Origin of the sequence: Methylobacterium sp. 2A (assembly GCF_009806555.1) — a bacterium.
Lineage (GTDB): Bacteria > Pseudomonadota > Alphaproteobacteria > Rhizobiales > Beijerinckiaceae > Methylobacterium.
This window is the reverse complement of sequence record NZ_VUOK01000026.1, coordinates 56,213-110,151: the sequence shown is the minus strand read 5'-3', so window position 1 is coordinate 110,151 and position 53,939 is coordinate 56,213. Positions and strand designations below refer to the sequence as shown.

General features: G+C 69.3%; 56 protein-coding genes and 1 other RNA gene (2 of these 57 running past the window's edge). 24 read left to right on the top strand and 33 right to left on the bottom strand.

Annotation, left to right across the window (positions count from 1 at the left end):
• Both FVE89_RS14275 and FVE89_RS14270 read left to right on the top strand, forming a co-directional pair.
• A protein-coding gene (locus tag FVE89_RS14275) for a transglycosylase domain-containing protein (protein ID WP_160534591.1) crosses the window boundary here: on the top strand, positions 1-400 show its end. 1,775 nt of this gene lie to the left of the window's left edge; only the last 400 of its 2,175 coding nucleotides appear in the window; the start codon falls outside the window, past its left edge; its stop codon occupies positions 398-400.
• A gap of 254 nt (positions 401-654) precedes the next feature.
• Positions 655-2,205 (top strand): sensor domain-containing diguanylate cyclase, encoded by a 1,551-nt coding sequence (locus FVE89_RS14270; RefSeq protein WP_160534590.1) that lies wholly within the window; start codon positions 655-657, stop codon positions 2,203-2,205.
• A gap of 12 nt (positions 2,206-2,217) precedes the next feature.
• On the opposite strand, the gene FVE89_RS14265 is transcribed toward FVE89_RS14270, so the two are convergent.
• Complete coding sequence (locus FVE89_RS14265; RefSeq protein WP_160534589.1) at positions 2,218-3,057, bottom strand: aldo/keto reductase; 840 nt, start codon at positions 3,055-3,057, stop codon at positions 2,218-2,220.
• A 261-nt stretch (positions 3,058-3,318) separates the two neighbouring features.
• Here FVE89_RS14265 and FVE89_RS14260 point away from each other — a divergent pair, with 261 nt between their 5' ends.
• Genes FVE89_RS14260 through FVE89_RS14250 form a run of 3 tightly spaced genes read left to right on the top strand, consistent with a single transcriptional unit; the run spans position 3,319 to position 5,074 of the window.
• Positions 3,319-4,392, top strand: coding sequence for an adenylate/guanylate cyclase domain-containing protein (locus FVE89_RS14260; protein ID WP_160534588.1), 1,074 nt, complete (start codon positions 3,319-3,321; stop codon positions 4,390-4,392).
• A complete protein-coding gene (locus tag FVE89_RS14255; RefSeq protein ID WP_160534587.1) occupies positions 4,392-4,595 on the top strand; it encodes a hypothetical protein in 204 nt (67 codons plus the stop codon). Before FVE89_RS14260 ends, FVE89_RS14255 begins: the two co-directional genes overlap by 1 nt.
• Entirely contained in the window at positions 4,592-5,074 is a 483-nt protein-coding gene (locus tag FVE89_RS14250) for a YaiI/YqxD family protein (RefSeq protein ID WP_160534586.1), read from the top strand. The genes FVE89_RS14255 and FVE89_RS14250 overlap by 4 nt, the downstream gene beginning before the upstream one ends.
• Positions 5,075-5,095: 21 nt before the next feature.
• Here FVE89_RS14250 and FVE89_RS14245 read toward each other — a convergent pair whose 3' ends face one another.
• The 7 genes from FVE89_RS14245 to FVE89_RS14215 all read right to left on the bottom strand — a co-directional run bounded on the left by FVE89_RS14245 (position 5,096) and on the right by FVE89_RS14215 (position 9,388).
• Positions 5,096-5,359 carry a BrnA antitoxin family protein gene (locus tag FVE89_RS14245; protein ID WP_160534585.1) on the bottom strand — a complete coding sequence of 88 codons (264 nt, stop codon included), beginning with the start codon at positions 5,357-5,359 and terminating at the stop codon, positions 5,096-5,098.
• A gap of 6 nt (positions 5,360-5,365) precedes the next feature.
• Positions 5,366-5,695: a hypothetical protein gene (locus FVE89_RS14240; protein WP_160534584.1), complete on the bottom strand. Its 330-nt coding sequence runs from the start codon at positions 5,693-5,695 to the stop codon at positions 5,366-5,368.
• Positions 5,696-5,988: 293 nt separating this feature from the next.
• A complete protein-coding gene (locus tag FVE89_RS14235) occupies positions 5,989-6,987 on the bottom strand; it encodes a cell envelope integrity protein TolA (protein WP_160534583.1) in 999 nt (332 codons plus the stop codon).
• A 4-nt stretch (positions 6,988-6,991) separates the two neighbouring features.
• The gene (locus FVE89_RS14230) at positions 6,992-7,465 is read right to left on the bottom strand and encodes an ExbD/TolR family protein (RefSeq protein ID WP_160534582.1); all 474 of its coding nucleotides are present in this window, start codon (positions 7,463-7,465) and stop codon (positions 6,992-6,994) included.
• Positions 7,466-7,518: 53 nt separating this feature from the next.
• Positions 7,519-8,211 (bottom strand): MotA/TolQ/ExbB proton channel family protein, encoded by a 693-nt coding sequence (locus tag FVE89_RS14225; protein WP_160534581.1) that lies wholly within the window; start codon positions 8,209-8,211, stop codon positions 7,519-7,521.
• A gap of 132 nt (positions 8,212-8,343) precedes the next feature.
• Complete coding sequence (locus FVE89_RS14220) at positions 8,344-8,820, bottom strand: Tat pathway signal protein (protein ID WP_160534580.1); 477 nt, start codon at positions 8,818-8,820, stop codon at positions 8,344-8,346.
• 76 nt (positions 8,821-8,896) lie between these two features.
• Positions 8,897-9,388, bottom strand: a complete 492-nt coding sequence (locus tag FVE89_RS14215; RefSeq protein ID WP_160534579.1) for a hypothetical protein — start codon at positions 9,386-9,388, stop codon at positions 8,897-8,899.
• A gap of 418 nt (positions 9,389-9,806) precedes the next feature.
• Between FVE89_RS14215 and FVE89_RS14210 the strand changes: the two genes are divergently transcribed.
• On the top strand, positions 9,807-10,235 hold the full coding sequence (locus FVE89_RS14210) for an Hsp20 family protein (RefSeq protein ID WP_160534578.1): 429 nt from the start codon (positions 9,807-9,809) through the stop codon (positions 10,233-10,235).
• 103 nt (positions 10,236-10,338) lie between these two features.
• The gene (locus tag FVE89_RS14205) at positions 10,339-10,623 is read left to right on the top strand and encodes a DUF1150 domain-containing protein (protein WP_160534577.1); all 285 of its coding nucleotides are present in this window, start codon (positions 10,339-10,341) and stop codon (positions 10,621-10,623) included.
• Between the two features lie 18 nt (positions 10,624-10,641).
• On the opposite strand, the gene FVE89_RS14200 is transcribed toward FVE89_RS14205, so the two are convergent.
• Positions 10,642-11,409 carry an alpha/beta hydrolase gene (locus FVE89_RS14200; RefSeq protein WP_160534576.1) on the bottom strand — a complete coding sequence of 256 codons (768 nt, stop codon included), beginning with the start codon at positions 11,407-11,409 and terminating at the stop codon, positions 10,642-10,644.
• Between the two features lie 107 nt (positions 11,410-11,516).
• Here FVE89_RS14200 and FVE89_RS14195 point away from each other — a divergent pair, with 107 nt between their 5' ends.
• The 3 genes from FVE89_RS14195 to moeB all read left to right on the top strand — a co-directional run bounded on the left by FVE89_RS14195 (position 11,517) and on the right by moeB (position 14,458).
• A complete protein-coding gene (locus tag FVE89_RS14195) occupies positions 11,517-12,803 on the top strand; it encodes a glycosyltransferase family 4 protein (RefSeq protein WP_160534575.1) in 1,287 nt (428 codons plus the stop codon).
• A gap of 222 nt (positions 12,804-13,025) precedes the next feature.
• On the top strand, positions 13,026-13,547 hold the full coding sequence (infC, locus tag FVE89_RS14190; protein WP_244007340.1) for a translation initiation factor IF-3: 522 nt from the start codon (positions 13,026-13,028) through the stop codon (positions 13,545-13,547).
• Positions 13,548-13,672: 125 nt separating this feature from the next.
• Positions 13,673-14,458, top strand: coding sequence for a molybdopterin-synthase adenylyltransferase MoeB (gene moeB, locus FVE89_RS14185; protein ID WP_160534574.1), 786 nt, complete (start codon positions 13,673-13,675; stop codon positions 14,456-14,458).
• On the opposite strand, the gene FVE89_RS14180 is transcribed toward moeB, so the two are convergent.
• From FVE89_RS14180 to rpmI, 7 genes are all read right to left on the bottom strand, one after another.
• Complete coding sequence (locus FVE89_RS14180) at positions 14,447-15,328, bottom strand: DUF1186 domain-containing protein (RefSeq protein ID WP_160534573.1); 882 nt, start codon at positions 15,326-15,328, stop codon at positions 14,447-14,449. The genes moeB and FVE89_RS14180 overlap by 12 nt on opposite strands.
• A 10-nt stretch (positions 15,329-15,338) precedes the next feature.
• Positions 15,339-17,759, bottom strand: coding sequence for a phenylalanine--tRNA ligase subunit beta (gene pheT, locus FVE89_RS14175; RefSeq protein ID WP_160534572.1), 2,421 nt, complete (start codon positions 17,757-17,759; stop codon positions 15,339-15,341).
• Between the two features lie 23 nt (positions 17,760-17,782).
• The gene (locus FVE89_RS14170) at positions 17,783-18,262 is read right to left on the bottom strand and encodes a hypothetical protein (RefSeq protein WP_160534571.1); all 480 of its coding nucleotides are present in this window, start codon (positions 18,260-18,262) and stop codon (positions 17,783-17,785) included.
• Positions 18,262-18,561: a hypothetical protein gene (locus FVE89_RS14165; protein WP_160534570.1), complete on the bottom strand. Its 300-nt coding sequence runs from the start codon at positions 18,559-18,561 to the stop codon at positions 18,262-18,264. The genes FVE89_RS14170 and FVE89_RS14165 overlap by 1 nt, the downstream gene beginning before the upstream one ends.
• A gap of 34 nt (positions 18,562-18,595) precedes the next feature.
• Complete coding sequence (gene pheS / locus FVE89_RS14160; RefSeq protein ID WP_160534569.1) at positions 18,596-19,678, bottom strand: phenylalanine--tRNA ligase subunit alpha; 1,083 nt, start codon at positions 19,676-19,678, stop codon at positions 18,596-18,598.
• Positions 19,679-19,827: 149 nt separating this feature from the next.
• Complete coding sequence (gene rplT / locus FVE89_RS14155) at positions 19,828-20,205, bottom strand: 50S ribosomal protein L20 (RefSeq protein WP_160534568.1); 378 nt, start codon at positions 20,203-20,205, stop codon at positions 19,828-19,830.
• A 51-nt stretch (positions 20,206-20,256) separates the two neighbouring features.
• Positions 20,257-20,460, bottom strand: coding sequence for a 50S ribosomal protein L35 (gene rpmI / locus FVE89_RS14150; protein ID WP_007561407.1), 204 nt, complete (start codon positions 20,458-20,460; stop codon positions 20,257-20,259).
• 420 nt (positions 20,461-20,880) lie between these two features.
• Between rpmI and FVE89_RS14145 the strand changes: the two genes are divergently transcribed.
• The 3 genes from FVE89_RS14145 to dapE all read left to right on the top strand — a co-directional run bounded on the left by FVE89_RS14145 (position 20,881) and on the right by dapE (position 25,768).
• Positions 20,881-22,011 carry a glycosyltransferase family 4 protein gene (locus FVE89_RS14145; protein WP_160534567.1) on the top strand — a complete coding sequence of 377 codons (1,131 nt, stop codon included), beginning with the start codon at positions 20,881-20,883 and terminating at the stop codon, positions 22,009-22,011.
• A 203-nt stretch (positions 22,012-22,214) separates the two neighbouring features.
• On the top strand, positions 22,215-24,509 hold the full coding sequence (locus tag FVE89_RS14140) for an amylo-alpha-1,6-glucosidase (RefSeq protein ID WP_160534614.1): 2,295 nt from the start codon (positions 22,215-22,217) through the stop codon (positions 24,507-24,509).
• A gap of 83 nt (positions 24,510-24,592) precedes the next feature.
• On the top strand, positions 24,593-25,768 hold the full coding sequence (dapE, locus tag FVE89_RS14135; protein ID WP_160534566.1) for a succinyl-diaminopimelate desuccinylase: 1,176 nt from the start codon (positions 24,593-24,595) through the stop codon (positions 25,766-25,768).
• On the opposite strand, the gene truA is transcribed toward dapE, so the two are convergent.
• The 4 genes from truA to recR form a co-directional block, all read right to left on the bottom strand.
• Positions 25,750-26,511 carry a tRNA pseudouridine(38-40) synthase TruA gene (truA, locus tag FVE89_RS14130; protein ID WP_160534565.1) on the bottom strand — a complete coding sequence of 254 codons (762 nt, stop codon included), beginning with the start codon at positions 26,509-26,511 and terminating at the stop codon, positions 25,750-25,752. The two genes, dapE and truA, sit on opposite strands and share 19 nt — an antisense overlap.
• A complete protein-coding gene (gene fmt, locus FVE89_RS14125) occupies positions 26,511-27,440 on the bottom strand; it encodes a methionyl-tRNA formyltransferase (protein WP_160534564.1) in 930 nt (309 codons plus the stop codon). Before fmt ends, truA begins: the two co-directional genes overlap by 1 nt.
• A 7-nt stretch (positions 27,441-27,447) precedes the next feature.
• Positions 27,448-27,963, bottom strand: coding sequence for a peptide deformylase (def, locus tag FVE89_RS14120; protein WP_160534563.1), 516 nt, complete (start codon positions 27,961-27,963; stop codon positions 27,448-27,450).
• Between the two features lie 93 nt (positions 27,964-28,056).
• Positions 28,057-28,662: a recombination mediator RecR gene (recR, locus tag FVE89_RS14115; RefSeq protein ID WP_160534562.1), complete on the bottom strand. Its 606-nt coding sequence runs from the start codon at positions 28,660-28,662 to the stop codon at positions 28,057-28,059.
• A gap of 415 nt (positions 28,663-29,077) precedes the next feature.
• Between recR and FVE89_RS14110 the strand changes: the two genes are divergently transcribed.
• Both FVE89_RS14110 and FVE89_RS14105 read left to right on the top strand, forming a co-directional pair.
• The gene (locus FVE89_RS14110) at positions 29,078-30,697 is read left to right on the top strand and encodes a phosphoenolpyruvate carboxykinase (protein ID WP_160534561.1); all 1,620 of its coding nucleotides are present in this window, start codon (positions 29,078-29,080) and stop codon (positions 30,695-30,697) included.
• Between the two features lie 499 nt (positions 30,698-31,196).
• Positions 31,197-32,615 (top strand): prolyl oligopeptidase family serine peptidase, encoded by a 1,419-nt coding sequence (locus FVE89_RS14105; protein WP_160534560.1) that lies wholly within the window; start codon positions 31,197-31,199, stop codon positions 32,613-32,615.
• Positions 32,616-32,666: 51 nt separating this feature from the next.
• On the opposite strand, the gene FVE89_RS14100 is transcribed toward FVE89_RS14105, so the two are convergent.
• The 3 genes from FVE89_RS14100 to FVE89_RS14090 form a co-directional block, all read right to left on the bottom strand.
• Positions 32,667-34,412 (bottom strand): bifunctional serine/threonine-protein phosphatase/kinase, encoded by a 1,746-nt coding sequence (locus tag FVE89_RS14100; protein WP_160534613.1) that lies wholly within the window; start codon positions 34,410-34,412, stop codon positions 32,667-32,669.
• Between the two features lie 2 nt (positions 34,413-34,414).
• The gene (locus FVE89_RS14095; RefSeq protein WP_160534559.1) at positions 34,415-35,953 is read right to left on the bottom strand and encodes a YifB family Mg chelatase-like AAA ATPase; all 1,539 of its coding nucleotides are present in this window, start codon (positions 35,951-35,953) and stop codon (positions 34,415-34,417) included.
• A gap of 154 nt (positions 35,954-36,107) precedes the next feature.
• Positions 36,108-36,536, bottom strand: coding sequence for a hypothetical protein (locus tag FVE89_RS14090; protein WP_160534558.1), 429 nt, complete (start codon positions 36,534-36,536; stop codon positions 36,108-36,110).
• A gap of 283 nt (positions 36,537-36,819) precedes the next feature.
• Between FVE89_RS14090 and FVE89_RS14085 the strand changes: the two genes are divergently transcribed.
• The 4 genes from FVE89_RS14085 to FVE89_RS14070 all read left to right on the top strand — a co-directional run bounded on the left by FVE89_RS14085 (position 36,820) and on the right by FVE89_RS14070 (position 39,538).
• Positions 36,820-37,080: a PepSY domain-containing protein gene (locus FVE89_RS14085; RefSeq protein ID WP_160534557.1), complete on the top strand. Its 261-nt coding sequence runs from the start codon at positions 36,820-36,822 to the stop codon at positions 37,078-37,080.
• Between the two features lie 54 nt (positions 37,081-37,134).
• An RNA gene (gene ffs / locus FVE89_RS14080) (signal recognition particle sRNA small type) lies at positions 37,135-37,233 on the top strand.
• Positions 37,234-37,269: 36 nt separating this feature from the next.
• On the top strand, positions 37,270-39,132 hold the full coding sequence (locus tag FVE89_RS14075; protein ID WP_160534556.1) for a DNA polymerase III subunit gamma/tau: 1,863 nt from the start codon (positions 37,270-37,272) through the stop codon (positions 39,130-39,132).
• A gap of 82 nt (positions 39,133-39,214) precedes the next feature.
• Entirely contained in the window at positions 39,215-39,538 is a 324-nt protein-coding gene (locus FVE89_RS14070; RefSeq protein WP_160534555.1) for a YbaB/EbfC family nucleoid-associated protein, read from the top strand.
• Between the two features lie 212 nt (positions 39,539-39,750).
• Here FVE89_RS14070 and FVE89_RS14065 read toward each other — a convergent pair whose 3' ends face one another.
• The 5 genes from FVE89_RS14065 to FVE89_RS14045 all read right to left on the bottom strand — a co-directional run bounded on the left by FVE89_RS14065 (position 39,751) and on the right by FVE89_RS14045 (position 44,534).
• Positions 39,751-40,470 (bottom strand): glutathione S-transferase, encoded by a 720-nt coding sequence (locus FVE89_RS14065; protein WP_160534554.1) that lies wholly within the window; start codon positions 40,468-40,470, stop codon positions 39,751-39,753.
• 31 nt (positions 40,471-40,501) lie between these two features.
• Positions 40,502-40,948: a hypothetical protein gene (locus tag FVE89_RS14060; RefSeq protein ID WP_160534553.1), complete on the bottom strand. Its 447-nt coding sequence runs from the start codon at positions 40,946-40,948 to the stop codon at positions 40,502-40,504.
• A 149-nt stretch (positions 40,949-41,097) separates the two neighbouring features.
• Complete coding sequence (locus FVE89_RS14055) at positions 41,098-41,472, bottom strand: hypothetical protein (RefSeq protein WP_160534552.1); 375 nt, start codon at positions 41,470-41,472, stop codon at positions 41,098-41,100.
• 34 nt (positions 41,473-41,506) lie between these two features.
• Complete coding sequence (locus tag FVE89_RS14050; RefSeq protein WP_160534551.1) at positions 41,507-43,396, bottom strand: methylmalonyl-CoA mutase subunit beta; 1,890 nt, start codon at positions 43,394-43,396, stop codon at positions 41,507-41,509.
• A 334-nt stretch (positions 43,397-43,730) separates the two neighbouring features.
• Positions 43,731-44,534 (bottom strand): undecaprenyl-diphosphate phosphatase, encoded by an 804-nt coding sequence (locus FVE89_RS14045; RefSeq protein ID WP_160534550.1) that lies wholly within the window; start codon positions 44,532-44,534, stop codon positions 43,731-43,733.
• Between the two features lie 252 nt (positions 44,535-44,786).
• On the opposite strand from FVE89_RS14045, the gene FVE89_RS14040 reads away from it, so the two are divergent.
• The 3 genes from FVE89_RS14040 to FVE89_RS14030 are packed head-to-tail and all read left to right on the top strand — an operon-like array spanning position 44,787 to position 47,514.
• Positions 44,787-45,479: a glutathione S-transferase family protein gene (locus tag FVE89_RS14040; protein WP_160534549.1), complete on the top strand. Its 693-nt coding sequence runs from the start codon at positions 44,787-44,789 to the stop codon at positions 45,477-45,479.
• 29 nt (positions 45,480-45,508) lie between these two features.
• Entirely contained in the window at positions 45,509-46,654 is a 1,146-nt protein-coding gene (gene queG, locus FVE89_RS14035) for a tRNA epoxyqueuosine(34) reductase QueG (protein WP_160534612.1), read from the top strand.
• On the top strand, positions 46,651-47,514 hold the full coding sequence (locus tag FVE89_RS14030; protein ID WP_160534548.1) for an SDR family oxidoreductase: 864 nt from the start codon (positions 46,651-46,653) through the stop codon (positions 47,512-47,514). Before queG ends, FVE89_RS14030 begins: the two co-directional genes overlap by 4 nt.
• Here FVE89_RS14030 and FVE89_RS14025 read toward each other — a convergent pair whose 3' ends face one another.
• Entirely contained in the window at positions 47,515-48,339 is an 825-nt protein-coding gene (locus FVE89_RS14025; protein WP_160534611.1) for a metal ABC transporter permease, read from the bottom strand. It abuts the gene before it with no gap.
• A 47-nt stretch (positions 48,340-48,386) separates the two neighbouring features.
• On the bottom strand, positions 48,387-49,217 hold the full coding sequence (locus FVE89_RS14020; protein ID WP_160534547.1) for an ABC transporter ATP-binding protein: 831 nt from the start codon (positions 49,215-49,217) through the stop codon (positions 48,387-48,389).
• 265 nt (positions 49,218-49,482) lie between these two features.
• On the opposite strand from FVE89_RS14020, the gene FVE89_RS14015 reads away from it, so the two are divergent.
• Positions 49,483-49,968: a transcriptional repressor gene (locus FVE89_RS14015; protein WP_160534546.1), complete on the top strand. Its 486-nt coding sequence runs from the start codon at positions 49,483-49,485 to the stop codon at positions 49,966-49,968.
• A gap of 15 nt (positions 49,969-49,983) precedes the next feature.
• On the opposite strand, the gene FVE89_RS14010 is transcribed toward FVE89_RS14015, so the two are convergent.
• Positions 49,984-51,489 (bottom strand): exopolysaccharide biosynthesis polyprenyl glycosylphosphotransferase, encoded by a 1,506-nt coding sequence (locus FVE89_RS14010; protein WP_160534545.1) that lies wholly within the window; start codon positions 51,487-51,489, stop codon positions 49,984-49,986.
• 471 nt (positions 51,490-51,960) lie between these two features.
• Positions 51,961-52,308, bottom strand: a complete 348-nt coding sequence (locus tag FVE89_RS14005) for an antibiotic biosynthesis monooxygenase (RefSeq protein ID WP_160534544.1) — start codon at positions 52,306-52,308, stop codon at positions 51,961-51,963.
• Positions 52,309-52,690: 382 nt separating this feature from the next.
• On the opposite strand from FVE89_RS14005, the gene FVE89_RS14000 reads away from it, so the two are divergent.
• On the top strand, positions 52,691-53,098 hold the full coding sequence (locus FVE89_RS14000; RefSeq protein ID WP_160534610.1) for a helix-turn-helix transcriptional regulator: 408 nt from the start codon (positions 52,691-52,693) through the stop codon (positions 53,096-53,098).
• A gap of 47 nt (positions 53,099-53,145) precedes the next feature.
• Here the strand turns inward: FVE89_RS14000 and FVE89_RS13995 are convergent, their stop codons facing one another.
• A protein-coding gene (locus FVE89_RS13995) for a cobyrinate a,c-diamide synthase (protein WP_160534543.1) crosses the window boundary here: on the bottom strand, positions 53,146-53,939 show its 3' portion. It continues 526 nt past the right edge of the window; the window shows 794 of its 1,320 coding nt (coding positions 527-1,320); its start codon lies beyond the right edge, outside the window; it ends in the stop codon at positions 53,146-53,148.

Below are 53,939 nucleotides of genomic sequence, written 5' to 3'. Positions count from 1 at the left end.
GGACCTCGCGGGCAAGAGCGGCACCACCCAGGATTACCGGGACGCGTGGTTCATCGGCTATTCGGGCAGCCTCGTGACCGGGGTCTGGCTCGGCAATGACGACGGCGAGCTGACCAAGAAGGTCACGGGCGGCACCCTTCCGGCCGAGGTCTGGAGGAGTTACATGATCCAGGCGCTCAAGGGTCAGAACCCGGTTCCGCTGCCGAACATGAACCGCTGGCGGAGGGCGCCGGAGACGACCGCCTCCGTGGCGAGCGCCGGTCAGGAGGCGCCGGGCGGGGTTCTCGGCCAGATCTTCGGCGCGCCGGAGGCTCCGGCGCCGCGCCCAACCGCCACGGCCCGGCGGGCGCCGAAGGATGACCGCAACTTCATCGAGAAGCTGTTCGGGATCGGGGACTGAGAACAGGGACCCGGCCAATCCCCGAATCGCGGCCGGGCGCCGACCCGCGTCGCCTCCCGACCCCGACTATCGCCGAGGGCAGACGCCGCTGCGGCCGCGGAGCAGCCGCGCGGTACACGGTATCCGCCAACCGATAAACCAGTTTTGCGCAACCCAAGTAACGGTGCTTAAAATCTTTAGGTGCCACGCTGGGCATCGATCATTGATCCGGCGACGCGCGTGCGATCGACCGCGGCCTAATCGACGCGATGTCCATGGTTCTGCGATCGTCCGTTACGGTCTGGCGTGTGCATCGCGCCGTCCCGGCCTCGCGCCTGACCGAAGCCGTTGGCGCGATCCTGCTGCTGTGCCTGACCCTGCTCGGTGTCTGCCTCTGTATCGACCTGCGCGACATCGCTTGGCAGAATGCGCGGCGGAACGCCCTGGCTCTCCTCTCGGTGATCGAGGAGGGCGTCGGACACAACATCAAAGCTTACGACCTGTCCCTGCGCGCCGCCGCGCGCGCGGCGGCCGGGCCGGACGGGGCCGTCCTGGCTACCGAACTCCGACGCTTGGCGGCGTTCAATGCCGCCGCCGCCGGGGCGGGACTCGGCCCCATCGCGGTGTCGGACCGGGATGGGCGCGTCATCGCGGCGAGCGATCCCGGCGCCCTGCCGACGCCGGATCTCGGCGCCCTTCCCGAATTCCAGGCTCTTCGCGCCAGACCGGATGCAGGCCTGATCCTGATGGGGCCGAGCCGCTCACCGCTGACCGGGCGGCAGATCATCCGCATGGCCCGGGCGGTCCGGAGGCCGGACGGATCCTTCGCCGGGATCGTCACCGGCTCGCTCGACGTCGGTCAGTTCCAGGCGCGCTTCGACCGCCTGCGCTTCGATGACGGGCTGATCGTCAACGTCTTCCATCAGGACGGGACGCTGCTGATCCGCGTGCCGGCCAAGCTCGATACGCTGGGCCGCAACATCAGCGCGAGTCCCGGATATCGCGCCTACCGGGCCAGCGCGCGCGGCGAATTCGTCGGCCGTTCCCATCTCGATGGCGAAAGGCGCCTGTACAGCTTCGCCAACCTCCCGGATCTCCCGCTGATCGTCACGGTGGCGACCAGCGTCGAGAGCATCCGCGCCTACTGGATCTTCAAGGCGGCCATCATAGGCGCGCTCATGCTGGGCCTCAATCTCCTGAGCTTCGGCTTCGTGATCCTTGCCAAAAGGGAGGTCGGCCGGCACGCGGCCGCCGAGGCCGCCACGCGCGAGGCCAACGCGGCGCTCACTGTCCTGGCCCGGACGGATGGCCTCACCGGACTGCCGAACCGCCGGAGCTACGATGAGCATTTTGCGCAAGCCTGGACTCAGGCCGCCGGTTTGAAGATGCCGCTCTCTCTGCTGATCATCGATGCCGATTATTTCAAGCAGTTCAACGACCGTTTCGGACATCGCCGCGGCGACGATGTCCTCAGGGCGATCGCCGATTGCCTGCGTCGGACACTCCCGGCCGGCGGCCTGGGCTTTCGGATCGGCGGAGAGGAATTCGTCGCGCTCCTGCCCGGCCTCGACGCCGCGGAGGCGGGCGCGATCGCCGAGACGATCCGCCGGGCCGTGGTCGATCTTCAGATCGGGCACGCGCCGGAATTCGGCGGCATCGCCTCCGTCAGCATCGGGGTTGCCAGCGCCGACCCGGGATCCGGCGACGCCCTCGAAATGCTGTTCGTGTCGGCGGACGCGGCGCTCTACGCCGCCAAGACTGCCGGCCGCAACCGGGTTCGGATGGCGCCCCGGACGAGGCGGGTTGTTCCGGCCGCCGTGGCGTAGCGCGCGGGATCCTCAGAGCATCGGCAGCATCCGCGGGCGCGGACCCCGCGGGAAATGCGCGTCGATCATCGCGATCTCGGCGGAGCCGAGATGCAGGTCGGACGCGCCGGCATTCTCCACCGCGCGGCCCGGGCGCCCGGTCTTCGGGATCGTGAAGGTCCCGGCCATGCGGGTCAGGAAGGCGAGGGCGACCGCGTGCGGAGTCGTGCCGTGCGCGGCGGCGATCCCCGCCAGAACCCGCCCACCCGCGCTGGCGGGATCCGGGAAGTCGCCGCTGCCGAAGGGCGAATAGCCGACCATCGCGACGCCGTGCTTCTCGCACCAGGGCAGCACGGCGTGCTCGATCGCCCGCTCGTTGAGATGGTAGAGCACCTGATTGCAGGCGATCCGGTCCGGCCCGGCGATGGCGAGGGCCTGGTCGAGATCCTCGACGTCGAAGTTGCTGACGCCCCAGGACAGGATTTTCCCGGCCCGGCGCAGATCCTCGAACCCGGCGATCGTTTCCTCCAGCGGGTGCTGGCCGGGCCAGTGCAGCAGGTAGCTGTCGAGCCGATCGGTGCGCAGTCTCCGGAGCGAATCCTCGCAGGCGCGCGCGACGCCGCGGCGGGTCGCGTTGCCGGGCACCACCTTCGACACGAGGAAGACTTCCTCGCGGCAATCGGCGATCGCCTCGGCGACGATCGCTTCCGCATCGCCGTACATCTCGGCCGTGTCGATATGGGTCATGCCGGCATCGATGCCGGCGCGCAGCGCGGCGACCGCGTCGCCGCGGTCGGACCGGTCGATGTGCCAGGTCCCCTGTCCGATCACCGAGACCGGAACGCGGGCTGCACCGAAGCTCCTCGCCTGCATCGCGTCGTTCCCTTCGTCGTCCCGGCGCTTTCAAGACGCCGGCCGTGGCGACAGGCGTGGCATCACGCCCCTGCCGTTTCGCGCCTTACTCGCGCCATCATGGATTGATGAGCAAGGCATGGCGCGTGAAGGCGGCGCTGCACTGTAGGCCATGGCCTGCTGTCATGCGGGGCGGGCCCGCCGGGTCCGCGCTACAGGGTCGAACCCGTGAAACCCGGTCCGGTGCGCGGCCGCTCGGTTGGCCATGCTGGAGTTGCGCCGATGCTGCCCGCTCACCGCATGTTCTGGGTCCTGATCCTGCTGGCGGCCGCGGGCGCCGGGCTGCTCTACAACATCATCTTCGCAGCGGGCGCCTCTCCGCTCGCCGGCTTCACCTACGGCCTCTGCATGGGCGCGACGGTGCTGGCCTTCGACCGCGGCCTGATCCTGGCCGGCCTCCAGGCGCGGATCCGCCGGTTCCCGGCCTGGCTCTACGTGATGGCGGCCGAACTCGCCTACGTGCTGATGATCATGGCCGGCAACGCGCTCGGCGGCCTGCTGGTCTGGACCTTCGCGCTGACGCCCGACGACCTCACCTCGGCCACGCGGATGACAGCCCGGGTGCTGGCCTATGCCCTGGCCGTGTCCGGCCTCCTCGTCTTCGTCATCCGGATGCGCGACCTGATCGGCGGCGAGGTGTTCGTGAACTTTATGATCGGCCGCTATCACAAGCCGGTGGCGGAGGAGCGGGTCTTCCTGTTCCTCGACGTGGTCGGCTCGACGGCCTTCGCCGAGGCGCATGGCGACCTGCGGGCCCAGGAATATCTCGGGGCCGTCTTCGCGACTTTGGCCGAGCCGGTGCGCCGCAACGGCGGCTCCGTCGACGATTATGTCGGGGATCTCGCCATCATCACGTGGCCGATGGCCCGCGGGCTCAAGGATGCGCGCTGCGTGACCTGCCTGTTCGAGGTGCTCGACCGGATCGAGGCGGATGCGGCGGCCTGGACGGCCCGGTTCGGGACGGTTCCGCGCTTGCGCGCCGCTCTGCACGGCGGCTCGGTGGTCACGGCCGAAGTCGGCGTCGACCGGCACAAGATCGCGTATTTCGGCGATGCCGTGAACGTCACCTCGCGGATCGAGGCCCTGTGCCGGCCGCTGGGCGTCGGCATCCTGATCTCGCAGGATCTCCTCGACCGCCTGCCGAGGCTGCCGGCCGGCATCCGCGCGCGCTCCCTCGGCGCCCACGCGCTGCGGGGCCGCGGCGCGCCGCTGGCGGTCGCCACGCTCGAGCGCGGTCAAGCCGATACAGCGCCGGTTACGGAGCTGGAGCCGCGCCGCGTGGCGGTCGCCCGCTGATGGCCCACACCGAGCCGCCCCGAGCCGCCGTGCTGACGGCCGCGAAAATGGTGCTGCGCTTCGGCTTTCCGCTGCTCGGATTGCTGGTCTTCGGACATGCCGTCCTGATCTCGGTCGGCGGCGATATCGAGCACTGGCAGTTCGCGCTCGGCGTGTTGCTGATCCTGGCGGGCTTCACCTCGAAGCTCGTGCCGCGGCCATGAGCGCTGAGGCGGCGGGACCGCCGATCTACCTCGATGCCGATGCCTGCCCGGTCAAGGACGAGACCTACCGGGTGGCGGCCCGCTACGGGCTCACCGTCCACGTGGTCGCCAACAGCATCCTGAACCTGCCGCGCGAACCCTGGATCGTGCGTGTGGTCGCCGGTTCCGCCCTCGACGCGGCCGACGATTGGATCGCCGAGCGCGCGGCGCCCGGGAGCATCGTGCTTACCGCCGACGTGCCGCTCGCCGCACGGTGCGTGAAGGCCGGCGCGACGGTGCTGGCCTTCACCGGCAAGCCGTTCAGCGAGTCGTCGATCGGCATGGCGCTCGCGACCCGCGACCTGATGCAATCCCTGCGGGAGGCCGGGACGATCACCGGGGGGCCGAAGCCGTTCTCGCGGGCCGACCGGTCGGCCTTCCTGTCGGCGCTGGACCGCGCCGTGAACCGGATTCTGCGCGAGCGCCCGCGCGACGCGTGAGTGCGGCGGCGCGATCGTCCGTCAGGCCTGATCGGCGGGGATGAGCGCCTTCAGCGCCGCGTTGATCCGGTCCTGCCAGCCCGGCCCATCCTTCTGGAAGTGGGCGAGCACCGCGCTGTCGAGGCGCAGGCTGACCACCTCGCGGGCGCCGGGGGGCGCCGCAGCCGGTCTCGGGACCGCCTGCTGGGGTGGCGCCGCCGGTTTGGGAGACGTCGCGGCCCGGAAGGCGGCTTCGGCGGCCGCGCGCGGATCGCTGAAGCGGCGGCGATTGCGATCGTCGGCCATCGGCCTCTAATCCTTTGCGGCAGTCTTCTTCGGCGCGGCCTTCTTGGCGGCACCCTTGGCCGAGCCCTTCGCGGCCGCCTTGGCTTCCTTCTCGGCCGCCTTGGTCTGGGCGTCCGCGGCCTCCTTGGCGAGCCGAAGCGCCCGCAGCTTCACGGTCCGCTCATCGACGGCCTTGATCGCCGCGTGATGCTCCGCCATCGCCTGCGCGCCCTCGCGAGCCATCCGCTCGGCGCGTTCGGCCCGCTCGGCGCGGTTCTCGGCCCGCGTCTTCGCCTCCGCTTCCGCGTCGCGCGTGGCATTCTCCTCATCGAGGTCGAACTCAGTCTCGTCGCTCATTCTATCCCTTTCGCCCCGGCTCAGCCGATCCGGCCCCTCGCAACCCGCGCGGGACGGCAACTGTGCGGGTCCGGCCTGTGCGCGGAGACGGGCAAGGCTGGAAGACGTGCACTTGTGTCCCGCCGATGAGGCACACAGGCGCGTGTTCAGGAAGGCTTTAGCATGCTCGTCGGGTCGATGGCGAATCTGCGGCGCTCGTCCGGTACGCCAGCGCACAATATTCGCGCACCTTATAGGACGTGCAGACTGGTCGAAGCCCAGGCGTTCTTAGCCGAGCGTTGTGAGGCTTAATCTTATCTCACTCTAAAGTTGAGCGGTATGGAGACGGACAGGCTCGGCTGCGTCACCCCTGCCGGGGCGGCCGGGAGGCTGCCGCGGACGGCCGAGAGCGCGGCGCTGTCGATCTGGCCGACACCGCTGGAGCGCGCCACACCCGCGGCCGTCACCTGGCCCGAGCGCAGGACGGTGAAGCGGACCACGGCGGTCCCGCCGGCCGTTCCGTTGGCGGCGCTCGCATTCATCCGGCCATGGATGGCCGCGCTGATCGCCCCGGTCCATTGCCGCAGAGCGCTCGGATCGCTCCCCGCCGCGGCGCGGCCGGCCGCGTTCTGGCGCGAGGCCGAGGCGGAGTTGCGCGCCTCGGCACCCTCCTGCGCCTTGGCCTGATGGGCCTTGGCCTCGCGCGCGGCCTTCGCCTTCGCCTCGCGGATTGCCTCCAGGCGTTCCTGGCGGGCCTCCTCGCGCTTCTGCTCGCGGAGCTTCTCCTCACGGATCTTGCGCAGCTTCGCCTCCCGCTCGGCCTTGATCTTGGCGGGATCGGGCACGGGCTTCGGCGGCTCCTCGGTCTTGGCCACCTCCGCCGGGGGCGGAGCCAGCGGCTCGGCGGCCTCCGAGGAGGAGGTGATCACCTGGCTCGGCGTCTCGACCGCCTCGGCCTGTGGCGGAGGCTCGACCACCGGCGTCTCATCCGGCTTGACCTCGGCCGTCTCGGCCGGCGGCGGAGGCTGGACCGCCTCGTCCGGCGGCAGGTCGACGGGCTTCGTCTCCGGCGGTGCCGCTTGGCTCATCTGCTGCTCGGAGGGCGCCTCGGTCGGCGCTTCGGTCATGACCGGCGCCAGATCCACCGTGATCTGCTGCTCGCCGGGGGGCGTCGGCGGCGCGAGCCGGAGGAACATCACGGCCACCAGCACGAGGGCGTGCAGCCCGAGCGCGACCAGGAAGGCAGCGACGAGCCCGGTCGGGCGCCGTCGCCCGAAACCGTCGGGCCCCTCTGTCGAAACGAACGTGTTCATCGGCTCAGCGGGCGGTCCCAGCTGGGGCGGGCGCGGATGCCGGTGCGGCACCGCCGGGGGCCTGCGCGATCAGCGAGACCTTGGTGAAGCCGGCCTGACCGACCAGGCCCATCACCTCCATGACCTTGCCGTAGGGCACGTCCCGGTCGCCGCGCACGAGGATGACCTGATCCTTGTCGGCCGCCGCCATCTCGCGCAGGCGCGGCACGAGGCTCTCCATCGTGAAGACCTCCTTGGCGATCGACGGGTTGCCGTCCTTGTCGACCGTCACCTCCTGGGGCTTCTTCGATTGCGCCACCTTGGGGGCGGCGGTCTTCGGCAGCTGCACCGGCACGCCCGTGGTCATCAGCGGCGCGGCGACCATGAAGATGATCAGCAGCACGAGCATCACGTCGACCATCGGGGTCACGTTGATCTCGGACATCGGCATGTCGTCGAGATCGTCGTCGTCGCTCGCGCGAATGGATCCCATCGCCATCGGGCGTCTCCGGTTCCGGTGCGTTCGGCCCGCCGGGCGGGCGCTGGAATGGATTACTCGGCGGCGGCGCGGTGTGCGGTGCCGGCGCGGTCGCGGGCGAGGCGGTTGCCCAGCAGCGAGATGTAGGACGAGAAGGTGCTCTGGATCGCGCTCACGTCGCCCGACAGCTTGTTGAAGGCCATGACGGCGGGGATCGCGACGACGAGGCCGATCGCGGTGGCGAACAAGGCCTCCGCGATGCCCGGCGCGACCACGGCGAGCGACGTATCCTGGCTGCGCGCGATCGACGAGAACGAGTTCATGATGCCCCAGACCGTGCCGAACAGGCCGACGAACGGCGCGGTCGAGCCGGAGGTCGCCAGCAGGGACAGGCCGGTGCGCAGGCGCTTCACCTCCATGGTGAGCGCGCCCTTCATCGCCCGCTCGATTCGCTCGCGGCGTTCCGCCCGGGTCTCGGAGGCGTCCTGATCGCGCCACGCATCGATGCCCGCCCGCGCGACATGGCCGGCGATGCCGCTGAGCTCGCCGTCGAGCTTGCCGCCGGACTGGACCAGCGTGGCGAATTCCTTGGCCTGACGCCGGGCGGCGGCGAGGCGGATGATCTTCTCGAACACCACCGTCCAGCACGCGATGGAGGCCACGACCAGCAGGATCATCACGCCCTTCACGATCGGATCGGCCTGAAGGAACAGGCCGAGGAACGAGAAGTCGTGGGTGGCCTCGATCGGCGCTTGTGTCGGGTCCATCGCGGGCTCCTGGCGTCCTTGTCTCACGCGGCCTTGCGCCGCCGTCATATCGGGGTGCGGGCAAGGCCGCTGACCGCCCGACAGCGTATGTTGCCGGACGGTTTCACCGCTTCGCCCGTCGGGTGGCCGCGATCAGCGGTCGAACGGGATACCGGCCTTCGACTCCGTCTCGGTCCGTTCGAGGCAGGCTTCGCGGGCGGCGTCGCCTCCGTCGCAGGCCAGGACGTCGTTCAACAGGACCCGTCCCACCTTGTTGCAGGCGATCCCGGGGAAATCGAAGATCTTCACGATGGTCTTCCGGGGCGGGAGCGGCCCGAGTTCCACCGCGACGCGCTTCTGCGCGACGCCGTCGGTGTCGAAGGCGAAGAGATCGACCTTGTAGGATTTGAGGCTCGTCCCCTTGGTGTTGTCGATCACCATGGTGATGCGGCAGGCCTCGCCGGCGGTCTCGACCTTGTTGAGCTGCAGCTTCAGCGGCCCGGCCTTCTCGGATGCGTCCTGCGCCAGGGCCGTGACGACGAGGAGCGCCGAGAGCAGCATGCAGGCCACCGTGTCGAGGGCGATGCGCCCGATCCGCCGGCGGTACAGGGGAACGCTCAAGGCTAGCACCGAACCGTTATCCTCTTCCTCGTCTGCGGGGGCCTGAGCCCACCGCCCTGTCCGATCGACGTGATCCCGGCGAGGATCAATGAAGCATGACGCCGCCGCGGCAGCATGCCGGCGCCAGACGCTCCGCCGCCGCGTCGAGCGGTTCGACCGCGGCACGAACCGCCGCCACGAGTCGCGGCGCCGCGTCGCGTCCGGTGATCTCCGCCGCGGCCGCTTCGAGATCCGCCCAGAGCCGGCGCCGGCCCCGGTTGATCAGGGTGACCAGGGCGCATTCGTGGCCGGTCACCCGGCAGCAGCTCGCCGGCATGAACGACCAGTCCTCATCCCGCTCCACCCGCAATGCCCGGATGATCGCGACGACGCAGGCCACGAACCGGCAGCCTTCCGCCGGCCCCAGCAGCTGCTCGGCGCCGTCGAAAGCCGCGTTCCAGCAGGCCACGTCGCTGGTCATGTAGCCGGCTGCGACGAATCGGGCCACCGACAAAGCCAGGATCTCGGCCTCATCGCCGCACACGTCGACCACGCGCCGCATCGCCGCACGGTCCGGGAGGGTCTGGGGCGCGTCCATGGGCTGCCTTGCCTAGCGTCACAGGAGAGATCGGTGCAATCGTCCAATCGGATCGTCCGATCGCCTGACGCGGCAGTAAGCCACCAGCGGCGCCCTGATCAAGGGCAGGCGGAAAAATCAGAGCAGTTCCAAACTGTTAGGACGAAGCGCGGCGGTTTGGAAACTTGCCGATATTGCCCGAGATCTGTTGCCGAATATTCCTGAATATGCCTGCGTCGGCGGTGAAGATTGGTCGCGTACGAAACGGCTTGCGTCCCTTGATGGTCGGCGCCGCCGCGGCCATATCGTCGTGTTGCCGGCGTCGTCTCGTCCGGCGGAGCGCTGCCCAGGCGGGCTCCCTGTCGACGAGGTGCTCAGGCATCGCGGGGCGGCGGCAAGCCCCGGGGGCGGAGGCCTCGCTTTCTGGATGACGGCCGCAATGACGCGTACTTCGCCCTTCGGGCATCCGTTCCTGCTCGGGTTCGACGAGATCGAACAGGCCCTCGACCGGGTCTCCAAGGCCGCCAACGACGGCTACCCGCCCTACAACATCGAGCGCCTGCCCCGGACGGAGAGCGAGCCTGAACGGTTACGCATCACGCTGGCGGTTGCGGGTTTCACCCGCGAGCAGCTCGACGTGATGCTGGAGGAGAGTCAGCTCGTGGTGCGCGGTCGGCAGGTCGACGAGCGCGAGCGGCATTTCCTCCACCGCGGCATCGCGGCGCGGCAGTTCCAGCGCACCTTCCTCCTGGCCGACGGCATGGAGGTGCTGGGCGCGGATCTCGCCAACGGCCTGCTGTCGATCGACCTCGTCCGGCCGGAGCCGGATCGGATCGTGCGCAAGATCGATATCGGCGCGCGCGGCTGAGAGCGAAGAGATTGATCGGACGGCAGCAATCCCCACATGCGTATCGTGCCGCCGGTGCCTTCGGGACCGGCCGCGGACGCTCTGCCACCCCAGGAGGGCTTTGATGACCGATCTGAACCCGTCGCCCCTGACCCCCGCCGATCTCGATCCCGCCGATTTCCAGCCGGCCGATCTCGCGGCGCTCGGTGAGGGGCACATCGCCTACGTCCGGCCGATCCGGTCCGACGAGGTGCGCCGCTTCTTCCCGCAGGCCCCGGAACTGACGCCGGGCCTCAATCTCTTCGCGCTGCTTTCGGCGAGCGGTGCCCCGATCATGCTCGCCGATTCCCGCGACGTCGTGCTCGCCAATGCCTTCGCGCACGATCTGCAGCCCGTCAGCCTGCACTGAACCGGGCGTTGTCGCCCCTCAGACCATCTCGGCCACCGCCGCCACGAGCCGCTTGATATCCTGCGGCCGCGACAGGCGGTGGTCGCCGTCTGCGATCAGCGTCATGACAGTCCCCTTCGCCGGCAGGCGTCCGAGGATCTTGAGGGCGTGGGCATAGGGCACGTCGGTATCGCGCATCCCCTGCAGGATGTGGATCGGGCAGGCCGGATCGAACGGAGCCCCGAGCAGGCAGTTCCGGCGGCCATCCTCGATCAGCGTCAGGGTGATCGGGTCCGGTTCCGGCGCGTAATCGCTGGGCCTGCGCAGGACGCCGTCGCGCCTCAGCATGGCGCGCGCCGCCTCGCTGAGGCGGGCCCAGATCAAGTCCTCCGTGAAGTCCAGGGCCGGGGCGATCAGCACGAGGCCCGCGGTCTTGTCGCCGCGCGCCGCCCGGTCGCGGGCCGCGAGGCAGGCGATCCATCCGCCCATCGACGAGCCGACCAGAATCGGGGGCTCGTCGATATAGGCGCTCAGCACGGCCTGCGCGTCCTCCAGCCAGGAGGTGATCGTGCAATCCGTGAAGGTGCCGCTCGATTCGCCGTGGGCCGCGTAGTCGAACCGGATGAAGCGGCGTCCGGCCTCAGCCGCCCATTGATCGAGGGCGCTGGCCTTCGTGGCCTTCATGTCCGACCGGAAGCCGCCGAGCCACACGACCGGCGGACCCGAGCCTAAGCGCTCGCGCACCGCGATGCGCCGCTCCATGCCGCCGGCACCGACCGTGAGATAACGCGGCTCCGTATCGGGCATACTGATCTCCGATATCCCCATCCACGCGCGAAGAAACGCTGTCCTTGAGACGGTTCGCTTCAACATCCGTTTACCGGACCGTAAAGCGCGACGGGGATGCTGAAGCAATGGCAGCGAGCATGTGGCAGATACCGGCGGGCGGCATGCGCGTCCTCGCCGAGGGACCGCGGACGGGCCAGGAGCCCCGTGGTCTGTCGGGTTTTCCCGCCGAGATCGGGGTCCTGGCGGGCGCGCGGATCCTGCAGATCATCCCTGAACTCGATGCCGGGGGCGCCGAGCGTACGACGGTCGACGTCGCGGGCGCCCTGGCGTCGGTCGGGGCCCGTGCCCTGGTGGCGACCGAAGGCGGACGGTTGGTCGGGGAGCTGCAGGCGAAGGGCGGCCATTGGCTGCGCTTCCCGGCGGCTTCGAAGAACCCCGCCGCGATGGCGGTCAACGTCCTGCGGCTGATGATGCTGTGCCGCCGCGAGGGCGTGCAGATCATCCATGCCCGTTCGCGCGCGCCCGCCTGGGTCGCGCTCGGCGCCGCGCGCCGGCTCGGCCTGCCCTTCGTGACGACCTATCACGGCAGCTATTCCGGACGGACGAGCGTCAAGGTGCTGTACAATTCCGTGATGGCCCGCGGCGACGTGGTGATCGCCAACTCGCACTACACCGCCGATCTCATCAAGCGGATGCATGCCGAGCAGGCGGGTGACCGGGTGAAGGTGATCCACCGGGGCACCGATCTCGCCGTCTTCAACCCGGTCGCCGTGGGAGCGGGCCGGGTCGAGGCGCTGCGCCGGGCCTGGAACGTCGCGCCCCACGAGCGGGTGGTTCTATTGGCCGCTCGCCTCACCGCCTGGAAGGGGCAGCGCGTGCTGATCGAGGCGGCCGCCCGCATGCGCGACCAGGGCGTCCGCGACTTCGCCGTCGTGCTGGCCGGCGATGCCCAGGGCCGGACCGCCTACGAGCGCGAGCTCGACGGGCTGGTCGCAGCCCGGAATCTCGGCGCCGTCGTGCACCGGGTCGGGCATTGCGCCGACATGCCGGCCGCGTTCCGGGCCGCCTCGGTGGTGGCCGTGCCGTCCATCGAGCCGGAGGCCTTCGGGCGATCGGCAGTCGAGGCGCAGGCGCTCGGGGCACCGGTGGTGGTGTCGGATCTCGGAGCCGTTCCCGAGACGGTCCTGGCGCCGCCGGATGTGCCGCCCGGCCAGCGCACCGGCTGGCGCGTTCCGCCCGGGGATGCGCCCGCCCTCGCGGCGGCGCTCACCGAAGCCCTGTCGCTCGGGGCGAGCGCCCGGGACGCCATGGCGCGTCGGGCGCGCAGCCATGTCGAGGCGCATTTCTCGCTCGATCGCATGGTCGGGGATACGCTGGCGGTCTATGCCGGATTGCTGGGCGGCGCTCGTTGACGGGCTCCGGTCCGGAGGCCCTGCGGGCATCCGGCGACGGCCCACGATTATTTTCAGTCCCCGCCTCGGTCAGCCGTTGACTCTGGCCGCGCTTCCCCCAACGTAGTATGTCCGGATGAGACCGGAGCGGCCGGCGGCCGGGTGATCCTCGCGAGGGTCGTCCGATCCGCCATTTCGTCGTTGCAGCAGGAGACCTAAGCCATTCGTAGACCGATGAGAGCCATGCCGGCCCCGCAGAAGGACGGGCCGCGCGCCAACCGCGACATCCGCGGGGTGCGGGAAGTGCAGCTGATCGACGATACCGGCCAGAACCGCGGCGTCGTCCCCTTCTTCGACGCCCTGAACCTCGCCGAGGAAGCCGGCCTCGATCTCGTGGAGATCGCGCCGAACTCCGTGCCGCCCGTCTGCAAGCTGCTCGACTATGGGCGCTTCCGCTTCAACGAGCAGAAGAAGCAGAACGAGGCGCGCAAGCGGCAGAAGACGGTCGAGGTCAAGGAGATCAAGCTCCGCCCCGGCATCGACAAGCACGACTACGACACCAAGATGAAGTCGGTGCACCGCTTCTTCGAGGAGGGCGACAAGGTCAAGGTGACCCTGCGCTTCCGTGGCCGTGAGATGGCTCACCAGGATATCGGTCTGCGCCTCCTGGAGCGCGTGAAGAACGAGACGGCCGAGATCGCCAAGGTCGAGAGCGAGCCGATGCTCGAAGGCCGGCAGATGATCATGATCCTGGCGCCGCGCTGAGCGTCGCCGCGTCTCCTTTTCCGCTGCTGATCCACGGCTCTGGGGCCTCTCCGCCCCAGCGCCGATCCTGACGACCCGCCTCGCGCCGCTTCCGTACGCCGTCGCGAAGGCCTATGGGCTGCGGCATGGCCCTCTCTTCCGACGAGATCGAACGCTACGCCCGCCACCTCGTCCTGGCCGAGATCGGCGGCCCGGGTCAGGCGCGCCTCAAGGCCGCCCGGGTGCTCGTCATCGGCGCTGGCGGGCTCGGCGCACCGCTGATCCAGTACCTCGCTGCGGCCGGGATCGGCACGATCGGCCTCATCGATGACGACACGGTCTCCCTGTCGAACCTGCAGCGGCAGGTGATCCACGGCACGCCGGATCTGGGGCGGCCGAAGGTCGAGAGCGCCGCGGACGCCGTCGCGCGCCTCAACCCGCACGTCGCGGTGATCCGCCACCCGTTCCGGATTGATCCGGCCAACGCGGTCGATCTGATCGCCGGCTACGACCTCGTGGCGGACGGGTCCGACAATTTCGCCACGCGCTACGCCGTCTCGGATGCCTGCTTCCACGCCCGCCGCCCGCTGGTGACGGCGGCGCTCGGGCGCTTCGACGGCACGCTCACCACGATCCGCGCGCATGAGACCGGCCGGGACGGCAGCCCGAACCCGACCTATCGCTGCCTGTTCCCGAACCCGCCGCCACCCGGCAGCGTCCCCCCGTGTGCGGAGGCGGGCGTCCTGGGTGCGCTCGCTGGCGTGATGGGCTCACTGATGGCCCTGGAGGTCATCCGCGCGGTGACGGATTTCGGGGAGCCGCTGGTCGGCCGCCTCCTGATGGTGGATGCGCGCTCGATGCGGTTCGAGACGCTGCATTACGGCTGGGATCCGGAGAATCCGCTGAGCGGCAGGGGGAATTCAGCCGAATAGCGGTCCCGGCGGCATCCAGGGTGCTTCGGCCTGCTCCTTGCCGAGGCAGCATTTCTTGAACTTCTTGCCCGAGCCGCAGGGGCAGGGATCGTTGCGGCCGACATCCTTGAACGGGTTGCGCTGCGGCTCGCCCGCCCCCTCGACGGTCCAGTCGAGGGCTTCGACCGCATCGTCCAGATAGCCGTACTGATAGGGGCCGAGCCGGTCCCGGTCGTGCGGTTTCGTCTCGGCCTTGCGCAGGGTCTCCTTGAACCAGTCGGCGTCGCTGACCTCGTCGGTGATGCGCCCGTCGGCGCGGGCCGCCATGACCCGGGGCGCGAGGTCCCGGAAGCCGAGATGCGCGATCGTCTCCTCCCAGCCGGTCCAGGCCGGCGCCTCCTCGACGGCAGCCTTGGCGTCGTCGAAGCGGACGAGAAGGTCGTGCATCGCGGCCCGATCGATCCGGCCTTCCAGGGTCAGGAAGGTGCAGGCGCAGAGCAGCGCCATGCGGGCGAAATCATCGACGGTGCTGTCGAGGATCAGGCGGAACAGCGGCTGCGGATCGCCGTCGAACAGGCTTGCCAGCACCTTGGCCAGGGTCGCCGTGAGGGCATCGCCCAGCACGGCGTCGAGGCTCTCCTCGTCCTGCCGCAGGAGGCGCAGCAGCGGCGCGAGGGCTCGCGTATCCCGGGCCTGCGCCATGACGTGCAGGCCCCAGAAGAGCAGGTTTCCCTCCTCCGGTGTCAGCTCGCGTTCATCGGCTGCCGCCTCGAGCAGCGGCAGGGTCGCCGCAGCGATCGCGGCCAGATGCTTTACGGCCTCGCGCAGCGCCGCGGTCGGCCGGTGCTCGGCCGCCGCCAGATCCGCGATGAGCAGGGCGGTCCGATCCATCCGGTTCCCCTCAAGCCCTGAGCGTCGCGCCGGTCCGGCGCGAGACCTCGGCGACGATCTTTGCGCTCACGGCCTCGATTTCGGCATCGGTCAGGGTCCGGTCAACCGGCTGCAGCCGCACCGCGATCGCCACCGACTTCGCCCCCTCCGGCACGCCCGGCCCCTCGTAGAGATCGAACACGTCGACGCCCGTGACCAGCTTGCGCTCGGCGTTCTGGGCGGCCTTCACGATATCGCCGGCCGGCACGTCGCGGCCGACCACGAAGGCGAAGTCGCGCGCCAGGGGCTGGAACTCGGAGAGCGCGAGCGCCGCCTTGGCCTTCGTCGGCTTGTGCTTGGGCAGCGGCAGGGCGTCGAGCACGATCTCGAAGGCGACGAGGCTGCCCTTCAGATCGAGGGCCTGCAGCGTCCGCGGATGCACCTCGCCGAACCAGCCGATCTCGGTCTTGGGCCCGAAGCGCAGCGTCCCCGAGCGGCCGGGATGCAGCCAGGACGGGCCGCCGGCGGTCACCTGCAGGCCGCCGGTCGGCACGCCGAGGCTGCCGAGCAGGGCCAGCGCATCGGCCTTGGCGTCGAACACATCGACCGTTTCGGTCGCGCCGTCCCAGTGGCGGCCGGCCCCCGCGAGGGTGGCGCTGCCCCGGCGCACAGCGGCGGCGCGGATCGTCTGCCCCTCCGGCTGGTCGGAGGCGAAGCATTGGCCGACCTCGAACAGGGCCGCATCCGGGTAGCCGCGGTCGGCGTTGCGCTGCGCGGCGCGCAGGAGGCCCGGCACGAGGCTCGGGCGCATGTCCGACAGGTCGGCGGCGATCGGATTGGCCAAGGCGAGATCGGCGCCGCCGCCGCCGAACAGCACGGCGTCGTCATGCGGCACGAAGGACCATGTCACGGCCTCCATCAGGCCCCGACTCGCCAGGGCGCGCTTGGCGGTCCGTGTCCGCTTCTGCATCACGGTGAGCAGGGCGCCGCCCACATCGGCCAGACGCGGAAGGGGCCTGGCGTCGATCCGGTCGAGGCCGGCGATCCGCACGACTTCCTCCACGAGATCGGCCTTGCCCTCCACGTCGGGCCGCCAGGACGGCGTGAGCACCTTCACCCGGTCGCCGGTGCCCGAGACGTGGAAGCCCAGCGTCTCCAGGATGACCTTCATCTCGACCCGCGGCACATCGAGGCCGGCAAGGCGCCGGACTTCGGTCCAGGGGAAGTCGATGATCCGCCCGGCTTCAGGCAGCTCGCCGGCGATCCGCGCCTCGGTGGGCGTGCCACCGCAGAAATCGACCACGAGGCGCGTCGCCAGATCGAGGCCGGGCAGGGTGAAGGCCGGATCGACGCCGCGCTCGAACCGGTAGCGGGCATCGGTGATGATGCCGAGGCGCCGGCCCGATTGCGCGATGTTGGCCGGATCCCAGAGGGCGGATTCGATCAGCACGTCCGTGGTGGTCTCGTCGCAACCCGACGCCTGACCGCCCATGATGCCGGCAATGGATTCGACCCCGTTCCGGTCGGCGATCACCACCGTGTCGTCGGTCAGCGCGTGGGTGCGCCCGTCGAGGGCGAGAAGGCTCTCGCCGTCCCGGGCGCGGCGCACCGCGAGGCCGCCCGACACCTTGGCGGCGTCGAACACGTGCAGCGGCCGGCCGCGGTCGAAGGTGACGTAATTGGTGATGTCGACCAGCGCGTTGATCGGGCGCAGGCCGATGGCGCGCAGGCGGGCCTGCATCCAGGCCGGGGAGGGGCCGTTCTGCACGCCGCGGACCAGCCGCAGGGCGAAGAGCGGGCAGAGGTGCCGGTCGGCCGGCTCGAAGGCCAGCTCGACCCCGACGGGGCAGGGGCCCTCGCCGCGCACGCCCGGCAGGGTCTCCCGCTTCAGGGAGCCGATCCCGGCCGCCGCGAGATCGCGGGCGATGCCGTGGACCGAGGTGCAGTCCGGGCGGTTCGGCGTCAGGTTGATCTCGATGACCGGATCGTCCAGCCCGGCATAGAGCGCGTAGGGCTGGCCGACGGGCGCGTCCGCGGGCAGTTCGAGGATGCCGTCATGGTCCTCGCCGAGGCCGAGCTCGGCGCCTGAGCACAGCATGCCGTGGCTCTCGACGCCCCGGATGGTGCCGACCGACAGGGTGATGTTCTTGCCCGGGACATAGGTGCCGGGCGGCGCGAAGACCGAGACGAGGCCGGCGCGGGCATTCGGCGCGCCGCAGACCACCTGCACCGGCGCGCCGGCGCCTGTCTCGACCGTGCAGACGCGCAGGCGGTCGGCATTCGGATGCTGCTCGGCCGTCAGGATCTTCGCGACGACGTAGGGCTTGAGCGCGGCCGCCTTGTCCTCGACGCCCTCCACCTCCAGGCCGATCCGCGTCAACGTCTCGGCGATGGTGTCGAGGGAGGCCTCGGTGTCGAGGTGGTCCTTGAGCCAGGAGAGGGTGAATTTCATCGGAGCCGTTCTTGTCGCATGCGTCAGCGCGTCTTCGTAACCAGAAGGATCGCGAGTTTCAGTCGGTCGTCCGGCGTGAGCGCTTCGATGAGCTCGACAATCCGCCGGGCCTCCGCAATCTGGCTGAGCGCCCAGTCCCGGCTCACCGTCATGGCGGAAGATTTGTAGTCGGCGCTATGGCGCGCTTCCTGGAGATCCCTGAAGAGCGTGCCGATCTGCAGAATGTCAGAGGAGATCGCGGCCGCTTCCTTGCCGATGAGGCGGCTGCGCGCGATCCCGTGGTCCAGCAGGCGATAAACCGGCTCGCGCAGATCGTTCGCCTTCGTCCACACGCCCAGTTGGTCCGCGCAGATATAACAAAGCTCGTGGAACACCGCATAGTAGGCGCTGCTCACCGCCCGGCGCATCGCCGCCTTACGGAGGCTCGGACGCCCCTTCTGGGCCGCCAGCTGATCGGCGATGTCGAGCAGATCGGTGACCAGCGTGTTCTTCGAACGCGCCATCAGGGCGTCTCCGCCCCATCATCGCCTAAGATCTCGTCGTCCGCGAAATGTTTGCGGAGGTAGGGGAAGCGCTCCTCATCGAGGTCGAGAAGGCGCTGCCTGAGATCCGCATGGGCATTGGATATGTCGGCCACGTCGCGCGGATCCACGCCCGGTCGGAAGTACAGCGCCACGAAGAGCGACGGATCACCGTAATGATCGGGACCGACCTCGACATCGAGGTGATCGAAGCGGTCTGGCCCGAGGGCGCGCGAGAAGATCTCGTTGGCGACGGACCGGACGTCGGTATCCTTCAGCATCGTTCGTCTCCTGGACCGGAGCGCGTCTCCCGCCTTACCCCGTCAGCCCGCCCACCAGACTCGGCACGTCGAGCGGCCGGAACCCATAATGGTCGAGCCAGCGGACATCCGCCTCGAAGAACGGCCGCAGGTCCGGCATGCCGTATTTGAGCATGGCGATCCGGTCGATGCCGACGCCGAAGGCGAAGCCCTGCACGGCGTCCGGATCGAGCCCGCAATTGCGCAGCACGTTCGGGTGGACCATCCCGCAGCCCAGGATCTCCAGCCAGTCCTCGCCCTCGCCGAAGCGGATCTCGCCCCCCTTGCGCGAGCACTGGATGTCGACCTCCGCCGACGGCTCGGTGAACGGGAAGAAGGACGGGCGGAAGCGCATCTTCACGCCCTCCACCTCGAAGAACGCCTTGCAGAACTCCTCCAGCACCCATTTCAGGTTGGCGATGTTGGCGCTCGTGTCGATCACCAAGCCCTCGACCTGATGGAACATCGGCGTGTGGGTCTGATCGGAATCGTGCCGGTAGGTCCTCCCTGGGATGATCACCCGGATCGGCGGCGTCTGCGCCCGCATCGTGCGCACCTGCACGGGGGAGGTGTGGGTGCGCAGCACCTTGCGCTTCCCGTCCCGGTCGGGGGCCAGGAAGAAGGTGTCGTGCATCTCGCGGGCCGGGTGGCCCGGCGGGAAGTTCAGGGCGGTGAAGTTCAGCTCGTCCGTCTCGATATCCGGCCCCTCGGCCACCGCGAAGCCCATATCGGCGAAGATCGCGGTGATCTCGTCGATGACCTGGGAGATCGGGTGGATCCGGCCGCGCACCTCCGGCGCCTCGCGGACCGGCAGGGTGACGTCGACCCGCTCGGAGGCGAGGCGGGCCTCCAGGGCCGCTTCGGCCAGTTCGGTCTTGCGCGCGGTGACGGCGCCTTGAACCCGGTCGCGCAGGCCGTTGATCAGGGGCCCGCGCTCCTTGCGCTCCTCCGGAGTCATGCTGCCCAGGGTCTTCAGCAGATCCGAGACGCTGCCCTTCTTGCCGAGCGCGGCGACGCGCACGGCGTCGAGGGCCGCCTCGTCGGAGGCCGCCGACACCTGGGCCAGGAGGTCGCGTTCGAGGGTGTCGAGATCGGTCATCGCGGTCATCAAACAGGGTTGGCGGAGAAGGCCATTGCGGCGTGCTCTCGCGCGTTGTGCGCTCCGGCGCAAGCTAGGGGCGTCTCAAACGACGAAGGCGCGGCTCCCGGGGGAACCGCGCCTTCGTTAGGTCTCGCCTCGGGCCTGGATCAGGCGGCCTTGGCGGTGGTCTGGGGCAGCGCGGCCTTGGCCTTCTCGACGACGGCGGCAAAGCTCGCCGGCTCGTGGATCGCCAGTTCCGACAGGGCCTTGCGGTCGACGATGATGCCCGACTTGGCCAGGCCGTCGATGAAGCGCGAATAGGTCAGGCCGTGCTCGCGGACCGCCGCGTTGAGGCGCTGGATCCAGAGGGCGCGGAAGGTGCGCTTCTTGTTCTTGCGGTCGCGGTAGGCATACTGCATGCCCTTCTCGACCGCCTGCTTGGCGATGCGGATCGTATTCTTGCGCCGGCCGTAATAGCCCTTGGCGGCCTTCAGAACCTTCTTGTGCTTCGCGTGACTGGTCACGCCGCGCTTGACGCGGGCCATCGGTTATCTCCTGGATTCGACGAAAGACAGTGGCAACGGGTGTCGAAGGACTTACCGCGCGTTCGGCAGGAAGTACTTCTTCACGTTGGCGGCATCGCCCTCGAACAGGGTCGTGGTGCCGCGCAGGTTGCGGATCTGCTTGGTCGTCCGCTTGATCATCCCGTGGCGCTTGCCGGCCTGGGCATACATCACCTTGCCGGTGCCGGTGATCTTGAAGCGCTTCTTGGCGCCCGATTTCGTCTTCAGCTTGGGCATTTGGCTCTCCGTTGGCGAAACTCCGTCCGGCCGACCCGCGAGAGTCGGAGGGGGAGTGCGCGCTGATGCTTCTGGTGGAGCAGCACGAGCCGCCACGGCAGCCCTATCGGCCGGGCGGTTCGACGCGGGGCGGCTTATGACAGAAAGCTGACGCGCCGGCAACGTCCGCGCTGCGGGGCGGGGGAGATCGCTCGCCTGTGCGCGCTCGAGACGGAGCGGAGCGAAGCCGTGGCTGTTCCGGTCCGTCCTGACCGCGGCGGTGATTCGGAGGAATTCGGGGACAGCTTGCGCACCGCACAAAACGGCGCGCGACAGCGGCGGCGCCAGGAACCATAACCTTGGCCGCCAGTTTCATTCATGTCCCGCTCAGGCCGGCAGGGTTAGACCCCCCGTCAAATTCGGCCAACCAGGAGACACTTCGTGCGCATTGCCCAGATCGCTCCGTTGTCGGAGGCCGTTCCTCCGAAGTTCTACGGCGGCACCGAGCGCGTCGTCAGCTGGATTACAGAAGAACTGGTCCGCCAGGGCCACGACGTCACGCTCTTCGCCAGCGGCGACTCGCAGACCTCTGCCAAGCTGGCCTCCTGCACGCCGGAAGGCCTGCGCCTGCTCGGCTACCGGGACCACACCGCCAGCCATCTCGCGATGCTGCATCAGGTCCACCGGCGCGCCCACGAGTTCGACATCCTGCACTTCCACATCGACCTGCTGCAGTATCCGATGTTCGAGGACTTGAACCACAAGTGCCTCACGACGATGCACGGCCGCCTCGACGTGCCGGACTTCATGCCGGTCTACCGCACCTTCACGGGCATGCCGCTGGTCTCGATCTCCGACAACCAGCGCCTGCCGATGCCGCCGACCTCGAACTGGCTGGCGACGATCCATCACGGCCTGCCGGCCCAGAACTGCCCGTATTACGCCGAGGCCAAGGGCGGCTACCTCGCGTTCCTCGGCCGGATCTCCCCCGAGAAGCGGCCCGATCGCGCGATCGAGATGGCGATCCGCTCCGGCACGCCGCTCAAGATCGCCGCGAAGGTCGACAAGGCCGATCAGGATTACTGGGACGAGGTCATCGAGCCGATGATCCATCACCCGTTGGTCGAGTTCATCGGCGAGATCAACGAGGAGCAGAAGAAGGATTTCCTCGGCAACGCCCTGGCGCTCGCCTTCCCGATCGACTGGCCGGAGCCCTTCGGCCTGGTGATGATCGAGGCGATGTCGGCCGGCACCCCGGTGATCGCGTTCCGGAACGGCTCCGTGCCGGAGGTGATCAAGGACGGCGTGAGCGGCGTGCTCTGCGAGAACATGGACGATGCCGTGGCGGCCGTCGCCAAGGTGAAGACCATGAGCCGCGCCGGCGTGCGCCGCCACTTCGAGGGCGCCTTCACGGCCGAGTGCATGGTCAAGAAGTACGTGGCCGCCTACGAGGAGCTGCTCAGCCGCGGCGCGGACGTGATCAAGCTGCCGAGCTCCGGCTTCAAGCCGCATTTCGGTGAGGTGAATGGCTCGGCGCGGCCGTCGATCCCGGTCGCCGCCATGCCGGCCTGAGCCGCGGCATCGGGCTTGCGAGGCCGGTCGCGACCGGCCTAGCGTCTTAAAGGCGACTCATCCGTCAGGTGAACAAGGGCCGCTGCATCAGCATTGATGCGGCGGCCCTCTCGATTCGTACCCTCAAGCACCCGGAGATGCCCTGCATGGCGGACAACACGGCAGCGGCCCAAGCGGCAACGAATCACGCGGTGACGGCCCGGATGGCGGTCGGGGGTTTGGCGCACGGCTTTCAGGACGCGGATGACGTGCTGCCGCCCTACCACATCGAGGCGCAGACCTCCCTGGTTGAGCGGCCCCTCCGCTCCCTGAAGTTCGGAGAGGCGTTCGGGGTCCTCGATTCCTACGGCGATATCGGCGTCCAGCCGGGGCCCGAAGGCCTGTATTTCCAGGACACGCGCTACCTGTCGCGCCTGGAGGTGACCGTCGAGGGCCAGCGCCCGCTGATGCTCTCCTCTGTGATGCAGGACGATAACGGCGCGCTGAGCGTCGACATGACGACGCCCGACATCCGCCTGGACGCGCACGACGAGACCTCGATCCCCCGCGAGACGATCGCGATCGAGCGCACCAAGTTCCTGTTCCGCGGCGCCTGCTACGACCGGATCGGCCTGCGCTCCTTCGACTCGAAGCATCGCCGCCTGCGCATCGCCGTGACCTTCGATGCGGACTTCCGCGACCTGTTCGAGGTGCGCGGCACCGACCGCAAGGAGCGCGGCAAGCGCGGCGTCCTGGTGGCGAGCGACCGGGAGGTCCAGTTCCGCTACGTGGGCCTAGACGAGATCGTGCGGACCACCGCCCTGCATTTCGGCCCGAAGCCGGATCTCATCGAGCCGGGCCGCGCGGTCTTCGACGTGTCGCTGCCCCCGGAGGGCAAGACCTCTCTGTTCATCCGCGTGACCTTCGAGGCGCACCGCGCCTTCACCAAGCCGCCGACCGACACGATGGTCGGCGAGGATGCGGCCGCCAGGCTGACGCTCGCGGCCAATGCCGGCGGCGCCCGGCGGGAGCCCAAGGATCTCGGCGAGGGCATGATCTTCGCCCGGGCCTACCGCGATTCCCGCCGCGACCTGCGGGCGCTGACGGCGGGCATCACCACGATCATCTCGTCGAACGACCAGTTCAACGAGGGCCTCTGCCGGGCCACCGCCGACCTCTACATGCTGGCGAGCCGCACGCCCGAGGGAATCTACCCCTTCGCCGGCATCCCCTGGTACTCCACGGTCTTCGGCCGCGACGGCATCATCACGGCGATGATGGCGCTCTGGATCGACCCGAAATTCGCCCGCGGCGTCCTGCGCTACCTCGCCTCGACCCAGGCCAAGGCCGTCGACCCGGCCGCCGACGCCCAGCCCGGCAAGGTCCTGCACGAGACCCGCCGCGGCGAGATGGCGATGCTCGGCGAGGTGCCGTTCCGGCACTATTACGGCACGATCGACGGCACGCCGCTCTTCGTGATGCTGGCCTGGGAGTACTATGCCGTGACGGGCGATCTGGAGACGATCCGGGCGATCTGGCCGGCGCTGGAACTCGCGCTCGAATGGATGGACCGCTACGGCGACCGGGACGGCGACGGCTTCGTCGAATATGCCCGCGACACCGACAAGGGCCTGGAGAACCAGGGCTGGAAGGACAGCCATGATTCGATCTTCCACGCCGACGGCCAGCTGGCGAAGGGGCCGATCGCTTTGTGCGAGGTGCAGGGCTACGTCTACGCCGCCAAGCACGGCATGGCGAAGCTCGCCGCCCTCCTCGGGCACGACCCGATGGCCGAGCGCCTGATGCAGGAGGCCGCCGCCCTGCGTGAGCGGTTCGACGAAGCCTTCTGGAACGAGGAGATCGGCACCTACGCGCTCGCCCTCGACGGCGCGAAGAAGCAGTGTGCCGTGCGCTCGTCCAATGCCGGCCACGCCCTGTTCACCGGCATCGCCAAGCCGGAGCGGGCCGCGCGGGTCGCCGACACCCTGCTGTCGAAGGACGGGTTCAACGGCTGGGGCGTGCGCACGATCGCCAAGGGTGAGGCGCGCTACAACCCGATGTCGTACCACAACGGCTCGATCTGGCCGCACGACAACGCGCTCGTCGCCATGGGTCTCGCCCGCTACGACCGCAAGCACGAGGCCGCGCGCATCTTCCAGGGGATGTTCGACACCTCGCTCTATCAGGACCAGAAGCGGCTGCCGGAGCTGTTCTGCGGCTTCATGCGGCGCAAGCAGCGCGGGCCGGTCTCCTACCCGGTGGCCTGCAGCCCGCAGGCCTGGGCGGCGGCGGCACCCTTCGCGTTCCTGGCGGCGTGCCTGGGCCTCGAACTCGACCACGCCCGCAACAGCGTCCGGCTGAAGAACCCGATCCTGCCGGGCTTCCTCGACGGCGTGACGCTCTACAACGTCCGGCTCGGCGGCTCGCACCTCGACATCCGCTTCCAGCGCTACGACGACGACGTCACCGTCTCGGTCCAGCGCCGGCACGGAGACGTGCAGGTGATCGTCACCAAGTAGGGGATCGAGGTTGGGACTCCCCTCGGCGGCCCGCTTCGGGGTAAGCGGGCCGCGCGGCGCCTTCCGCCGCCGAGGACGGGTTGATGCCGGCTGATCACGACGCCCCGCAAGCTTTGCGCCTCGCGCAGGCTCTGATCCGCTGCGCCTCCGTCACCCCGGAGGATCGCGGCGCCCTCGACGTCGTGGCCGACGCACTCCGACCTGCGGGCTTCACGATCGAGCGGCCGGTCTTCGCCGAGCCCGGCTATCCCGACACGCCGAACCTGTTCGCGCGCCTCGGCGACCGCGGCCGCTGCCTCGTCTTCGCCGGCCACACCGACGTCGTGCCGGAGGGGGAGGGCCCCTGGCGCCACGGTCCGTTCGAGGGCGCGGTGGCCGAGGGGATGCTGTACGGCCGGGGTGCGGCCGACATGAAGGGCGGCGTCGCCTGCATGCTCGCGGCGACGCTGGCCTTCCTGGAACGCCGCGGCCCGGACCTTCCGGGCTCCATCGCGTTCCTGATCACCGGCGACGAGGAGGGTCCCGCGGTCAACGGCACCGTGAAACTGCTCGATTGGGCACGCGCCCGCGGCGAGCGCTTCGATCATTGCATCCTCGGCGAACCGACCAATCCGGGCCGATTGGGGGAGATGATCAAGATCGGGCGGCGCGGCTCACTCACCGGCAAGCTGACCGTCATCGGCCGGCAGGGCCACGTCGCCTACCCGCACAAGGCCGAGAATCCGATTCCCGGCCTGCTGCGCCTCGCCTCGGCGCTGATCGCGGAGCCGCTCGACCAAGGGACGGCCCATTTCGACGCCTCGAACCTCGAATTCACCACGATCGATGTCGGCAACCCCGCCACCAACGTGATCCCAGCGACCGCCCGGGCGACGTTCAACGTGCGCTTCAACGACGACTGGACCGCCGAGAGTCTCGGCGCCGAGATCCGCCGGCGGTTGGAGCAGGCGGCCGGGAACGCGGTGCGCTTCACCCTCGATCTCCAGCCCTCGAACGCGCCGGCCTTCCTGACCCGGCCGGATGCCTTCGTGGATCTCGTCTCGGAGGCGATCCGGGCGGAGACCGGGCTGACGCCGATCCTGTCGACCACGGGGGGCACCTCGGATGCCCGCTTCATCAAGGATTCCTGCCCGGTGATCGAGTTCGGCCTCGTGGGCGAGACCATGCACCAGACCGACGAATGCGTGGCGGTCGCCGATCTGGAGCGGCTGACCGCGATCTACGAACGGGTGCTCGAAGCCTATTTCCCGGCATCGTAATCGACGCCCACGAAGGTCAGCCCGGCGGCCGGCGCCAGGGGGCCGCACCGGCTTTTCTCGCCCGAGGCGAGGATGTCGGCCACATCGTCGGCCGAGAGCCGGCCGCAGCCGGCGAGCATCAGCGTCCCGACCATCGCCCGCACCTGATGGTGGAGGAAGGAGCGCGCCGCTGTCGCCACCACGATCTCCTCGTGCAGCGCCATTGTCCTGCGGGTGACATCGAGCTGTTCCAGCGTGCGGATCGGGCTGTTGGCTTGGCATTCCGCCGCGCGGAAGGCCGAGAAGTCGTGACGGCCGACGAGGTGCTGGGCCGCCGCATGCATCAGGTCCGCGTCGAGGGGCCAGGGCACGTGCCAGACATGGGCGCGGGTCAACGCCGCGGGACTGCGCCGGTTCAGGATCCGGTAGCGGTAGTGGCGGCGGATCGCCGAATGGCGGGCGTCAAAACTCTCCGGCGCGATCTCGGCCGAGAGGATGGCGACGGGCTGCGGCCGCAGATGGGCGTTCAGGGCATCGCGGACGGTGTCGGTCCGCCAGGGTTTGGCGAGATCGAGATGCGCGACTTGGTGGATGGCGTGCACGCCGGCATCGGTCCGCCCGGCGCAGGTGAGCCGGACATCCTCCCCGGAGAACCGCAGGATCGCGGCCTCGATCGCGCCCTGGACGGTGGGATCCTCGGCCTGCCGCTGCCAGCCGCAGAACGGTCCGCCGTCGTACTCGATGACGAGCTTGTAGCGGGGCATCAGCCGAGGCGGGCGCCGGACGTCAGGCGCGCCCCGCGCACGAAGTCGGCCCCACTCGCGCTGCCCCCCTTGCCGGCGCGGCGCAATTCCAGCAGCCGCACCGCACCCTCGCCGCAGCCGACGGTTCCATCGGGATCGAGGAGCGTCCCCGCGGCGCCCGAGGCGTGGACGGGGGCGGCTCGGAGCACCTTCACCCGCTCGGGCCCCTTGCCGAGATCGGTCTCGAAGAACGCCCCCGGAAAGGGCGACAGCCCGTTGATGTGGTTGGCCACCTCAGCGGCCGGGCGCGACCAGTCGATCCGCGCCTCGTCGTTGGTGATCTTGCGGGCGTAGACGACGCCGTCCTCCAGCTGCGGCGTGAAGGCAAGCGTTCCCTGCTCCAGGCGGGCGAGGGCCTGCGCCATCAATGCGGCGCCGACCGGCATCAGCGCGTCGTGCAGCTCGCCGGCGGTCATGCCGGGGGTGATCGGCACCCGCGCCTCCAGGGCGACGGGACCGGTGTCGAGCCCGGCTTCCATCCGCATCACGCCGACGCCGCTCTCGGCATCGCCCGCCATCACGGCCCGCTGGATCGGCGCCGCCCCGCGCCAGCGCGGCAGCAGGGAGCCGTGGAGGTTCAGGCAGCCGTGCTTCGGCGCGTCGAGGATCGCCTGCGGCAGCAGCATCCCGTAGGCCACCACCACGGCGACGTCGGCTCGGTGCGCGGCGAAGGTCTCCGCGGCCTCCGGCGTGCGCAGCGTCGTCGGGGTGAGCACCGGTACGCCGAGCTTTTCGGCGAGCGCGTGGACCGGCGATGGCCGCAAGCTCATGCCGCGGCCGGCCTTGGCGGGCGCGCGGGTGTAGACGGCCGCGATCGCGTGGCCGTCCTGCGCCAGCCGTTCCAGCGTCGGCACCGCGAAATCCGGGGTGCCCATGAACACGACGCGCATGGCCGGTTCAGGCCGCGTCGCGCTTGGCCGCCTTGGCGAACTTCTTGATCACGCGGTCCCGCTTCAGCTTCGACAGGTGGTCGATGAACAGCACGCCGTTCAGATGGTCGATCTCGTGCTGGATGCAGGTGGCGAGCAGGCCGTCGGCCTCGATCTCCTGCTCCCTGCCGTCGAGGTCGCGGAACTTGACGCGGACCCGGTCCGGCCGCTCGACCTCGCCGTAATAGTCGGGGATCGACAGGCAGCCCTCGTCGTAGACGCGCTTCTCCTCGGAGGACCAGACGATCTCCGGGTCGATGAAGACCTGCGGCTTGCGCACGCCCTCTTCCTTCGAGGTGTCGATGGTCACGACACGCTTCGGCACGCCGACCTGGATCGCCGCGAGGCCGACGCCCGGCGCGTCGTACATGGTCTCGAACATGTCGGCCACGAGGGTCTTGATCTCGCCGGTGATCGGGCCGACCGGGTCGGAGATGCGGCGCAGGACGGGGTCGGGGAGGATGACGAGCGAACGGATGGTCATGGCGGCAACCGGCAGGGACAGCGCCGGGTCGAGTCCGGGCTTTTCCGTCGAATAGGATGCAGGTCGAGACCGGTCAAATACCGCGCCGCGGCCTCAGAACGCGGTGCGGCTCCGGATCGCCGCCGTCAACGTCCCCTCGTCGAGGTAGTCAAGCTCCCCGCCGACCGGCACGCCGTGGGCGAGGCGCGTGACCTTCACGTCGCAATGGCGGATCGAGTCCGTGACGTAATGGGCCGTGGTCTGGCCGTCGACCGTGGCGTTGAGCGCCAGGATGACCTCGGTCACCACCGGATCGGCCGCGCGTTCCACGAGGCTCGCGAGGTTCAGGTGCTCCGGCCGCACGCCGTCGAGCGCCGAGAGCACGCCGCCCAGCACGTGATAGCGCGCCTTGACGGCCCCGGAGCGCTCCAGCGCCCAGAGATCGGACACGTCCTCCACAACCACCAGTGTGGTGGGGTCGCGCTCGGCGTCGCGGCAGATCGTGCAGGGCTCGGAGGTGTCGACGTTGCCGCAGCTCGAGCAGACCACGATCCGCTCGGCCGCGACCCGCATCGCGTCGGCGAGCGGTCCGAGCAGCGTGTCACGCCGCTTGATCAGCTGCAGCGCCGCGCGCCGGGCCGAGCGCGGCCCGAGCCCGGGCATGCGGGCGAGGAGCTGGATCAGACGTTCGATCTCGGGGCCGGCGACGGCTTGGGGCATCGTGCCTCTGTGGAGACGCTGGGCGTGGGACGGGCGTGCCGTCCGGCATCGGCATAGCCGTCGCCGATCAGCATGCAAGGTCGGATGGATGGATGACTGGTATATGGGTATTCCAGAGCCGTTCCGCTTGTCTCGGGCGGCCCGACGATGCGGGTGACTGCTGACAGACGGGGGTTCCTGCTTCCGGGACTGTGGTCTAACCTGTTTGTCCACATTGCGGGCTTTGAACGAAGTCCATAAGGACAGTGAAGCTTCGCCGCCTACCCAGCGGTGGGTCGAAAAGCGGCCGGGGAGCGGAGATCCTGCGTGCGGCGGACCTGTACGACCGCACGGACGTCCCCCGGACCATTCCGGACGCGGACCGCGTCCGGCTCAGTCGCGTCGACGGTCGAACAGGGGCCCGGGAGATACGCTCTTGACCAACATCGGTGATCACAACGCGGCCCACGGCGCCGAGGCGGCCGGCTTCCGCGACCTCAAGGCGGTGCACTGGAACTTCGAGGCGCCGCGCCTCTACGAGGAGGCTTTGTCCCGCAAGGAGGCGCAGCTCGCCCGCGGCGGCGCGATCGTCGCCACCACCGGCAGCCATACCGGCCGCTCGCCCAAGGACAAGTTCGTGGTGCGCGACGCCGCCACCGAGAACGAGGTCTGGTGGGACAATAACGGCGCGATCACGCCCGAGCAGTTCGAGACCCTGCGCCAGGATTTCCTGAAACACGCCGAGGGCAAGGAGCTGTTCGCCCAGGACCTCTACGGCGGCGCCGACCCGGCCCATCGGGTGAAGGCCCGGGTGTTCACCGAGTTCGCGTGGCACTCGCTGTTCATCCGCAACCTGCTGATCCGGCCGGACCGCTCGGAGATCGCCACCTACGTGCCCGACATGACGATCATCGACCTGCCGAGCTTCCAGGCGGACCCCGCCCGGCACGGCTGCCGGTCCAAGACCGTGATCGCCATCGACTTCTCGAAGAAGCTCGTGCTGATCGGCGGCTCGGCCTACGCGGGCGAGATGAAGAAGTCGGTCTTCACCTACCTGAACTACATCCTGCCCGGCCAGGGCGTGATGCCGATGCACTGCTCGGCCAACGCGGCGCTCGATGCCGAGGGCGGCTCGGCCATCTTCTTCGGCCTCTCGGGCACCGGCAAGACCACGCTGTCGAACGATAGCTCCCGCCAGCTGCTGGGCGACGACGAGCACGGCTGGTCGAACGAGGGCATCTTCAACTTCGAGGGCGGCTGCTACGCCAAGACCATTCGGCTCTCGCGCAACGCCGAGCCCGAGATCTACGCCACCACCGAGCGCTTCGGCACGGTGATGGAGAACGTGGTGATCGATCCGGTTACCCGGGTGCCCGACTTCGACGATGCCTCGCTCACCGAGAACACCCGCTGCGCCTACCCGCTGGATTTCATCGCGAATGCCAGCGCCACCGGCCGGGCCGGGCATCCGAAGAACATCGTGATGCTGACCTGCGACGCCTTCGGGGTGATGCCGCCGATCGCCAAGCTCACCGGCGCCGAGGCGATGTACCACTTCCTCTCGGGCTACACCGCCAAGGTGGCGGGTACCGAGCGGGGCCTGACCGGGCCGGAGGCGACCTTCTCGACCTGCTTCGGCGCCCCGTTCATGCCGCGGCACCCGAGCACCTACGGCAACCTGCTGCGCGACCTGATCGCCAAGCACGACGTCGATTGCTGGCTGGTCAATACCGGCTGGACCGGCGGCGGCGTCGGCACCGGCCGGCGGATGCCGATCCGCGTCACCCGGCGCCTGCTCTCCGCGGCGCTCGACGGTTCGCTGTCGCAGGCCGAGTTCCGGCGCGATCCGTATTTCGGCTTCGCGGTGCCGGTCTCGGTCCCGGGCGTCGAGCCGCACATCCTGACCCCGGTGAAGACCTGGGCCAACAAGGGCGCCTTCGTGGAGACGGCGGCGCGGCTCGTTAAGATGTTCGACGACAACTTCAAGCGGTTCGAGGCTCATGTCGACGCCGACGTGCGCGCCGCCGGGCCGACCGCGCAGGCGATCGCGGCCTGAGCGGGGATCACGGCGGCGGCTCGTGAGGCCGCCGCCGTGACGGGATCGGTCCATGCTTCGCGCACGACTTGGGCTCGGCTTTGACCCTGTCCGAGCTCATGATGGCTCGCCGCGCTTATGCCCTGCGGACGTCACGCGGCTGTCTCAAGGAGCCGCATTCTCACCACCCGTCGGCGTCTGTTCGAGGCATGCTGAACGGTGTGCCCTAACCATTGTGCGGTCGAGCTTTGGAGTAAGCCCCGAATCGAATATTGCACGGGCGCATTCTATTGTGCGGTCCGGTCACTGAAGCGACGAAGTCGTTGGGTGATCACATATTTCATCTCGATATTTATGGTGCTCGCGAAGACAAGGCACCCCGTTTTTCGATTCGTCTATGGCTGAAAGAAAATTTCAGTGGCCGGATGAACTGTAGGGCTTTTCTGCGCCGCCGCGGAACTGGACGCACAATAAAAAATCGATATCCTTCGGTCAGACGAGTGCCGAGGGACGGGGCACGATGCCAACGATTGTTGTTCTACTGGCCTCGGTCATCGTTATGACTTTGGTGCTGCTTGACGAGGGGCGTGCCAATCAAACTCGGACGCCGCTTCCTCCACCTGCCGAGCGCTTGGTTCTCGATCTGCCGGGTGATCCCCGGCGTCCCGTGAAGCTCCGGGTGCCGGTGGTCTTCCCGCCCGGCTCCGGCCCGTTCCCCCTCGCGATCTGGAACCATGGCAGCAATGGCAGCGGTGGCACCATGGATGAAAACACCGTCAGCCAGAACATGGGTGTCTACTACCTGCTGTCGCGGGGATACGCCGTTGCCATGCCGTTGATGCGCGGCTTCGGTAATTCTGGAGACGGGATCCATAATACGGGCTGCCGCCTCGATGATCTGGGACGCGACGCGGCGGCCGATGTCCTGGCCGTCATCGATCCGCTCGCGAAGCAGCATAAGATCGATGCGAGTCGGATCGTCGTAGCCGGTTCGAGCTTCGGAGGCTGGAATGCCCTGGCGATCGGGACGTTCCGCGATGCGCGAATCGCGGCCATCATCAACTTCTACGGCGGCGTACATTCGAGCGCATGCCGGGATCATCAGAAGCCGCTGATCGAGAGCAGCCGCCGGTTCGGTCAATCGAGCCGCGTACCGTCGCTCTGGCTCTATGGCAGCAATGACCAGATCTTTCCCAAACCTCTCTGGCAGGCCATGTACCGGGCCTATACAGAGCAGGGGGGACGGGCGGACATCGTCGATTTTGGACAGTTCAGGACCGATTCCCATAAGTTGCTCGGCGATCCCTCGGCGACCGAGTTGTTCGCCGGTCCGGTGGATCGTTTCCTGGCCGGACTCGGCCTGCCCGGCAAGAAGATCAACTCCGAATACCTGCCGAGCGAGCCGCCGCCGGCGACGCACTATGCTGCAATCGACGACATCGGCGCCGTGCCGTTCCTGAACGCGCGCGGTCAGGAGATCTACAAGAAGTTCCTCAGTGCTCCGTCCCCCAAGGCATTGGTCATCGCACCGAAGTCGTTGATGGTCGCCGAATACGGCGGATTCGATCCGTTGGCGCGTGCCATGGCGGCCTGTCAGAAGAACGGCGCGACGTGTTGGCCCTACGCCGTCAACGACATCGTGGTTTGGGCGCATCCGACGCCATCGCCGCCGCCAACGCATTTCGCGCGCCTCGAGGATACGGCCGCGGTTCCGTACGTGGATGCGGCCGGGAAGACCGCTTATGGACGGTTCCTGACTGCGCCCCGTCCCCGCGCCTTCGTGATCGGCCCCGATGGCAGCTGGTCGATGGCCGTGGGTGAACGCGATCCGGTTGCCGCGGCCCTTGCGACCTGTGGGGATCCGAAGCGCGTGACGTGTCAGCCGTATGCGGTCGATGGGACGATCGTGTGGCCGGCATCGGAAGCGGCCGCCCATTGAGGATGGCTCTCGCGCGTCATCGCTTCTGGATCCGCACCGAGCTACGGGGCGTTACCGCGGCGGGTGTGCGATCAGGATGCCCGCCAGCGTCAGCGCGACGACGCCTAAGACCAGCGACAGCAGCCGCCAGAACAGGAGCGGGTCGCGCTCCAGCAGGGCCGGCCGGCGGTCCTCGGTGAAGGTCGGGTTCGGATAGCGCAGGTCGTGCACGAATTCCGACAGCGTCTGGTAGCGCTTGAGCGGATCCACATGCACGGCCTTCCGGAGCGCCCCGTCGACCCAGACCGGGAGCAGCGGCCGCACGGTCAACGCCGACGCGTAGCGCAGCCGACGCTGGGCTGAGGCCGTACGCGCCCGCGGCACCGCATCGCCGTAGGGGAGCCGCCCGGTCAGCATCTGATAGGCGATGACACCGACCGAGAAGACATCCGAGGCGGCGGTGGACGCGACACCCAAAAAACATTCCGGTGCCGTGTACTGCACCGTTCCGAGGATCTCGGCGGGATCGATCCGCGGATCGCCCTCGACGACGCCGGCCACCTTGGTGGCGCCGAAATCGATCACCTGCACGATTCCGCTCGTGTCGATCAGGACGTTGTCGGGCCGCAGATCCTGATGGACCATCTCCTGACGGTGGAAAGCCTGCACGCCCCGGGCGAGCTGCTCCACGAGGCCGCGCACCGCCTCCAACTCGGGCGCGGTGTGGTCGCGCATCCACTGGGTCAGGGTCTGGCCCTCGACGTAGCGCATGACCGTGTAGAGATGGCTGCGGCGCCGCGCCGGCGGCTGGGCTTTCAGCACGTGCGGATTGTCGATCCGCCGGGCGATCCACTCCTCCAGGGCGAAGCGTTTGCGCTGGGCGGGATCGTCGCGCAGGTCGAGGGACAGCACCTTCAGGGCGACCCGCGCCCCGGTCTCCGCTTCGACCGCGAGATAGACGCGGCTGCGCGGGCCGGAATGCAGGATTTGCAAAAGGCGGTAGCCGTCGAACTCGGCCGGCGGGTCGAGGAGCGGCGCGGGATCGAGACCTCCGACATCGCCGAGCCGGTCGGCGGCCTCGCCCTCCGGCACGGCATCGATTCGGACGATCTGAATCGTCAGGTTGTCCGGGCTGCCGGCTGCGAGCGCCGCCTCGACGATCGTGCGGGCCGCGGCATCGAGATCATCCGCGGCCATGATCGCGGCCACGATCTCCCGGGGGCGTACGTGCTCGTGGACGCCATCCGTCGTGAGCACGAAGATATCGCCGGCCGCGATGGTGAGGCTGTGGTAATCGATCTCCGCCCGGCCGGTCACGCCGAGCGCCCGGCCGAGGTAGGATTCTGCCGTCGAGACCACCACGCGGTGATCCTCGGTGAGCTGTTCCAGGGAGCGCCCGGACACGCGCCAGATCCGGGCATCGCCGACATGGAAGAGGTGGGCTGTCCGCGCCTTCAGGATCAGGGCATCGAAGGTGGTGACGTAGCCCCGGTCGGCATCGTTGGGGTCGCGGCCGCGCCGGGTCTGGGCGTAGAGCCAGGAATCGGCCGCTGCGATCACCCGCTGCGCCGCGTTCTTCACCGACCACGTGTCAGGGGTGGCGTAGTAATCGCTCAGGAAGCTCTTGACCGCGGTCTCGCTCGCCGCCGCGCCGGCCGCGCTGCTGCTGATCCCGTCGGCGAGGGCCACCGCAATGCCCTTGAGGCCCAGCGCCGGCTGTTCCGGCACGAGGGACCCGTGAAAATCCTGGTTCTCGGGCTTGCGGCCGGCGGCGCTGTGCTGGCCGATCGTGACCGCGAGAGCGCGAGACGGGCCCACGCTCAAGCGGCAGCCGCCGCGCTGTCGCCCCGGCCCCGGTAGGACAGCGCCTCGGCGAGATGCAGCCGGCGCACCTGCGCCTCGCCGTCGAGGTCGGCCAGCGTCCGGGCGACGCGCAGCGTCCGGTGGAAGCCGCGGGCCGAGAGCCGCATGCTCTCGGCCGCCTGCCGGATCAGCGCCGTCCCGTCCCTATCGGGGCTCGCGACCTCCTCGATCAGGTTCGCCGGACAGGTGGCGTTGGTGGTCGCCGGGGGCAGGCCGCGCGCGCCGAAGCGCGCCGTCTGGAGTGCGCGGGCGGCGGCCACGCGGCCGGCCGCCTCGCGGGAGCCCTCCGCGGGTGGCGGCAGGATCAGGTCGGCGGCCGTGACGGCCGGCACCTCGATGCGCAGATCGATCCGGTCGAGGAGCGGGCCGGAGATCCGGGCCTGATACTGTGCCATGCAGCGGTCGTTCGGCCCGCGCCGGCAGGCATAGCCCGGCTCCAGGCCCTGCCCGCAGCGGCATGGGTTCATGGCGGCGACCAGCTGGAAACGGGCCGGATAGGTCACCCGGTGATTGGCGCGCGCGATCATCACCTCGCCGGTCTCCATGGGCTGCCGGAGGCTGTCGAGCACCTGGGGGGTGAATTCGGGCAACTCGTCGAGGAACAGCACGCCGCCATGGGCGAGGGAGACTTCGCCGGGCCGCGCACCGAGCCCCCCGCCGACCAGCGCCGCCATCGAGGCGGAATGGTGCGGCTGCCGGAACGGCCGGCGATTCGAGAGCGCGCCGTCCTTCAACTCGCCCGCCACGGACTGGATCATCGAGATGTCGAGCAATTCGCGGAAGCCGAGCGGCGGCAGGATCGAGGGGAGACGGGCCGCCAGCATCGACTTGCCCGAGCCCGGCGGCCCGTTCATCAGCAGGTTGTGGCCCCCGGCCGCCGCGACCTCCAGGGCGCGCTTGGCGCCCTCCTGCCCCTTGATGTCGGCGAGGTCGGGCAGCGGCCCGGCCTGACCCGCCATGGAGGGCTCCGGCCGGGCCATGACCTGACTGCCCTTGAAGTGGTTGGCCAGCTGAATCAGCGAGCGCGGGGCGAGCACGTCGAGATCGCCCCCGGCCCAGGCCGCCTCCGGCCCGGTGGCGGCCGGGCAGATCAGCCCGATGCCGCGCGCCGCCGCCGCGATGGCCGCCGGCAGCACCCCGTTCACCGCCGTGATGCTGCCGTCGAGGGCGAGTTCGCCCAGCACGCAGTAGCCGGCGAGCGCGTCCGCCGGGATCGCGCCGATCGCCGCCATCACGCCCAGCGCGATCGGCAGGTCGTAGTGCGAGCCCTCCTTCGGCAGATCGGCCGGGGCGAGATTCACGGTGATGCGCTTGGCCGGCAGCGCGAGGCCGGAGGCGATCAGCGCGCCGCGCACACGCTCGCGGGACTCGCCCACCGCCTTGTCGGGCAGGCCGACCACGTTGAACACCACCGAGCCCGGGATGATCTGGACCTGCACGTCCACCGCCCGCGCTTCGATGCCCTCGAAGGCCACGGTGGCGACGCGGGTGACCATGAAGGCGTGTCCTCGGCTTCACGAAGCCCGAGGCGCGATGCCGGGCGGTGCAGGGTGTTCGAAAAGCGGCCTCGCCTCAAGGGGATCCGTGCGAGGATCCGCCGTGGCGGGGCCGATTGAGGCGCCACGGCACCGTTCCCGACGGGCCGGGGCGTCAGCGGACCGTGATGACGTAGCGGATGTTCTTCACCGAACCGCTCGAAGCGATCTCGTCGATCAGGACGTTGTCGGTGCCGGTAAAACCCGGCTTCGGGTGATAGGTCAGTCGCTTCCCGTCGTACTTTTTCTTGTTGCACGCAACGCGCTCGTTGGGCGGCCTGAAATAGGGATAATCTCGGGCGTTCGTGACCGTGACCGAACCGTTCAACGGTGCTTCCAGCAGCTGGATCAGGGGGGTGCCGCGCCGCGTGCAATCCGGATTGAGTTCGACCGTGAAGTAGAGCGAGAGGGCATGGTCGCGAACAGTCGTCAAATGGATGGTCGCATCCGATCGGTTGTTATAAGTTGCGGCGCCTGAACTCTGACTTACGCATCCGCTCAAGGCACATGTGGCGATGGCAAGAATCCGTTTCTTGATTGCCATATGCTCTCCAGACGATAAAGAAACTATCGATTCGCCGGTGAGGCGGTGGCTTTTCTACATCGCTATGCTTCGAATGTCGCCAGATTCGGCAGGCGTCGGACACGGTGTGGCGAGGCATGCAGGCTTGAAGTCTGCCGGGTGTCCCGAAAGCGGCCTCGCGACGCCGCGGTCCCGCGCTTCGGGCGCGGCGCGAGGCTGATGCGGGCGGGACCGGGGCGCCGGCACGGAACCGGGGCACAGTCGTCAAGTTCACACGTATTCTTCAAAAAATTCGGAAACGCTCATGCGCCTTGCCCCATCCCTCCTCGCCCTCGCCCTTCTGGCGGCGACCAGCCTCGCAGCGCGCGCGGACGAAAAACTGCCGCCCGATCAGCAGGCCAAGGTCGAGGCCCAGCTCAAGCAGGAGGGCTTCACCCAGTGGAAGGAGATCGAGCTCGACGACGGGATGATCGAGGTCGATGACGCGATCGACGCGAACGGCAAGAAATTCGACCTGAAGCTCGATCCGAAGACCCTGGCGATCGTGAAGCGCAAGGGCGAGTAGGCGACGCAGAGACGCAACGCTTGCGTTCGGCGGGCGGCCCGGCCATATAGCCGGCGGGGGGTTGGCGAGGGACGTTTCACTCGCCAACCGGGTCAGGTCCGGAAGGAAGCAGCCCTAACGAGACCGAGCGGGTCTTCGTCCAGCCTCCCACCTCATTCTCAGCGCGCGGCAGCCCGATCCCGACCCGGCATGGACGCTTCGACCGGCACGCCTGACGACGAGCCGGGCCTGCCCGGGTTTCCGGCGCCGCAGGCGGCGGCGACGCCCTACCGGGTGCTCGCGCGCAAATACCGCCCCACCCATTTCGGCGACCTGATCGGCCAGGAGGCGATGGTCCGCACCCTCGCCAACGGGTTCGCGGCCAACCGCATCCCGCAGGCCTGGATGCTCACGGGCGTGCGCGGCGTCGGCAAGACCACGACGGCGCGCATCCTCGCCCGGGGCCTCAACTATGCCCGGGCCGGTCAGCCCGATACCGGCCCGACCGTGTCGATGCCGGAACTCGGCCTGCATTGCGCGGCGATCATGGAATCCCGGCACATGGATGTGCTGGAGATGGATGCCGCCTCGCATACCGGCATCGACGACGTGCGGGCGATCATCGACGGTATCCGCTACGGCCCGGTCTCGGCGCGCTACAAGGTCTACATCGTGGACGAGGTCCACATGCTCTCCGAGAAGGCGTTCAATGCCTTCCTGAAGACGCTCGAAGAGCCGCCGCCCCACGCCAAGTTCGTGTTCGCCACCACGGAGATCCGCAAGGTCCCGGTGACGATCCTGTCGCGCTGCCAGCGATTCGACCTGCGCCGGGTCGAAGCGCCGACACTGCACGCGCATCTCGCCAAGGTCTGCAGAGCCGAGGGGGTCGAGGCCGAGGACGAGGCGTTGGGCGCCATCGTGCGCGCGGCCGAAGGTTCGGTGCGCGACGCGCTCTCGCTCCTCGATCAGGCGATCGCGCACGGGGCCGGGTCCGTCACCGCGCAGAGCGTGCGCGACATGCTGGGGCTCGCCGATCGCGCCCGGATCCTCGACCTGTTTGAGGCGGTGATGCGCGGCTCCGTCCCGGCGGCCTTTTCGGAATTGCGGGCGCAGTACGATGCCGGCGCCGACCCGTCGGTGGTGCTCTCGGATCTCGCGGCCTTCACCCATCTCGTGACCCGCCTGAAGGTGGTGCCCGAGACCGCCCAGGACCCGACGCTCAGCGAGACCGAGCGCGTGCGCGGCGGTCAATTCGCGGAAAAGCTCTCGATCCGCGCTTTGTCGCGGGCGTGGCAGATCCTGCTCAAGGCGATCCCCGAGGTACAGGCCGCGCCGCGCCCTCTGGCGGCGGCCGAGATGGCGATCGTGCGCCTCGCCTACGCGGCCGACCTGCCGACACCGGACGAAGCTTTGCGCCAGCTGAAGGCCGAGGCCGCAGCCGAGCCGGCAGGCGAACCGGCCCCGTCGGGACGTCCCGCATTGCCGCCGATCCCGGATCTGCGCGGCGGCGGCTCGGCCGCGTTGGCGGCTGCGCCCCGGACGATGCCGGCAGAGCCGATGCCGGCCGCGGCCCCGGTGGCGATGGCCGCGCCCGTTGCGCAAGCCGCCCCCGTCGCAGCACCGACCCCGCGGCTCGGCCGGTTCGAGGATCTGATCGCCCTGGCGGATGCCAACCGGGACATCCTGCTGCGAACCGCCCTGGAGCGGGACGTCCATCTGGTGCGCTTCGAGGAGGGGCGGATCGAGTTCCGCCTCGCCCAGGGCGGACGACCGAGCCTCGCCACCGACCTCGCGGCGGCGATCGAGCGCTGGACCGGCCGGCGCTGGTCCGTCGCCCTTTCCAAAGAGGAGGGCGCGCCGACCCTCGACGCGGCCGCCCGGGCGGTGGTCGAGACCCGCCGGGAGAACGCCGCCGCCGATCCGTTCGTGCGCGAGGTGCTGACCCGCTTTCCCGGCGCCGAGATCGTCGATGTCCGCGAGACCGTCTCCGAGGCGCTACCCACCGCCGAGCAGGAGATTTTGGGCGAGGGCGACGCGGCCCGGGTGGACGAGGTCGAGGACGACGACCGCTGAGGCTCGCTCCGGCCCAGCCCGATGTGGCGGGCGGGCTGGCACGTACCCAGATCAGACCACGACAGAACGGGGAGAGATCCGCATGCGCGACCTGATGGGCATCATGAAGCAGGCCCAGGCCATGCAGGAGAAGATGGCCAACCTGCAGGCCGAGATGGATCAGATCGAAGTGACCGGCGCCTCCGGCGGCGGCTCGGTCCAGGTCACCATGACGGCGAAGGGCCAGATGAAGGGGATCACGATCGATCCGTCGCTGATGGTCGCGGATGAGCGCGAGATCCTGGAGGATCTGATCGTGGCCGCCTGCAACGATGCCCGCGGGAAGGCGGAGGCGACGATGCAGGAGCACATGGCCGAGCTGACCAAGGGGTTGCCCCTGCCGCCCGGGATGAAGCTGCCGTTCTGAGCGGACTCCGTTCTGTCGAGCGTGGAGCGTAAGGGCTCCCCGCGTCTCCCTCTTCCGCAGAGCTACAGGCGACGCAGGTTTGAGGCACGCGGCTGATGACAAAGCGCGAGGTGCTCCCGCTCCCGGGCGGGAGAGGGCTGGGGTGAGGGACGGGAACGCTCAGGATCGAGCGCGCTCACGCGTTCTCGTCGAAGGGTTCGCGCGAGAACGCGCTAATCGTCGAGCTCGGGATAGCGGCGGAAGATGCCGTCCTCGTTGAACGGGATCCGCCGACCGCTCGCCAGGTAGGCGGCGATCCGCGGTCGGAGCGCCACGGCGTCGTGCAGGTGCGCCACGTGCGGCGCGGCCCGTAACGCGGCCGCCGTGGCCTTCGGGAAAGCGTAGAGCAGCCCGTCGACAAGCTGGAACAGCGACAGGTCCGCATAGGTCAGGTCGGTGCCGACCAGTCGCTCACCGCCGTTGGCCGCGAGGACGCGCTCGAAATAGCCGAGGAATTTCGGCATCCGGGTCTTCCGGAACCCGGCGGCCCGGCGCAGCGCCTCGGGCTTCTGGTCCGCGTAGTACAGGTCGACGCCGAGCGGATGGTGGGTGTCGTGCACCTCGTCCACGGCATCCGCGATGGTGAGCTGGAGCTGATGCGTCCAGATCCGGTCCCGGTCGCCGGTGCCCGCCAGTCCGAGGCGCGGGCCGAGGTGAAGCAGGATCGCGGCGCTCTGCCCGATGACGAGATCGCCGTCGCGCAGGAAGGGCGGCGCGAAGGGCGGGCGCGGGTTCGCCGGATCCGACAGGCGATCGAGCATCGGGCCGATGCCGCCCGCATCGTCGTCCTGGCGGGCGACGTCGATGTAGTCGGCGCCCGCCTCCTCCAGGGCGAGGCGGACGAACTCGCCGCGCCCCTGGATCATCGGCCAGTAGTGAAGCTCGTAGGGCATCGCCGGCCAGCTCCCGGCCTGCAGGACCGGCTCAGTTGCCCGCCGCGCTGTCCTCGGTGGCCTTCTCGGCCGGCGGCTCGGCGCTGGCGACGGTTTTGCGGGCCAGCACCGGCTGGAGCCGTTCGGCCAGCTGCTGGTCGAGGTGCTTGGCGTAGGCGCCCTTGAAGTAACGTTCGCCGGTCTTCGCCCCGTAGATCCGGTCATGCGCCTGGATCATCGCGGCAACCTCCGGACGGCAGAGGAAGCCGGTGATGCCCACCGCCTCGTACCAGCGGCCCGCGCGCGCCTCGGCGGTCGCCTTCGGGTTCGACAGGACCGTATCGGCGAAGCACGCGGTGGCCGCCTGCTGGAGCGGGGCCAGCACCTTCTCGGCCTCGGCCTGATTCACCGTGTGGGCTGCCGGGTGACGATGCGGACGCGCCTGCGCCGTCGAGACGAGCACGAGGACGGAGAGGGACGCGAGGATCGATGTTTTCATACGGGCGGCCTCGTGTGGGATCCGAACCGTGTTCAGCATTCCCTCATGATTGCGTCGGGAACGGGGCTGACGACGCATCGTCTGGGCCGGTTTTCGGGCAGAAGCGCGGTTGTTCCGAGACGCGAAGTCGCAGCCTCCTCGGCTGCCCCTCAGCTGCGACGCTCGGCGTTCCAGTGCCCACGACATTCGAGTGCGCCGGAGGCGACCCAGGTGCCGGCCCCGAAGCCGTCGAGACCGAGGCGCCCGCGCACATTCGCCGTCGCGGTGCCGTTGGATATGGAGCCGCGGACGGCCCCGTTGCCGGCGACGCTGCCCTGGACCGTGAACGCCGTTCCGATGAAGCGGGCCTGCCCGTGCTCGATCCGGACGGGGTAGCGGTAGGCCCGGTCGCACGTACCGGCCTCGGTGATGATCTCGACGCTCCACGTCCCGTCGTAGCGGTCCGGGACCGGCACGCCGCGGGAAAGCGCGAGGGCCGGAACGGTGCCGGCGAGGATCAGGAGGGCGGCGATCAGGCGCGTCATGCGGCTTCGATTCGGCTTTCGGAGGGCGGCTGTATCAGGCGGTCCGCTGCGGCGATGGGGCTCGCATCGCCGCGCGCAACGCACCGTTGAGCAAGGCGAGCAGGTCGCAGCCGACATGCAGGAAAGCCTGTACCCCCGCCTGCTTCAAGGGCTCGGCGAGGTCCGAGGGCTTGCCGGCGAGGTAGATCACCCCAGCACCGGCCTGCGCGAGCGCTTCCGCCGTCTGGACCGCCCGTTCCGCGTAGATCGCGTCCGTGGAGCAGATGCAGGCGAGCGCCGCGCCGGAATCCCGGAACGCCGCCGCGACAGCCCCGGCATCGGCGAAGCCGTCATTCGACAGGGCCTCGATGCCGCCGGCCGCGAAGGCGTTGGCCGCGAAGGTCGCCCGGGCGTTGAATGCCGCGACAGCGCCGAGATTGGCGAGGAACACGGCCGGCCGCCGGCCGGTCTTGGCCTGATAGGCGTCGGAGGCGTCGCGCAGGGCCTCATAGGGCTCGGCGAGGCGCTGCGACGGCAGGGCATCGCACGCGACCGCCGAGCCGGGACCGAAATTGGCGCCGCGCGGTGCCGCGACCTTCGGCACGTCGAGCACCGTGACCGGCTTCTCGGCGAGGTTCGGGAACTCGCTGGCGCCCGTGAGGGCTTCGCGGCGGGTCGCCACGGCCTTCATGCGCGCCTCGCGAATCAGCTCGATCCGCCGCTGCAGCTTGCCGACGCTGAGGGAGGCGACGATCCCGCCCTCGGCCTCGATCGCCTGGAACGCGGCCCAGGCGGCCTCGGCGATCTCCGCGGTCAGCGCCTCGAAGCCGCCCGCACCTGCGGCGGGGTCGCTGACCCGGGCGAGGTGCGATTCCTCGATCAGCACGATCTGGCTGTTGCGGGCCACGCGCCGGGCGAAGGCGTCGGGCAGGCCGAGCGCCTGCGTGTAGGGCAGGACCGTGACGCTGTCGGCGCCGCCCATCCCGGCCGCAGCCGCCGCCATGCCGGTGCGCAGCATGTTCACGAACGGGTCGCGCCGGGTCACCATCCGCCACGCGGTCTCGGCGTGGAGACGCAGCGGCTTCGGCTCCAGTCCGCAGGCCTGCTCGACCCGGGCCCAGAGGCGCCGCAGGGCGCGGAATTTTGCGACCGTGACGAACTCGTCGGCGTCGGCCGCCAGCAGCACCGCGATGCGCGAGCGGGCCGTATCGAGATCGTGACCGTCGGCCTCCAGGGCACGCAGATAGGTCACCGCGGTCGCCAGCACCGCGCCGAGTTCGGCCGCTTCGCCCGCTCCGGCTTCGTGGTACGGGCGCCCATCGGCCAGGAAGACCCGCCCCCGGAATCCGGCCGCCTCTAACTCTGCCGCGGCTCCGGCGATGCGCGGTGCGATCTCGTTCCAGACCGCGCCCAGGCTCCCGGTCGCCGCCAGAACGCCGACCGGATCGATCCCGAGGTCGAGATCGTAACTCGACAGATCCTCGCCCCGCCGCTCCGCCAGCGCCTTGACGAGCCGAGCCGCTTCGAGGCCCCGGCCGCCGGCATCGAGGCGCAGGTTGATCAGGGGCAGCGTCACACCCTTCAGCGCGGCGTCGAGATCCTCGACGCTCGCCGCATTCAGGCCGTAGCCGCGGGCGCCGGGCGCACCGGCGAAGGCCAGGACGAGGGCGTCCGCGCCGCCTTCGAGATCGGTCAGCGCCTGGGTGTTGGCGGCTGCGAGATCCGGATGATCCATCCGCTGGGCGATCCGCCACGGTCCTGGCTCGCGCACCGGCTGCGCGGCCGGCTCGGCCGGGCCGTAGAGCGGCTCGATCCGCAGGCCGTCCGCCGTGCGGGAGACCAGCCGCTTCTCGAAATCCGCCCCCTTGAGGACACCCTCGACGAGGCCGAGCCAGCGCGCCCGGTTCGCGGGTTCGAAGAGGTCGGCGAGCGGTCTGTCTTCCATCGGAGCGTCCCAGAGCGCGGTGTCTCGTGCGCCGCTTTCATGCGATTGCCTCGCACGCCGCTCCGCCGCTGGCAATCGCCCGATGGTTGAGGAAAGCTTGAGTGTTGCGTGCCTGCGTTTTGAAGTGCGCAGATCTCAGCCGGTGAGGCGATGAGCCTCCTCCTCCCCGGTCTGCATCCGAGATCCTGAAAGAGGCACGCGGCTTACGACAGAGCGCGATGCATGCCTTCTCCCGTGCGGAAGAGGGGACCCGCGTCCCTTCAGGCTGGGGGGCGAGCCCGTGGAAAGCTCAACCCTGTGTGGCCTGGAGCCATGCTGAGCGAGGAGAGAACGATCAGCCGAAGATGATCAGTCCCGCGAAACCCAGCGCGCCGACGATGATCCGCCACCACGCGAACAGCCAGAAGCCGTGGCGGGAGACGTAGTCCAGCAGCACCCGCACCACGAACAGCGCCGAGATGAACGACACGATGAAGCCGATCACGATCAGGCCGACATCGTTGCTCGACAGGTATTTGTAATTGTCCAAGAGGTCCTTGGCGAAGGCGCCCGCCATGGTGGGCATGGCGAGGTAGAACGAGAATTCGGTCGCCGAGCGCTTGTCGGCGCCCATCAGCATCGCCCCCACGATGGTGGCGCCCGAGCGCGACACGCCCGGGATCATGGCGAGGCACTGGAAGATGCCGATCTTCAGGTCCATCGGCAGGGAGAAGTCGTAGACGTCCCGCTTGCGCACCTTGAGGTCGGTGTCGTCGATCACGAGCAGTACGAGGCCGCCCGCCACCAGGGTCGCGCAGACGATCCATGGGTTGAACAGATACGCCTTGATGACCTTCGAGAAGAGGCCGCCGATGATCGCCGCCGGCAGGAACGCCACCAGGATGCCGAGCACGAAGCGGCGGGCGTTCGGATCGTTCGGCAGCGCGGTGGCGATGCCGAGCAGGCGGCGGAAATAGACCAGCAGGATCGCCAGGATCGCGCCGAGCTGGATCAGCACCTCGAAGGTGTTGTTGGGCGAGTGAAAGCCGATGAAGTGGCCGACGAGCAGCTGGTGCCCCGTGGAGGAGACCGGGATGAACTCGGTCGCGCCCTCAACCAGCGCGAGCAGGACTGCCTTGCCGATGCTTGCCGGATCCATCGTGACGTCCTGTGCCGCAGGCGCGCGCCGGCCCGTGCCGGGCATGCCGCACCATGTGAAGGGTTGGCCGGAGGGTTCGCCCATCAGAGTTGACGGGCGGTTACCGATACCGGCTGCGCGTGTTAAGGGCTCGGCAACGGTCGGGCAATAACGCTCGGTCCGAAGTCCTGCGCGCTGAAGACCCGCGCTTCAGGATCCTCGACGAGCGCGGGACCGGCCGCGCTGCCCGACCGAACGTCCCGCACGGCCTCGATGGCGACCCTCTATCATTTCCCCTTCTGCGCGAATTCCCGGTTCATCCGTCTCGTGCTCGCCGAGATGGGCATGGAGCCGACGCTGTTCGAGGAACGGCCCTGGGAGCGCCGGGACGATTTCCTGCTGATCAATCCGGCGGGTCTGACGCCCGTGCTTCTGGAACAGAACGGCCTCGTCGTGCCCGGTGCGGGCGTCATCGCCGAATATCTCGACGAGACCCGGGGGCTGGGCCTCTCGGGGCGCCGCCTGTTGCCGGAGGATACGGTGGAGCGCGTCGAGGTGCGGCGGCTGCTCGACTGGTTCCTCGTGAAGTTCGAAGCGGAGGTGACGGGCTACCTCGTCAACGAGAAGATCTCGAAGCGCTTCATGTCGACCAACCAGGGCGGCGGCCCGCCCGACATGAACGCGATCCGGGCCGCGCGGACGAACGTGCGCTACCATCTCAAGTATATCGGCTACCTGATCGCCCGGCGGCGCTGGATCGCGGGCGACAACCTGACCTATGCCGATCTCGCGGCAGCCGCCCATCTCTCCTGCGTCGACTATCTCGGGGATGTGCCCTGGGACGAGGACGAGATGGCGCGGAACTGGTACGCGAGGGTCAAGTCGCGGCCCTCGTTCCGGGGGCTGCTCGCCGATCGGGTCGCCGGCATGCCGCCGGCCGCCCATTACGCGGATCTGGATTTCTGAACACCCGACGGACCTATTTCGGCGCCGAGCTGCGCCGCCTCGTCGAGACCCGGGCCCGGGCGCTGGGCTTCTGCGGCCTGCGCGTGACCCGGCCCGACCGCCTGCCGGACCTGCCCGGACGGCTCTCGACTTGGCTCGCCGAGGGCGCGCACGGCACCATGGACTGGATGGCGGAGCGGGCCGACCAGCGCGCCCGCCCGACCGGCCTGTGGCCCGGCCTGCGCAGCATCCTGGTCGTGGCGATGAGCTACCGGCCCGAGCATGATCCCCTGGCCCTCGTCGCGCAGCCGGAGCGCGGCGCCGTTGCGGCCTATGCCCAGCGGCGGGATTATCACGAGGTTTTGAAGGGCAAACTGAAAGAACTCGGCGGCTACCTGTCGGCGAAGGGCGACGCGCGGGTGAAGGTCTTTTGCGACACCGCCCCGGTCATGGAGAAGACGCTCGCCGAGGCGGCCGGGCTCGGCTGGCAAGGGAAGCACACGGTTCTGATCTCCCGCGCGCACGGCAACTGGCTCCTGCTCGGGGCGATCTACACGAGCGCGGAGTTCGAGCCCGACGCGCCCGGCCGCGACCATTGCGGCTCCTGCCGCGCCTGCCTCGACATCTGCCCGACGGACGCGTTCCCGGCGCCCTACCGCCTCGATGCGCGGCGCTGCATCGCGTACCTGACCATCGAGCATGCCGGCCCGATCCCGGCTGAATTCCGGCCCGCCATCGGCAACCGCGTCTTCGGCTGCGACGACTGCCTCGCGGTCTGCCCCTGGAACAAGTTCGCCCGGGCGGCCGCCGAGACCCGCCTCGCGGCCCGCGCGGATCTCGCGGCACCGCCGCTCGCCGATCTCGCCGCCCTCGACGATGCGGCCTTCCGGAGCCTGTTCGCCGGCACGCCGGTGAAGCGCACCGGCCGCGACCGGTTCCTGCGCAACGTGATGATCGCGGTCGGCAATTCCGGCGCGCCCGACCTTGCCGGGGTGGCGGTCGCGCGACTCTCCGATGCCGCGCCGCTGGTGCGCGGCATGGCGGTCTGGGCCTGCGGGCGGTTGCTCGAGCCGGAGGCCCTCCGGACCCTGCATCGTCGGCACGGGTCGGGCGAGACTGATCCCCATGTCCGCGACGAGTGGCGGGCCGCTCTCGGCTTGACGGAAGCCTATGCCGGCGAGACATCGGCGGCATGAATCTCTTCGTCTTCGGCCTGGGCTTCACCGGCCGCCGCTTCGCCGAGCGGGCGCGCGACCGGTTCGACACCGTGTGCGCCACCGTCACCGAACCCGCCTCCGCCGAGCGCCTCGCAGCGGAGACCGGCTTCGCCATGCGCGCCTTCGGCCCGAAGGCCGACGATCCCCGCATCGCCGCCGACCTGGCCGAGACCGACGTGCTCCTCGTCTCGGCGCCCCCCGGTGAACACGGCGACCCGGTGCTCGCCCGCTACGCCGACGCGATCGCGGCGAGTCGGATCGGCTGGATCGGCTACCTCTCGACGATCGGCGTCTATGGCGACCAGCAGGGCGCCTGGATCGACGAGGCCACGCCCGCCAGCCCGCGCAGCGTCCGCTCCAAGATCCGGCTCGACGCGGAGGATGCGTGGCTGGCGCTTGGCGCCGCGACCGGCAAGGCGGTTCAGATCTTTCGGCTGTCGGGCATCTACGGGCCGGGGCGCAACCCGATCGTGAAGCTGCGCGAGGGGCGCTCCCAGCGGATCGTGAAGGCCGGGCAGGTGTTCAACCGCATCCACGTCGACGACATCGCCACGACGCTGCTGGCCTCGATCGACCGGCCCCGGGCGGGGGCGATCTACAACGTCACCGACGACGAGCCGACCGCGCCTCAGACCGTCACCGAGCACGCCGTCGCCCTGACCGGCCTGCCGCTGCCGCCCGCGATCGACTTCGAGACCGCCGACCTCTCGCCGATGGCGCGGAGCTTCTATGGCGAGAACAAGCGCGTGCGGAACAGGCTGATCCGTGAGGAACTCGGCGTCGATCTCGCCTATCCGACCTACCGGGAAGGACTGGCGGCTTTGAAGGACCAGCCCTGATCAGGCTTCGAGGTGGCGCCCCCGCACGAGGCGGCGCAGCAACCCGCCGCGCGGGCCCACGAGCATCGAGGCGAGGTAGAGTACGCCTGCGGCCAGCACGATGGCCGGGCCGCTCGGCAGGTCGAACTGATACGACAGGCTCAGCCCCGTCACGCTCGCGAGCGCGGCGACCAGAATCGAGACCGGGATGAGGCCGCCGAGGTCCCGCGTCCAGAACCGCGCCGCCACCGCCGGGAGCAGCATCAGGCCCACCGCCAGCAGGGTTCCCAGCGCCTGGAATCCGCCCACGAGGTTGATCACCACCAGGGCCAGGAAGGCGAGATGAACCGGCCCGCCGCTGCGGCTCACCGTCCGCAGGAACAGCGGATCGACGCATTCCATCACGAGCGGCCGGTAGATCACGGCAAGCGCCACGAGGGTCAGCGTGCTGATGCCGCCCAGCAGCCATAGGGCGGGATCGTCGAGCGCCAGGACCGAGCCGAACAGGAAGTGCATCAGGTCGATCTGCGAGCCGCGCAGCGAGACCAGCAGCACGCCGGCGGCGAGCGAGATCAGGTAGAAGGCCGCGAGGTTGGCATCCTCCCGCACGACCGTGGCGCGGGTGGCTGCGCCGGCGAGCAGCGCCACCGCAAGGCCCGCCACGAGGCCGCCGAGAGTCATCGCGGGCAGCGACAGGCCGGCGACCAGGAAGCCCGCCGCGGCACCGGGAAGGATGGCGTGGCTCATCGCGTCGCTCATCAGGCTCATCCGGCGCAAAGTCAGGAACACCCCCACGGGCGGCGCCGAGACCGACAGAGCGAGGCAGCCGGCCAGCGCCCGGCGCATGAAGCCGAACTCCACGAACGGCGCGACCAGGGACCCGAACGGATCGATCACGCGGCATCCTCGTGGTGGTGATGGCCATGGGCGCCGTGATCACGTGCGCCGTGATCGTGCGCGCCGTGATCGTGTGCCACGCCGCCCCGCGGCCCGGCGCAGACCGGCGCCTCCTCGTCCCAGGCCTCCGAGAGGTTACGGGCACGGGCGAGGTTCTCGGATGTCAGCACCCGGGCCGTCGGCCCCCAGGCGATCGGCGTGCGGGCCAGCAGGAGCGTGGTCGGGAAGTGGGCGCGGACCTGCGCGAGGTCGTGCAAAGCCGCCACGACCGTGCGGCCCTCCCCGTGCCAGATCCGGATCAGGGCCAGCAGATCGTCGACGGTGCGGGCGTCGATCCCGGTGAACGGTTCGTCCAGGAGGATGACGGAGCAATCCTGAAGGATCAGCCGGGCGAACAGGGCGCGGCGGAACTGCCCGCCCGACAGGGTGCCGATCGGGCGCGCTTCGAACCCGTCGAGGCCCACCGCGGCGAGCGCCGCCTCGATCCTGCGCCGCTGCCGGCCCAGGCTCCGCCACGCGCCGCCCCGACGCCAGAGGCCCATCCCGGCGAGATCCGCCACGCTCACCGGGAAGCTCCGGTCGATCTCGTCAGCCTGCGGCATGTAGGCTAGGTCGCCGCTCCGCTCGATGCGTCCGTCGAGGCAGGGAATCTCGCCAACGATGCCCTTGAGCAGGGTCGACTTGCCGGCCCCGTTCGGTCCGACCAGCGCGAGCAGATCGCCGGCGCGAACGGACCCGTCGAGGTGGTGGATGGCCGGATGCCGGTCGTAGCCCAGAGTCAGGCCGACGAGGCGGATCGGATCGGGGCTCGGCTGGCCGGTGCTCATGCCGTGAGTGCCCACGCGATCATGAGCCACACCAGGGCGGAGAGGCCGCCCGCGAGCGCGAGGCGCGGGCCAAGCCCGCTCTGAAACAGCGATCGCCGGGCCGCACGTCTGGGACTGGAGGTGGTGGGCAAGGCGTCCTCGTCGCGCTCGGGCCGGCGTGGAGCGGGTTGCGCGCACGGTGCGGGAGACTGGTGCGGTCCGGGGTCGAGGTGATACACTGTAACAAACCCGCGGGACAACCTGCGGATCTGTCGTGGGAGCCATCATGCACCGCCAGGACGGTCACGACGTGTGTCCGACCGATGCCCGTGACATGGTCGCGCGGGCGGAAGCCGTCTGCCGTGCGCGCGGCCTCCAGTTCACGCCGCTGCGCCGCGAGGTTCTGGAGGCGGTCGCCGAATCCGGCAAGGCCCAGGGCGCCTACGACATCGCCGAGCGCCTCAGTGTGCCGGGTAAGCGCGTGGCGCCGGTCTCGGTCTACCGCGCCCTCGACTTCCTGATGGAGCAGGGGCTGGTCCACCGGATCGCGAGCCGCAACGCCTTCATCCCCTGCGCGCATGATCATGCCCCCGGGGAGGGGGTCATCTTCCTGATCTGCCGGACCTGCGGCGCCGTCGACGAGGCGTCCACGGAGGAGGTCGAGGGCGGCCTCGAGCGCACCTTGAAGCGGGCGGGCTTCACGCCGACCCACAGCATCCTCGAGGTCGAGGGCGATTGCGGCCTCTGCCGGGGACAGAAGCGGGCGCCCTGACCGCGTTCCGGCCTCTCAGAACGCGTTCTGGTAGGCCCGGCGCGAGATCAGCGTCTGGATCATGATCTGGATGTCGAACCAGATCGACCAGTTGTCGATGTAGTGCAGGTCGCAGGCGACGCGCCGCTCCATGTCGAGGTCGGTCAGCGTCTCGCCCCGGAAGCCGTTGACCTGCGCCCAGCCGGTGATCCCCGGCCGCACGTTGTGGCGGCGGGCGTAGAGGGCGATCCGCCGCTCGAAGCTCCGGTCGTGCGCGAGGGCATGGGGGCGCGGTCCCACCAGCGACATCTCCCCCCGCAGGACGTTGAGGAGCTGAGGCAATTCGTCGAGATTGGTCCGCCGGAGGATCGCGCCGACCCGGGTGATCCGGCTGTCGTTGCGGGTGGCCTGCCGGAACACGGCGTTCGTCTCCGTCCGCATCGAGCGGAACTTGAACACGCCGAAGGGCTGCTGGTTGAAGCCGTAGCGCTTCTGGCGGAAGAAGACCGGGCCGGGGCTGTCGAGCCGGATCGCCAGCGCGATCACGGCGAGCAACGGCGAGAGCGCGGCCAGCGCGATCGTCGCCACCGTGAGGTCGAGCGCCCGCTTCAGCATGACCTCGCCCAGGTTGAGCGGCCGGCGGCCGATATTGATGCCGGAGATGCCGCCGACCCGTGCGACCTGCAGGTCGGGGAACCGGTCGAGCATCGCGCCGGGCCGCAGGTGCAGTGCCGAGGGCACCCGCAGGAACGCGTCGATGCAGCGCTCGACCTCGGCGTTGTCGGTCCAGGGTACGAGGACGAACACGTCGTCCGGGCGCAGGAAGCGTACCACCGAGACGGCGAGATCGAGATCCTCCTGCAACTGGTCGTGGCGAGCGGCTTTGTCCGCACCCGGATCGACGCGGCGCAGGTAGCTGGTGCCGACGATCCGAAGGCCGAGCTGATCGATCGCGTTGCTGGCGTAGAACCGCGCGATGTCCTCCTCGTAGCCGACGAGATGCACGCGGCTCACCGAGGCCGATCCCGCCGCCAGGCGTCGCCGCACGAGACGGACCATCGCCGCACGGGTCAGGATCAGGACCGGCAGGCCGGCGACAAAGGACCCCAACGAGACGAGGCGCGAGTATTCGCCGGTGGTCTTGGTCATGAAGCCGACGACCAGCACGGCGGCCCAGGCCACCAGCCACAGCGAGGCCGCCCGCTGCACGTTCGGCTTCTGCGCGATCACGGTGTCGAGGCTGTACTCCGTGCGCAGGGCGTTGGTCGCCACGATGACGACGCCGAGGAGCGCCGTGAGCTGCAGGCCGCGCGCGAGGCCGGCGACCAGCATCCCGTCTGGATAGGCGATCTCGTAGGCGAGTTCCATGAACAGGGTGACGGCGAGGATCGCCGCGAAATCCGTGGCGGCCAGCGCCGACGACAGGGCGACGCGCGCGACCACCCGCCCACGATGGGGCAGCAGCCCGGACCAGACGCTGCGACGGCGCTCGGCCGAGTTCGGCACAGGCTGGAACGCTTCCGGGATCCGTTCGTGAAACATCTGACGCGCCACGTCCCGTCTTGATCGGACTTTGTACCAGTCTGAAACATGAAGCGTTTCAGTGCCGGCCTGTACCGGTAACGGAGCAAGCGGCGGACCGAGGAGATTGCAAACCCAATCCCTCCGGAGTGCCTCGATCTAGTACACGTCGCACAAAGCGGCAATGAAAGGGCAGTTGAAAACCACCCTTCTCCGCCTTCCAGTCTACAGGGTTATGGGCGGCTCCTTTGCCCGCCTCGCCGATCTCAATCTAGACGAGTTGCTTTAGTCGTATTTACAACCAAGAAGCGGGCGTGTGGCAGTCAAGCTTGTGGGTGGGGCCGCCTTGGCCCACGTCGTTCCGCCACGAATCGGGTTGCCACCGGGCGCGTATCGAAGCGGTCGTGCCGAAGACTTGCGGGGCGGGCGAGCCTCCACCATGGCAGCCGTGCTACAGTGACCAGCGTCATGGCGGAGGCCGCGCACGGCCGATCAGACGGCGTCGGCGTGTTCCCGCGGGCTGCTCGATCCGCCGACGGTCTGAATCGCCTCGAAACCCTCGAAGTGCGGATGACCCAGGTAGAGCGGCTTGGTCGTGGGAACGCGGCCATGCGCCTTCCGGAACTGCTCAGAACGGGTCCAAGCCTCAAAATCGGCGCGTGAGCGCCAGATCGTGTGCGATGCGTAGAGCACGTGGTCCTCGTATTCGGGGCCGCGCAGGAGATGGAACTCGACGAAGCCTGCCATTTCACCAAGGTGGCTGTCGCGTCCAAGCCAGACGGCCTCGAAATCTGCGGTCGCATCCTTGACGACCTTGAAGCGGTTCATCGCGATAAACATGAGACTCTCCTCTGCCGAGGCGATCCTAATAGCGTTTCTTCTGCCCCAGCGAGCCCGGGCGCGGCCACAGGGCGCACCCCCTAAAAACGCTGCAGTGATACTGAACGACATTTGAGCAACAATGTTGCAAAGTTGTGCGTGCTTAAACTAGAAGATGTGATCCCAGACTTGCGAACCCTGATAACTTGGTGTCCTACTGCGGCGCGGCCCATAAGTCCGGCAGACCGGCCTTTTGCCGTCTGCGCACTTCGCGCCGAACGAACAAGGTCTACGGTCTTGGAAGGTGGGGCGGACGGTGAAGCGGCGCGACGGCGAGGCGAAGATAGCGCATCCGCAACAGGACGCACTCTCCCCCGGCGATAAGGATACGTCTGGTCATCCGATGCCGAAGCAGACTACGGACGTCGACCGCCTCGTCGGGATCCGGATAACCGCCCTGCGCAAGGCCCGGGGCATGAGCCAGACCGCCCTCGGCAACGCGGTCGGCGTCACGTTTCAGCAGGTGCAGAAATACGAGAAGGGCCAGAACCGAGTCGGTGCTGGTCGACTTCGCGAGATCGCGCGCCTTCTGGATGTTCCGGTCTCGGCCTTCTTCGAGGAAAGCGAGCCGCGCGCTAAGACGCAGGAAGACGTGTTCGGCTTTCTCAGCGGCCACGGCGCCATCGAATTGCTGCGCGCCTATGCGCAGATCGAAGACGAGCAGATGCGCCGCGACGTCCTGGCCCTGGTCCGCAGCGCCGCGCGCCTCGCACAGGTCCGCGAAGTTCTACCGCCGAGTGATCCGGCCTGAACGGCCGACACGGTTGGAAGACTTGCTCGGTGGTCCTGACACGAGAGTCAGGCCTGATCCTCGGCGACGAGGTGGAAGAAGCTGCCGCTCACGATGCCGATCCGATGCCCCGCGAAGCCGAGATCGGCGCCTTCCGCATCGGTGACGTGGGCGAGGGCGTCCGGTTCCGGGGCCACCGGCGACAGTTCGCTGGCATAGTGGAATTCGTGGCCGATCAGGCGCGTGCCGCGCCGACCGAGCAGGCTGGGACCGCACAGGCGCGCCACCCTGTAGCCGAGATGCAACTTGCGGCGGTGATACGAGGTTTCCACGGGCAGGAGGCCAGCCATCGCATGCGTGACGCCCGCCGCATCCTCCAGGGCGCGGCCGAGAACCATGTAGCCGCCGCACTCGCCGTGGACCGGGCGGGTGCGCGCGAAGGCACGCAGTCCATCCAGGAACCGCTTGGCATGTGCGAGCCGGCCCGCATGCAGCTCAGGGTAGCCGCCGGGTAGCCAGCACACGTCGCATGAGTCGGGCGGCGGCTCGTCAGCCAGGGGCGAGAACGGGATCAACTCGGCTCCCGACCCGCGCCAGCCCGCTTCGAGATGCGGGTAGAGGAAGCTGAAGGCCTCGTCCCGCGCCACCGCGATACGCTGGCCGGGCGGCTGGGGCAGGGTGCCTCCCGCCCCCGTGACGCCGCCACCGGCCGCGGCAACGACGGCGTCGAGATCGATGCCGGCCTCAGCGAGATCGGCGACGCGGTCGAGCCGCGTCTCCAGATCGGCGGTCTCACCGGCCTGGACGAGGCCGAGATGGCGCTCGGGCAGCACGAGCTGCGCGTCCCGCATCAGTGCGCCGA

Excerpts from the sequence above, each read along its gene's own strand:
- FVE89_RS14270 (WP_160534590.1), top strand. The coding sequence starts at position 655 with ATGGTTCTGCGATCGTCCGTTACGGTCTGGCGTGTGCATCGCGCCGTC.
- FVE89_RS14265 (WP_160534589.1), bottom strand. The coding sequence starts at position 3,057 with ATGCAGGCGAGGAGCTTCGGTGCAGCCCGCGTTCCGGTCTCGGTGATC.
- FVE89_RS14260 (WP_160534588.1), top strand. The coding sequence starts at position 3,319 with ATGCTGCCCGCTCACCGCATGTTCTGGGTCCTGATCCTGCTGGCGGCC.
- FVE89_RS14255 (WP_160534587.1), top strand. The coding sequence starts at position 4,392 with ATGGCCCACACCGAGCCGCCCCGAGCCGCCGTGCTGACGGCCGCGAAA.
- FVE89_RS14250 (WP_160534586.1), top strand. The coding sequence starts at position 4,592 with ATGAGCGCTGAGGCGGCGGGACCGCCGATCTACCTCGATGCCGATGCC.
- FVE89_RS14245 (WP_160534585.1), bottom strand. The coding sequence starts at position 5,359 with ATGGCCGACGATCGCAATCGCCGCCGCTTCAGCGATCCGCGCGCGGCC.
- FVE89_RS14240 (WP_160534584.1), bottom strand. The coding sequence starts at position 5,695 with ATGAGCGACGAGACTGAGTTCGACCTCGATGAGGAGAATGCCACGCGC.
- FVE89_RS14235 (WP_160534583.1), bottom strand. The coding sequence starts at position 6,987 with ATGAACACGTTCGTTTCGACAGAGGGGCCCGACGGTTTCGGGCGACGG.
- FVE89_RS14230 (WP_160534582.1), bottom strand. The coding sequence starts at position 7,465 with ATGGCGATGGGATCCATTCGCGCGAGCGACGACGACGATCTCGACGAC.
- FVE89_RS14225 (WP_160534581.1), bottom strand. The coding sequence starts at position 8,211 with ATGGACCCGACACAAGCGCCGATCGAGGCCACCCACGACTTCTCGTTC.
- FVE89_RS14215 (WP_160534579.1), bottom strand. The coding sequence starts at position 9,388 with ATGGACGCGCCCCAGACCCTCCCGGACCGTGCGGCGATGCGGCGCGTG.
- FVE89_RS14210 (WP_160534578.1), top strand. The coding sequence starts at position 9,807 with ATGACGCGTACTTCGCCCTTCGGGCATCCGTTCCTGCTCGGGTTCGAC.
- FVE89_RS14205 (WP_160534577.1), top strand. The coding sequence starts at position 10,339 with ATGACCGATCTGAACCCGTCGCCCCTGACCCCCGCCGATCTCGATCCC.
- FVE89_RS14200 (WP_160534576.1), bottom strand. The coding sequence starts at position 11,409 with ATGCCCGATACGGAGCCGCGTTATCTCACGGTCGGTGCCGGCGGCATG.
- FVE89_RS14195 (WP_160534575.1), top strand. The coding sequence starts at position 11,517 with ATGGCAGCGAGCATGTGGCAGATACCGGCGGGCGGCATGCGCGTCCTC.
- infC (WP_244007340.1), top strand. The coding sequence starts at position 13,026 with ATGCCGGCCCCGCAGAAGGACGGGCCGCGCGCCAACCGCGACATCCGC.
- moeB (WP_160534574.1), top strand. The coding sequence starts at position 13,673 with ATGGCCCTCTCTTCCGACGAGATCGAACGCTACGCCCGCCACCTCGTC.
- FVE89_RS14180 (WP_160534573.1), bottom strand. The coding sequence starts at position 15,328 with ATGGATCGGACCGCCCTGCTCATCGCGGATCTGGCGGCGGCCGAGCAC.
- pheT (WP_160534572.1), bottom strand. The coding sequence starts at position 17,759 with ATGAAATTCACCCTCTCCTGGCTCAAGGACCACCTCGACACCGAGGCC.
- FVE89_RS14170 (WP_160534571.1), bottom strand. The coding sequence starts at position 18,262 with ATGGCGCGTTCGAAGAACACGCTGGTCACCGATCTGCTCGACATCGCC.
- FVE89_RS14165 (WP_160534570.1), bottom strand. The coding sequence starts at position 18,561 with ATGCTGAAGGATACCGACGTCCGGTCCGTCGCCAACGAGATCTTCTCG.
- pheS (WP_160534569.1), bottom strand. The coding sequence starts at position 19,678 with ATGACCGATCTCGACACCCTCGAACGCGACCTCCTGGCCCAGGTGTCG.
- rplT (WP_160534568.1), bottom strand. The coding sequence starts at position 20,205 with ATGGCCCGCGTCAAGCGCGGCGTGACCAGTCACGCGAAGCACAAGAAG.
- rpmI (WP_007561407.1), bottom strand. The coding sequence starts at position 20,460 with ATGCCCAAGCTGAAGACGAAATCGGGCGCCAAGAAGCGCTTCAAGATC.
- FVE89_RS14140 (WP_160534614.1), top strand. The coding sequence starts at position 22,215 with ATGGCGGTCGGGGGTTTGGCGCACGGCTTTCAGGACGCGGATGACGTG.
- dapE (WP_160534566.1), top strand. The coding sequence starts at position 24,593 with ATGCCGGCTGATCACGACGCCCCGCAAGCTTTGCGCCTCGCGCAGGCT.
- truA (WP_160534565.1), bottom strand. The coding sequence starts at position 26,511 with ATGCCCCGCTACAAGCTCGTCATCGAGTACGACGGCGGACCGTTCTGC.
- fmt (WP_160534564.1), bottom strand. The coding sequence starts at position 27,440 with ATGCGCGTCGTGTTCATGGGCACCCCGGATTTCGCGGTGCCGACGCTG.
- def (WP_160534563.1), bottom strand. The coding sequence starts at position 27,963 with ATGACCATCCGTTCGCTCGTCATCCTCCCCGACCCCGTCCTGCGCCGC.
- recR (WP_160534562.1), bottom strand. The coding sequence starts at position 28,662 with ATGCCCCAAGCCGTCGCCGGCCCCGAGATCGAACGTCTGATCCAGCTC.
- FVE89_RS14105 (WP_160534560.1), top strand. The coding sequence starts at position 31,197 with ATGCCAACGATTGTTGTTCTACTGGCCTCGGTCATCGTTATGACTTTG.
- FVE89_RS14095 (WP_160534559.1), bottom strand. The coding sequence starts at position 35,953 with ATGGTCACCCGCGTCGCCACCGTGGCCTTCGAGGGCATCGAAGCGCGG.
- FVE89_RS14090 (WP_160534558.1), bottom strand. The coding sequence starts at position 36,536 with ATGGCAATCAAGAAACGGATTCTTGCCATCGCCACATGTGCCTTGAGC.
- FVE89_RS14085 (WP_160534557.1), top strand. The coding sequence starts at position 36,820 with ATGCGCCTTGCCCCATCCCTCCTCGCCCTCGCCCTTCTGGCGGCGACC.
- FVE89_RS14075 (WP_160534556.1), top strand. The coding sequence starts at position 37,270 with ATGGACGCTTCGACCGGCACGCCTGACGACGAGCCGGGCCTGCCCGGG.
- FVE89_RS14070 (WP_160534555.1), top strand. The coding sequence starts at position 39,215 with ATGCGCGACCTGATGGGCATCATGAAGCAGGCCCAGGCCATGCAGGAG.
- FVE89_RS14065 (WP_160534554.1), bottom strand. The coding sequence starts at position 40,470 with ATGCCCTACGAGCTTCACTACTGGCCGATGATCCAGGGGCGCGGCGAG.
- FVE89_RS14060 (WP_160534553.1), bottom strand. The coding sequence starts at position 40,948 with ATGAAAACATCGATCCTCGCGTCCCTCTCCGTCCTCGTGCTCGTCTCG.
- FVE89_RS14055 (WP_160534552.1), bottom strand. The coding sequence starts at position 41,472 with ATGACGCGCCTGATCGCCGCCCTCCTGATCCTCGCCGGCACCGTTCCG.
- FVE89_RS14050 (WP_160534551.1), bottom strand. The coding sequence starts at position 43,396 with ATGGAAGACAGACCGCTCGCCGACCTCTTCGAACCCGCGAACCGGGCG.
- FVE89_RS14045 (WP_160534550.1), bottom strand. The coding sequence starts at position 44,534 with ATGGATCCGGCAAGCATCGGCAAGGCAGTCCTGCTCGCGCTGGTTGAG.
- FVE89_RS14040 (WP_160534549.1), top strand. The coding sequence starts at position 44,787 with ATGGCGACCCTCTATCATTTCCCCTTCTGCGCGAATTCCCGGTTCATC.
- FVE89_RS14030 (WP_160534548.1), top strand. The coding sequence starts at position 46,651 with ATGAATCTCTTCGTCTTCGGCCTGGGCTTCACCGGCCGCCGCTTCGCC.
- FVE89_RS14025 (WP_160534611.1), bottom strand. The coding sequence starts at position 48,339 with ATGCGCCGGGCGCTGGCCGGCTGCCTCGCTCTGTCGGTCTCGGCGCCG.
- FVE89_RS14020 (WP_160534547.1), bottom strand. The coding sequence starts at position 49,217 with ATGAGCACCGGCCAGCCGAGCCCCGATCCGATCCGCCTCGTCGGCCTG.
- FVE89_RS14015 (WP_160534546.1), top strand. The coding sequence starts at position 49,483 with ATGCACCGCCAGGACGGTCACGACGTGTGTCCGACCGATGCCCGTGAC.
- FVE89_RS14010 (WP_160534545.1), bottom strand. The coding sequence starts at position 51,489 with ATGTTTCACGAACGGATCCCGGAAGCGTTCCAGCCTGTGCCGAACTCG.
- FVE89_RS14005 (WP_160534544.1), bottom strand. The coding sequence starts at position 52,308 with ATGTTTATCGCGATGAACCGCTTCAAGGTCGTCAAGGATGCGACCGCA.
- FVE89_RS14000 (WP_160534610.1), top strand. The coding sequence starts at position 52,691 with ATGCCGAAGCAGACTACGGACGTCGACCGCCTCGTCGGGATCCGGATA.